The sequence below is a fragment of the Sphingomonas sp. PSPC2-2 genome, assembly GCF_049897725.1.
Lineage (GTDB): Bacteria > Pseudomonadota > Alphaproteobacteria > Sphingomonadales > Sphingomonadaceae > Sphingomonas.
Window position 1 is genome coordinate 1 of the sequence record NZ_JAFCWU010000005.1, and the last position, 54,555, is coordinate 54,555.

Genomic DNA, 54,555 nt, shown 5'->3' on the forward strand with positions numbered 1-54,555 from the left:
CCAGTCCGGCAAAATACTCCATCGCTTTTCTCCTGCGCTTGACCGCAGGCGACCTCGTTCGCCGTTCGGTCTCCGCACACGATACTGCCGCTGGGCTCGCCTGCCCAATTACAGCGGCATTACGCCGCCCTCCATTCTGACCCGCTCCTGTCGCCTGTTTCCGCTATCCTGCAGCCCAGCCATCTCGTCCAAGCCGAGGCAAAAAAGAGCCGGGACACGATGCCTGTCCGGCACCCTGTCCCGGCGTTTCCGACGCTACGATCAATGCGTGACTGCGAATGCTTCACGCGCCTGTGCTTCGTTCCTGAAGCTGCGCCGCCCCATCAATCCATGCGCGTTGCCATCGCCATCGACGATGCTCACCGCGACGAACCAGCGGCCATCCAACCGCCCGACGATCGCTACCCGATCGAGTTCGAAATTCTCTTCGTCGATGCTCTCATACGCCCCGAGCCAACGTTCCGACGCCCTCGCATCCCACAGGAAATCGCTCTCCTCGGCCTCCAGAAACCGCTGCGCCAGTGCCTCGCCCGCGCCCCGTCCGAACTCGATTTCGAGCCCTGCCACGAGCGTCGCCACCACGCGGTCCGACGCCGCACCAATGGGTTGAAACATGGTCATGATCGCCTCCTTCGCTTGAAATCCTCCTCATTGAGGACAGCCCTCCAAAGACGGGTGGCGGAGCGGCTGTCAGGGCCGCTGGAGGCGAAGCCGGAAGCGCCGCGCAGCGGCGGCGGAGGAACCGATTTTGTTGCGCATGAACGAACAAAAGCGCGTGCGAAGCACGCTCTATCTCGCGGCAAAATTGGAGGGGCCGCCGGCCTTGCACAGCCGCTTCGGCGCCCGTCATGCTGGGCCTTGCCGAGACGAGCCCTCCCACCTCACCGCAGCGCGCTGCCGATCATTGCGTGCCGCCTTGGACCCTTCTTCATCCGATTGTGCGGTATCTGCATTTTGCGAAAAGTCAGTGAATCTGGTATGATACGGTTGACCGTCAGCCGAGTTTCGTCGTCATGGTACAGCGTAAATCCATCGTCATTTCTTCTGTCGTGCTGATCGCAGGATTGGCGATCGGGTTCGTTCTGCGGCCCGTCATCGATCCGCCGACTCCGTCGAGCGTAGGTTCGGGACTCGTCCCGGCTGCGATCGCGGCGCCGCGCGGCACACAGTATTTCGCCGCCAATCTCGATGAAGCCCGCAAGATCATCGCCGCCTGCCGCGATGGTTCGGTTCGAGGTGACGAGTGCGCCCATGCCGGACAGGCTGTTGAGGCTGCGGAAGGCCGCGCGAACACGAAGAGGTTCCTCGGCAGTCGCCCGCACTAATGCACCCCTGATTCTCGGCTAGGGAGAAGTCGAGGTTAAGGCGACGAACAGGCTCGGTGTCCGCGCGTCGGCATCCGTTTGACCGGAAGGCTGCGTTGCGGTCGTGAGGGCAACAAACATGCTGGTCGACAGTCGGGGCGCGGTGCCGGTTACCCTCGGCCGGTCGCCCGTGACCTCGGCAAGATAGGCGCGGGTTTCGCCCGGAAGCGCACGGTCCGACGCCAGATGCGCGGCATAACGGCCAGGACCGGCATTGTAGGCGGCGAACAATCCAGGATAACCGAAACGGTCATACATCGCGCGCAGATAGGCCGTGCCTGCGAGAATATTATCGTGCGGATCATGGGGATTGCCGCCCAGGCCGTGCGCCGCGCGCATCGCCGCCCAGGTCGCCGGCATCAACTGCATCAGGCCAATCGCACCCGCGCGGGACGTGATTGGACGCCCGCCAAGCATGGTCTGGCCACCGCTTTCGGCGCGCATAACCCGCTCGATCCAGGCCACCGGGACGCCGAACCGCGCAGACGCCTCGGCGATCTCTGCCCGCCAGCGATCGACCGGATCGGCGGCGGCGGGGGTCGTGACCAGCAGCGCGACGACAAGCGCGAGCGGTTTCAACGTAGCCACAACGGGGTCGCCTTGCCGATCACATCCTGCGCCAGCGTTGCACCGAAATAGCGCCCGTCGAACGAGTCCGGGGTCTCGGCCATGAGCAGGAAGACCATGCCCGGTCCGAGCCGGATGCACTCCTGCCAAGCGGGCAGCGGACGGCCAACTGCATCGGCGGCACGGCGAATAGCTACCGGTCGGCCGTTGACCGTCACCACACGATCCACCGCGCAGATCGTGTCTCCGGCAATGCCGGCGACGCGCTTCACTAGGGGCACGTTGGAGGGCAGATAGCGGCGGCTCGCGGCCAGGTGCCGCGCTTCGGCCGGTGGCCACGCAATCACCATGTCGCCACGTTTGAGCACCGCGCCGGGCGATACGGAATAGAGGCCGATCGGCGCGCTGGCGCTCGCGTTCCAGACCAGTCGGGGCAGCGGCGGCAGCGCGATCGTGAGGCCGAGGCAGCCGATGCCGGCGCCCAGCAACACGGCGCGGCGGCGCAGTCTTGTGCGGCGTGCACGGGCGGCGCGCAGCGCGTTGCCCCAAGCGAAAAGCGGCAGGTCGCGGCGCTCAACCACGGTCGCCTCCGCGCGCGCGGGCCGCCGACCACAGCTCGATATCGTCGATATGGTAGCGCCAGGTGCGGCCATGCAGGCGGCATTTCGGACCCGTTCCCGTCTGGCGCAGGCGCTTCAGTGTCGAGTAGGCGAGGCCGAGATGAAAGGCCGCCTGCTTGGCAGTGAGGAAGGGGCAGGTCTCGCGCGCGGCCTGCGCGCGTTCGGCGGTATCGTCCATGATTCCAGTCCATCTGGGCCGGTGCATCGTGCGCCGGCTGATGAGCGCGGATTGGATCGATCCGGCCGTCTTCGGCAGGGTCGCAAATCGACCCATGCGATTCCGACCCCCCTTGTTTTAGGGGGCGGCTATGCACCGCGCCGTTGGCGGACGCGGGGTGGTCCGCTCAGTCGGTCGGGTTCCTGAGGCTCGATTTCGTATAAAAGCGGCGTGGGTTGAACCGGGTGGCACGGGCTTTCGTCCGTGCGACGGAAAGCGGACCGTGCAGACGCCCCCGCCTGCAGAGTCCCTCGCGAGCTATGGCAAATCCGGCGTACCGCTTTATGCCCCGCGCCCTTGGCGGACGCGGGGCGGTTCGCTCAATCGGCGGGATTCCAGATGATCGCGAAGGCGTCGTCATCATCCTGCCCGGCGGCGCGGCCGAGGTTGGCGTAGAGTCGGCGCGGGCCGAATTCGGGGGCGGCGAGCGACAGCGACACATAGTCCTTGCCGCTCATTTCGCCGCGCCGGACCCATCCGGCCCCGACCTCGACACCTGCCGCCGACACGCGATAGTCGGGCTGAGTGTCGCCTGACTTGCGGGTGTTGGGAATGATCTCGATGTCGGTGCGAATCGAGAGCGTCTTGAGCTGGCCCTTGAAGCCTTCTCCGTCGCGGGTGACATAACCGATGGCTGGCATTGTTCGTCTCCTGAAAAGTCGCCCCGAACCGTTTCCGGGCGATGGGCGGACCGGAGGGACGGTCACAGCGGGCCTGCGAACCGGCAGGCCGGAGCGGCAGCGGAGGACCGGAGCCGAAGGCTTATTTGAAGCGAAGCGACCGCGAGGAGCCCGCCCCGGCGGGCGGGGAAATAAGCCGCGCGGCGATGGTTTCGCAGGGTCGCGACCGTCCCAGGTCATGCGCCCGAGGAGCCGAAAACGGTGCGGGGACACGCCGACGGAACGACGATCATGCCGGCTGTGCATCGTTCGCGAGGGATCTGGGCCGGGGGTTGCGCGACCTTCTGATCGCACCGTCAATCGACCGGCATCCACGCACCCGACGGCGCCGTTCCCGCCATCCGGTGGACGGGAAGACGATCGCGGGGCAGGCACGATCTGGCGACTGGCGGAAAAGCCCAAGACTATAGGACGGCTTGTCCCGCTGATCGATCGCGTCGTACCATCGCAGCTCCGCCGCGCTTCCCAGGAGCGCGTCCGCGCTGCGGTCGATGGCGGCACCGGTCGGCTGGCGAGCAACTCAACGGTCGGATCGGGGGATCGGGGGATCAGCGGAGCGGTACGTCCAAGCCGCCTTCTCGAGGAAACTGGCCTGCTTTGTCCATTATCTACTGCGGCGATTCTGCTTGCACCTATCCCCTCCAGGGGGATAGGTGCGCCGCATGACATCCCTTACCGACCTGCTATCGCAAGGCGCCGCCCACGCTTGGCTGTTCGTGCCGACCGCCATCCTGCTGGGCGCGCTGCACGGCCTCGAGCCCGGTCATTCCAAGACGATGATGGCGGCATTCATCATCGCGGTGCGCGGCACGGTGAGGCAGGCTGTACTGCTTGGTCTTTGCGCGACACTGTCCCACACGGCGATCGTCTGGGTGATCGCGCTGGGCGGCCTGTATCTCTGGCGCGGGCTCGCGCCGGATACGATCGAGCCCTATCTGCAGGTCGCATCGGCGATCATCATCATCGCCATGGGCGCCTGGATGCTGTGGCGTGCGCGCCGCGAGCAAGCCCTGTCGGCCCTTCACGACCACGGGCACGATCATGACCATGAGCATGGCCACGGCACCTCGACCCGCATTGATACCGGGCATGGCATCCTGCGCCTCGACGTCTTTGAGGATGGCGTGCCGCCGCGCTTTCGGCTGACCGCCGAGCGCGGCCATGGTTGGCGCGCCGAGGATATCACGCTCGAAACCGAGCGGCCGGACGGCACGCGTCAGACGTTCGATTTCGTCGAGCGGGCAGGGTTTCTGGAATCGCGCGAGGAGATTCCCGAGCCGCACGAGTTCGTCGCGCGTCTCGGCCTCGCGCATGGCGGCCATTCGCACAATTACGACGTGGCCTTGGTCGAACACGGTCACGGGCATGACGACCATGACGACCATGATCATATGCATGAAGGGCTGCGCGGCCTCGACCTGACCGCCGGCTATCAGGACGCGCACGAATTGGCCCATGCCAACGACATTCGCCGCCGCTTTTCCGATCGCACCGTTACGACCGGGCAGATCGTCATTTTCGGGCTGACGGGCGGATTGATTCCCTGTCCCGGCGCGATCACGGTGCTGCTGCTATGCCTGCAATTGAAGGCGTTCACGCTCGGCGCGGCGCTGGTCCTTTGCTTCAGCATCGGCCTGGCGCTGACGATGGTGACGTCGGGCGTCGTTGCCGCGATGAGCGTAAAGCACATCTCGAAGCGATTCGCCGGCTTCGGTGAGATCGTTCGTAAAGCTCCTTATGTCTCGGGCGGCGTCATCCTGTTGATCGGCCTGTATCTGGGGGTCAACGGGTGGCTGAGTCTCCCGACGACCTGAAATCGTGTGATCGGAACTGCCATGAGTCACGCCAGCAATCCCGACCTGCTCAACCGCCTCAAGCGGGCGCAGGGCCATCTCGCCACCATTATCAGGATGATCGAGGAGAGCCGGGACGGACTGGAAACGGCCCAGCAGCTCCAGGCTGTCGTGAGCGCGCTCGACAAGACCAAGACGCTTCTCGTCGCCGATCATATCGAGCATCATCTTGAGGAGGTGGTCGGCCCATTGTCACGGGAAGCGCGCGAGAAACTGTCCCGCCTCACCGATCTGGCGAAGTATCTCTAGGCCGTTGCCGCGCGATCACCGTCGCTCGAAATGGCGGTCCTCATTCGGCTGTTGGCCCCAGATTTGGTAGTGACTTGGCCGTGAAGGTCATGACGCCTAGCCGCGCGCCGCAGCCGGGACGGCTGCGGCGCGCGGCCGGATTTTGAGGGTCGCAAAGATAGGGGGCGGCGGAAGCCGCCCCCTAACAGATCAGGCCGCGAGGCGGTCGGCCCCGTCATCGGGCTCCGGCAGAGTCAGCGCCGCCCCTCCGCCGCTATCCGGCGATGCAATCGCATCGCCGGAGCCTCGCGCGGCTCCGCCCGGCGCGCCGGGGTCCGGTTCGTCGTCGCTTGGGCGCACCCGCTCGATCTCGCGCGCGGCTTGAGCCTTGGCATGGGCCGCGACGGTGCCGACACCGCCGCGCGCCGTATAGGCGGCGGGCGGGAACGCCATCCAGCGCGGCACCCAATTCTCGCGCCGGTCACGTCCATTGGCGCCGTCGAGATGATCGCGGACGATGCGTTTCAAGGTCTTGGTCTTCTCGCCCGCATTGGCGCTGGCGACTGTTTCACCCGCCACTTCGGCGACGATCCGGGTTAGCACTTCCCGGTCGCGGACAAGTGAGAAAAAGGCGTCGTCGGCCCGCCAGCAGCGGGCCATATCGACGCCGATCTCCATGCCCACCGCCTCGACGGCGGCGCTGCCGCTGCCGAGGGTTTCGCCCATGACGATGGCGATCACCTCCATGACGACCGCATCGGGAAGGTCGAGCAGCCGCTGGAAGATACCGACGACGCCATAGTCGTCGCCATTGCCCCCGGTCACGGTCGGTTCCTCGGCGGAGAAGCCGAGAACCGCCAACACCGCGCGGCGGCGCTCGTCGAAATCCGCCTCGGCTTGTGCGTTGTCGAGGCTGTCGCGCACCTCGTCGTTGCGGGTGGACTGCGGCTCGGGAGAGACCCGCCAGAGGTGCGAGCCGCCGATGGCATGAGCGACCATCAAGCGCAGCGCGACCGCCGGATGGCCGGTGAGCGCGGCACGAACGGCGGCATGGCGGTGCAGATCGACATAGGTTTGCATCGTCGATGTCACCTCGGGCCGGGCCGCTTTCTGACCGGTCCCGTTCTCCGATCCCTCGGCCTTGGCGATCCGGCGGGCTTCCTTGCCGGAGACATAGCCTTCGTGGACGATCACCTCGCCGGTGGCGCGCACGTCGAGATAGACGCGCCCGCCCTTGCGCTTGCCCGCCTTCTCATATTCCCATGTCGAGAAATGATCGGACGGCGGGACGACGATCGCGTCGGCCCAGCCCTGTTCGACATAGGCGGCGCGGCGCGCCTCGATTTCGGCATTCTGCGCCGACCAGAACGCATCGGCATCGGCGACATAGCGGTCTTCGCCGAACAGGTCGGCAATGGTCGCAAGGTCGCTCGCCTCCACGTCGAACAGCGCATGTTTCACCGGGATCGACTGCCCGCCGAACAGCCATGATTTCAACTGGTGGCCGGTCGGCAGATAGGCATTCTCGTCGTCGGCGAGCGCCAGCCATGCTTTTTGCTGGCTCTTGGACGCCATCGTCAGATGGCGCACGGTCGCCGCGTCGATCCGTTCCTTGCGGTAGAGGTCGCGAATGGCGGGGAGCAGGTTGCCGAGCGCCAGCACCCGTTTGACGGTGAGGTCGGGCAATCCAAAGGTCGCGGCGATGTCCTCGACCTTGCGGCCCTCGCGCACGAGGCGGGTGAAATTCTCCCATTGCGTCACCTCGTCGGGGTCGAGCCGCGCCATGTTTTCGATCATCGACGCTTCGATGGCGGCGGCATCGTCGCCCTCGTCGAGGATCGCGCACGGCATCGGCTCGGGTGTCGCATCGCCCGCCGCGCGCCGTTCCTCGGCGACGATCTTCGCGGCGTGGAAGCGGCGGCTTCCCGCGACGATCTCATAGCCGTCAGGCGCGCAATTGGGACGGACGATGACGGGCTGGAGGATGCCACGGCTACGCACGGTCGGCAGGATATCGGACACGTCCGGGGCCTTTTTGCCGAAGCGCATGTTGGCCTTGCTCACGACCAGCTTGTCGAGCGGGATAAAATCGAGTTTCATGGTCAGCACTCCTTGTGAGTGCCGGTCCGTCGATCTTTGCGGGTAGGCGGACCGGCTTACAAAGCGGCGTTACGCGCCGCGCGTCATCCGCCGTTCCCGTCTTCGGGATCGGTCGGAATCTCGGGGACCGGCGCGGATTCGATGCGCCAGATGATGGATTGGGCTTGGCCGATCGAACCGGCCCGGCGCGCGGTGTCGGCCCAGACCGACAGGCTGACGGTCGTCGAAAAGCCGATATCGCGCTCGATGCCGAGGCCGAACGACAGGCGGATGCTCGCCAATTCGGACAGGCTGAAACAGCCAAGCTCGGGACAGCCGAACCCAAGGTCCGCCAATCCGAACAGCGTGTCTCCGTCGTCGTAGAGTTCGGTCGCAAGCCATGTCGCCGCGCCCAGCGGATTGAAGAATTTGACGACCGGCGCGGGATCAAGATCGCTCTCGGCGGAGCGGTCGGCATTCACGCGCAACGCGGCGTGAAGCTCGGGGGTCAACAAGATCATGCCGCCCTCCGTTCGCCGGTATCGTCTGGGGTAGCCTCGGCTTGGGCGGCGGTGTGGCGCGCCAGCAGCCAGTCGGCGGCCTTGCTGGCGGCACTGGCCGCGCGGAAGATCGCGCGATTATCCTCGCGCAGCACGTCCAGCCAGCTACCGAGGTAATCGGCGTGGCGGACGGTCGGGACGATGCCGAGCGCGGCGCAGAGAAAGGCCGAACCCATTTCGGCTATCAATTCCTCGCGGGCATAATCCTTCGATCCGAAGCTGTTGACGAGGTTCCGGTTCAGCCGCGACTTATGGCCGCTGCCGTGACAAAGTTCGTGCAGGCAGGTCCGATAATAGTTGATCTGCTCGAAGAAGGCCGGTTGCGGCGGCACCTGCACATAATCCTGCGCGGGCACATAAAAGGCGCGGTTGCCGCCGACGCGGAACTCGATGCCGCTCGCCGCGATCACTTCCTCGGCGACCGGCACGATCTGGCGCTCGGGCAAGGGGGCCGGATCGGGGGCGAGGCCGGGGCGCAGCCCCTCGCACTGCGCGACGTTGAACATGGTGAAGCGTTTCAGGAACGCTATGGTCTTGGCGTCGCCGCCGGTTTCGACGGCGCGCGCCTTCTCAGCCTCGGGGGTGAAGCGGTCGGCATAGACAACGGTGGTGCCGCGCTCGCCCTTGCGGACACAACCGCCCGCCTCCAGCGCCTGTTTGAAGGTCAGCCAGCCCTGCGAGGGATAGCCCTGCTCGATCACCGCACCCCACAGGATCAGCACATTGACGCCAGAGTAACGACGCGCGGTGAGCGCGTTGCGCGGCAGGCCGGGGGCTGCCGTGCTGCCGCCGACTTCGGGTCGCCCCCAAAGCTGAACCCACGGAAAGCGGCCCGCCTCAAGCTCGGCGATGATCCGCCCCGTCACCTCGTCATACAGGTTGGCGCGGGCCGGTTCGGCGCTGGTCGGCGCATGGGCGGGCTTGGTCGCGGCACTGGCCGCCTTGTCCTTGCCACGCTTGCCGCGCGCGCGGACGTTCGGGGAGACAGGCATCGTTCACCTCCTGCACCGCCCCAAACCATCATGGCCTCCCCCGGAAGACCCCATGGGAGAGGTCCAGACCGGGCCACACACGACACCAAATCGCGCGTTCCTGGCCCCGGTCGGGGGTGGGCGGCAGGTGCGACCGAAAAGGCCCGCTGCGCGCGGCGGGCCGCACCCGCAGGGCCGAAACGGAGTGGAGGACATGAGCGAAGCGAATGTTGCGGCATGCCGAAGCGGGCCTAGCAGGAAGCACCGCCCACCCCCGACCAGAGGCCAGGACTCAAACAACGCCATCGCGGCACGCGATGACCACAGATGCTCGACTATGATAATTTCGAGCCGACGCTGGGCAGAACGTCAGGGACTATATTGGAGGCCGACATGGATATGATAGATTCATTTAGCGACGCACCTATTCAGACGACGATTTCGGCGATCTTCTTCTCGATGGAGCTCAGTCGATCGAAATGGCTGATCACATCCTTGTCGCCGGGTAGTGGCGAGCGCATGTCGAAGTACGTCATGCCCGCCGGCGATGTTGGCGGTCTCCTCGAGCAACTCAGTGCGATCAGATTGAAGGCGGAGACGAAAACTGGACGGGCGTTCCCGTTCGTGTCGATCCAGGAGGCCGGGCTCGACGGGTTCTGGATACACCGCGTCCTCGATCGGGAAGGGATCGAGAGCCATGTCGTCGATCCCGCGTCGATCGCGACATCTCGGCGACGGCGGCGGGCTAAGACTGATCGGCTCGACGGCGAGACGCTTCTGCGAACCCTATTGGCGTTCAAGCGGGGCGATCCCCGCGTCTGTTCGATGGTGGCCGTGCCGACGCCGGAAGAGGAGGATCGACGCCGCAACAGCCGGGAACGCAAGGCTCTCGTCCAGGAGCGCGTATCGCTAGTCAATCGCCTGAAGGGCTTGCTCTTCAGCCAAGGCGTCACCGGCTATGAACCGCTCAAGAGCGACCGGAGGGAGCGGTTTGTCGAGTTGGTGACTGGCGATGGTCGGCCGATCGGCGAACATCTTCGCGGTGCGGCCGAGCGCATCCTTGATCGGATCGAGCTCATTCTCGCCCAGCTGAAGACCATCGAAAAAGTCCGAGACAGCCTCGTTGCGCAGAAGCCGGCAGTTGACCAATCACCGGCATGTCCTGCGCAGCTCATGACGCTGCGCGGCGTCGGACCAGATTTTGCCGAGGTACTCTGGTCGGAGGGCCTCTATCGTCATTTCGACAATCGCCGGCAGCTCGCATCCTATGCGGGGCTATCGCCGTCGCCCTGGCAGAGCGGTTCGATCAACTCCGAGCAAGGCATCTCAAAGGCCGGTAATCCGCGGCTCAGATCGATCATGGTGCAGCTCTCCTGGTTCTGGCTGCTGCATCAGCCGGATTCGGCGTTGTCACGCTGGTTTCACGATCGCGTGAAACTCGACGGCGGCCGGCGCAAAAAGCTGACCATTGTGGCGCTGGCGAGAAAGCTACTCATCGCCCTCTGGAAGTTCGCGCGACATGGCGTCGTCATCGAGGGCGCCGTCTTCAAAGCCGCTTAATCGCCTTTCCGGTTTTCAGTTTCGTCGGCGACGTCGCCGGCGGATCCCGGTGAACGAACCGACACCCCCGCTGGCTTGAAATGCCGCCCGCGAAGAATGGTCTCGTTCTCCTGAGCCTGCCCGACGGATTCGGGGAGTTGGTGCAGCTGCCGCAAGCAGCGACCGTATGTGAGGTTGGACTGGCGAGCATGCTCGCCTGGCCATGGACGCGGCTCAGACCTGGATTGCAGACTAAGGAGAAGGATATAGCAGTGCGCTGTTACCAAGTGGCGGACATCGTTCCAGCGCATCGGCTCGACGATGCGTTTTGGCTGCCTGCGCCTCAGTCTACGTCATTCCCGATTTGTTTCCCGGATGCCGGCAGCTGTCATAGCGGGAGGGAGTAGCAAGGCTCCATCAGGCCGGTAGGCGGGTAGAATTCGTCGTGCGTGTAAGAGAAACCCAGCCGCACGAGCGCCCGCTTGGATGCGTGGTTCGACGGATGATGACCGGCGATCAAAGCCGCGAAATCGTGGGTGCGAGCCCATTCGATCACCGCTCTGGAGGCTTCCGACGCATATCCTTGACCCCACGATTGCCGACAGAGCTGAAAGCCGAGTTCCGCTACGCGCCCTTCCATGTCCCTTGGGCGAAGGCCACAGCATCCCACGAGGGTAGAATCGCTGAGCCGGAAGACTGGCCAGTATTGAACCTGATACCGCCGCCAGTTCTCGATTTCCGCCGAAAGTCGTTCGGCTACATCGCTTGTTGAGAACGGGCCGCCGGTCATCTCGGTGACCTCGACATCGCCCCAGATCGCATCGGCCAACGCAATATCGTCGTCTTGCCAGATACTGAAACGCAGGCGCTCCGTTGCCATCAACCAATCGCGTCCGTCCACATACTCTCCCTCGCTGGCAACGGCAGATACGGTAACATGGTCGCTCCAAAGCGGAGCGGCAACATTCCATCGAAGTCGGTAAAAGCCGATCACAGTCGAACGTCGTATATTGGCCTTGACCACACCTCTCCCATGTGAGCGGGGGTGGGCGGCAAGATGCGAACCGGAGAGGACCGCTTGAGCGGCCCCGGCACCCGAAGGGCCGCAACGCAGTGAAGGAGCCGGGCGCAGCCCGGCTTGCCGGGGACGCGAGCGGGCCTAGCAGGGAGCGCCGCCCACTCCCGCGCCACCGGGAGAGGCCACCAAGAGCGCCGCCGCGCGAGCGGCGACCATTGACGGACTGGCATTGCCAGTCCGGCGCCAGTCGATCGTTACCGCAAGGCCGAAACCCGCCAGGGGTTCGGTGGTGAGGGCGTGCCCGAACCATAGAGCGCGGTCGCGCGGGTTCATGCCGCGCGAGGCGCAGTCTGACATCGACAGGGTTGACCAGGCAAATGATCCGGCTCGAAAGACCGGGATTGCGCCCCGCATCGCCGCGAATGCAGCAATCGGCACGCCATCGCCCGGCGCAGAAATGCGCCCTTCGGTCGCATATGAACCCGGCACGACGGCGCGTTCAGCGTCGCGCCAAGCGGCCTTTCGTAATCGGCAATTCCAGATGGGTCCGGTTGATGAGGAGTGAGTATGCGCAAGATTTGGAGTGTCGCGGTGCTGGGTGCGTCCCTCATCGCAAGTGGGTCGGCCAATGCCCAGAGTTGGGGTGTTTATGTGGGATCGGGTGGCGCGTTTCCCCGCTACGATCGTGGCTATGACGACGATGACGGGCTGGCGCGGGTCATCTGTTCGGGGCAGCGCGCGCATATGCTCGAAGATCGGCTTCGCCACGAAATTTCCGAGGACGAGATCGATGACGATGATGCCGATCGCATCCACACAGCGATCGATCGCCTGGAAGACCGGCAGCGTCGCGAGTGCCGCGAGGGCGACCGCCGGGCAATCGGTGACATAGCCTATCGCTATGATCGCATCGGCCAATGGATCGACAGCGAAGCGCATCGCGGCTGGTAGGCGGTCGACGCAGCGCACGAGATACGCGACAGTTTGTGGGGGATCGCGTTCCGCTCAGCGCCAGAATCGCGCGGCGTCGATCAGCATCGCGTGGGCGTCGCCAGCCCCTTCGAGCAGCTTCGTTTTGCTGCCCGGGAAGAGCAAGGCCATGGCATCCGGCGGATCGCCAATGCCGAGGCCGGTCAGGATAGTCGGCGCTGTCACCAGGTCGTTGAGGTTCCCCAATTCGTCCTGCAAGCCCTCGAGGGCCGCGATGAAATGCCCGTAGCGGCGGCGCTCTTGCTTGCGATCGAACAGGGCGGCGAAGAACCCGGCCGCGTAGCGCAGCTTCTTGGCGTCCTTGCGGACCTCGTGACGCGCCGGGTCATCCGCTTCGGCCAGATTACGACCATGTTTCTTCACCTTGCGGCGGAGACGATCGAGAGCGGCGCCGGCAAACACGCGCGCCGACGCGTCGCGCACGTCCGCGGCGGTCGCCGCGGCCAACCATGCGCCACTCATGCTCCATTGGGTGAGATCGAGCATCAACCCGCGTACGCGGGGCGAGCCAAGGGTCGCGTCTACATGGACATAGGCGGTTTGCCGCGCGGTCTCGAGGTGGTCCCGAAGCGCACCGGGCGGCGCCCGCTCGAGCAGGGCATCGATGCTTCGCGCCTCGCCGAGCTCGGTCGCAAGCCAGCGCAGCTCATCGCGCAGGCCCGTGCCGACGCCGTCATCGAGCAGCGCCTTGAAGATTGAAAAGGCCGAGCGCAGTCGGCGCAGCGCCACGCGGGCCTGGTGCAACGCCTCTGGCGCACGGCCGGTGAAGAACAGGTCTTCGTTCAACCGGAACTGACGCAGGCAGGCGCGGACGACATGCTGGAATGCCCGCGCTGCTATTACATCGTGGTTCAGTAACACCGGCTCGGCCTTGAAAGCCGTCACGACCGGCGCAAGCAGCGCGTAGCCCCGCCCGGCCTTGGTCTGAATGCCCAGGCGGACAGGTGCGGCGGCATCAAGCTTGTGCGCGAGCGCGAACAGGGCGGCGGGCTCACCGCTCTTCAATTCCAGCTCGGCCTCGCAGAACGACGATCGACGATCACCGGCCACCACCTCGCCGCGGTCGAGTACCAGTTCGATGACCGCGCCGCCTTCGTTGATGTCCCAGGCCCGGCGCTCGACGTTGACGGTGAAGACAGGCGCAAGACCCGAACCCAGATCACCGAGGAGCGCCGGGATCGGCGTGGTGTCGTCGATGACGGGCGTATCGTCGGCAACCGCTCGCTCCCATTCCGGCCGTGCAAACAGGCCGGCCGCCGGCGCGCCGCCGGCCTTGATCGTCTGGACCCGCTTGCGCCCGGAGCGGCGGATGCGCAGCGAAAGACCTGCCTGCAACAGCCGGTGATCGGATGTGTCGAAGTAGATCGACCGTTGACGTGTCTTCCTCGGCGTGCCCGCCATCAGGCCAGCGGATTCCAGGACATCGGCGTGCCGCGGGCTCAGCGCCAGCTTGAGTTCGACTTCATCCGGCATTGTTACGGCCGATGATATACGGCCAGCTGCTTTCTTGCTGTTCATTCGCCGCTCCCCATCGTGGGAGAGGCGCGATCGTCGGACTCGATCGTAGGGGCAGGGGGTTCAGCGTCGCCGAAGATCTCCCACGCCGCCATGAACAGCGCGGCGATGGCCGGCCCGATCACAAACCCGTTGAACCCCATCAGTTCGAATCCCCCAAGCGTGGCGACCAGGACGACATAATCGGGCATTCGGGCGTCGTGCCCGACCAGGATCGGGCGCACGATATTGTCGACACTGCTGATGATGAAGAATCCGCACAGGAAAAGGATCGCGCCCTGCCAGATCGCGCCTGTGGTCAGCAGATAGAGCGTTACCGGCACCCAGATGAGGCCGGTGCCGATCGCCGGAAACAGGGAAAACACCCCCATCGCCACGCCCCAAAGCAGGGCGCCGGGGAGCCCAAGCAGCCAGAAGGTCAGGCCGCCGACGGTGCCTTGCAGAATGGCGACGATCAGGCTGCCCTTGATCGTCGCGCGAATGACCGCGACGAATTTCGCGACCAGCACCGCGCGCTGATCGCGCCTCAGCGGAATAGCGCGCTCGACCCGCGCCGCCAGTGCGTGCCCGTCACGCAGGAGGAAGAAGGTCAGGTAGAGCATCACGCCGAGGGCGAGGAAAAAGCCGAACGCTCCCTGACCGATGCTGAGCACCTGAACGGCTACCGCGCGAAAGCTGCTCGCAAAACCCTGACTGAGTTTGGTACGCAGGCCGCCGACGTCGTCCAGGCCGATGTCGGCGAGCCAGCTTCTGGCCCAGGCTGGCAAATGCCCCTGCGTCTGGACGAACAGCCGTCCGAGATCGATCTCGCCACTTTGCACGCGGGCGTAAAAGGCGGCAGCCTCGCGCAGCAACGCCGCGCCGAGCAGCATTGCCGGCACCACGACGACCACAACGATGATGAGGAGGGTCGCGAGAGCCGCCCTGCCCGGACGCCGCGGCATCGCGGCCAGCAACCGCGCGTTGAGCGGCTCGAACAGCACGGCCGCAATCACCGCCCAGAGGATCGCGCCCGAAAACGGCGCCACAAGCCAGAGGAAGGCGAGCGTGGCGACGGCGACCAGTGCGAGAAGGAAAGTGCGCCCCAACGACATGCCGGAAGGTGCGCGCTCGCTCATGGCACCAAGACCAGGCTGCGTTCCTGGCGCGGGGCGAAAGCGGTCAACCTCCGGACCAGGGGCTTGCAGGCTTCGAGCAGCACCAGAAGCATGACCCCAAGGCCGATCGCCAGCACCATGTCGGTCCAGGCGATCGACCCGAAATTCAGCAGAGCCTGCGCCTGTGGCAGAAACAGGATCAAGGCGGTCACGGCCGTGATCGCAGCGGCGACATAACGCAGCGCAGCATTGTGCCGGATAAGCGCTTCGCCGAGCGAGGCGCTGAACGACCGGTTGACCAGGATCAGCGCGACGATCTCGGCGATCAGCGCGAAGAAGGTCAGCGCGCGGAGCTCCATCTCGGGCATCCCCGACCATGTCTCAACGAGAAAGACGGTGGCCAGCATTGCGAAGGCAGCTCCGCCCTGAAAGACGCTCCACACGATCATCGGCAGCGAGAACAGAGCCTCGGCGGGATCGCGCGGGCGGCGTCGCATGATGTCGTCCTCCTCACGCTCGGCTTCGAACACCAGCGCGCAGACCGGGTCGATCACCATTTCAAGCAGCGCGATATGGATTGGCCCGAACAGGATCGGCAGCCCGAAGAACAGGGGCAGCAGGGCAAGCCCCGCGATCGGCACATGGACGGCGAAGATGAAGGCCATCGCCTTGCGGATATTGTCATAGATTCGCCGCCCGAGCCGGACCGACTGCACGATCGATCCAAAATCATCCTCGAGCAGGACCATGGCGGAAGCCTCGCGCGCGACGTCGGTGCCGCGTTTGTCCATGGCGACACCGATATGGGCCGCCTTGAGCGAGGGGGCGTCGTTGACACCGTCGCCAGTCATCGCGACGATCTCGCCATCGGCCTTGAACGCCTGGACGATGCGCAGCTTCTGTTCTGGCATGATGCGGGCAAACACGGTGACGGTCTTCAACCGCTCGGCAAGCTGTATGTCGTCGAGCGCCGCCAGGTCAGCGCCGGTCATCACGTCGCCATCGGCGATCCCTGCCTGGGTCGCGATTGATCGTGCGGTGGCGGCATAGTCGCCGGTGATCATGACGACGCGAATGCCGGCGCTGCGGCATTCCGCGACCGCCCCCGGCACGCTCGCGCGGATCGGATCCGCCAGCCCGACCAGTCCGGTGAGCACATAGTCATAATCGTGCTGGGTTTCGGCCCAGCTCCGATCGTGTGGGGTCGCGGTCGCGACGCCAAGGACGCGAATGCCGCGCGCCGCCATGGCTTCAACCGCGGCGGTCATCGCCGCATGTTCGTGCGCGGGCAGGTGGCACAGGCTGGCGATCGCCTCCGGGGCGCCTTTGGCGGACAGGTTCAGCGCGGCGCCATCCTCCCAGATGTTCGACATCGCCAGCAGATCGGGACGCAGCGCATAGGCATGCGCCAGAGCACCAGCGGATACTGCGGCTCCCCGGACCGCGCCGTGAGCACCGTGCAGCGCAATCTCCATCGGATCGGTCGGCTCAGCCGCACTGGCGAGCGCCGCCGTCTCGATCAAGCCATGATAGGCATCCGGGACCGCGTCGGTGCCGATCATGTGGATCTCGCCGGATGGCAGCCAGAGTTCGGCGACCGACATGCGGTTCTCGGTGAGCGTGCCGGTCTTATCGGTGCACAACACGGTTGCCGATCCGAGCGTCTCGATCGCCGCGGCCCGCCGGGTGAGGACGCCGACCTTGCCGATCCGCCACGCACCCATCGCGAGAAAGACCGTCAGGACGACGGGGAACTCCTCCGGCAGCATCGACATGCCGATCGCGATGCCGGCCAGCACCGCCTCGATCCAGCCGCCGCGCAAAAGGCCAAACAGCAAGACGACCAGCAGTGCTACGGCCCCGCCGCCGATACCGCACCACGTGACGATCCGCGTCGTTTCTCGGCGCAGGCGTGGCACCTCGGTATCGAGGGTCGCAAGCGACTGGCCGATCCGGCCGATCTCGCTGCGCGATCCGGTCGCAAGCACCCGGGAAATGCCGCTCCCGCGCGTAACCAGCGAGCCCGAATAGACATAGGGCTGCCCCTCTCCGCCGGGGCGAGGCGTCTCCTCCGTCACACCGGGCATGGCGATGACCTTGCCGACCGGAAGCGATTCGCCCGTCAGCAGCGATTCGTCGGTCTGGAGATCGGCCGCCTCGACCAGCATCGCATCGGCGGCGATACGATCGCCCTGCTCAAGGACGAGCAGGTCATCGCGCACCACCTCGCGCCCGGGGATGCGAACGCGCGTGCCATCGCGAATGACGAGCGCGCGCGGCGCCGACAGGTCGCGCAATGCCTCCAGGACGTGCTCGGTGCGGGTTTCCTGGATCACGGTGACGGCGACCGAAAAGGTCGCGAAGCCAAGCAGGATCAGCGCTTCGGTCATGTCTCCGAGCAGCAGATAGGCGACCCCGCCGGCGAGCAGCAGCGCCAGCATCGGTTCGCGCAGGACCTCGAGTGCGATGCGCACGATGGACCTTTGTCCGGCCCGTGGCAGCTCGTTGGGTCCGTCTGCCGCCAGTCGCGCGCGCGCCGCATCGGCGGTCAGGCCGGCCGGTCGAATGCCCTCAATCATCGTCACGCCCGCCCCTTTCGCGTTCGCCGCCTTCGCCCGAGCCGCTACGATGGCAGCGTGCGCAATTGTCGATATTGCGGATGCCCTCTTCCGCATGCTTGGCGCGAATCTGGTCGGGTTGATGCTCGTGGCAACTGTAGCAGGTGTAGCGGGAGAAATTGCCGCCAACATGACAGGTGGCGCAGCTTGTATTGTGGGGTCCGCTCAGCGCGAAGAAGTGCGCGTGGTCGAAGCTTGCGGGCTTCCAGCCCTTTTGGGTGTGGCACTGCGCGCAGTTGCTGCCCGCCTGGGCATGGAGGGCGGTCGGCGGGGCGCGGTGACACGATGCGCACAGGCCGCGAACATCGGGCCGCAACAGTTCATGCGCGAAGCTCGTCTGCGACGCCTTCACCAGTTGCGGCCCGCTATGATCGCTGTGGCAGGCCAGACAATTGGGCTGAGCGAGCGACTGGTGAAAGGCGATGCGGCGCTTGCCCGCCTCCAGCGGCACGCCCTTGGTGGACCGGATGCCGATATCCGCGACCTTGTGGCAGGCGGTGCAGCGGTCCGCCGACACGCCCTTGAACGGGACATGGCAGGCAAAGCAGTCGCGCGTGATCGCGCTATGTGCCGGGGTCAGGGCCCCGGGCGCGACCATCAGATGCGGGCGGGTAAAGGCCAGGACGATCAACGCGCAGAGGTTGAGGGCGATCAGGATCAAACCCCAGCGGCGCATCATTTCCAGCCCCAGAACAGGAAGATCGCGATGATATGGGCAAGCGCCAACACCGCGAACGCCAGCGTGATCGGCAGGTGGACGACCCGCCACTGCTTGACGGCATCGAAGGTCAGGCTGTCCCAGTGAGTCCGTTCATCAACTTCTTCCGACGACAGGCCCTGCGCCCGCAGTCCGGCGCGGGTCACCTCGAGTCGCTTGCGTGACCGTCCGAGCAGGAATTTGCCGGTCAGCCCGCTGGCGACGTTGATCAGCATCGCCCAGACCGCGAGCCAGGCAAGGATCGCGTTGAAATGGATGCCGGCGTGGACGAGGATCAGCAGCGACCCGGCCCAGGCGAGGCGTTCGTGCCAGCGCAGCAGCGTGGCGGGCTTGCCCGAATTGATCAGCTTGTGCTTGCGCAGCGAATAGCCCGACGAGGCGAGGATCAGCAGCACGCCGGGAATGCCGAGATAGCGTCCGATCCAGACCATGCCCGACAGGTGCAGCAGCGCATCGAGCGCCAGCGCCGCGCCGCCGAGCAACGCGAGCGAGAGGTAGAAGGGAATGACCTCCCGGCTCATCAGGCTGGTGCGCCATCCGCTCATGCCTCGAGCACCAGATCGCCAGCCGGCGCGCCGACGCAGAGCAGACAGCGACCGCGGGCGACCTCGAAGGACGGTGGTTGCGCATAGCGGACCTCGCCGATGCCGATCGTGGTTTCGCACGTCCCGCAGCTGCCCGACCGGCAGCCGGACTCGACCTCGACCCCGTGGCGCTCGGCGAAGTCGAGCAGGTTGGTCTCCTCTCCGGTCCAACTCAGCGTCCGCCCCGACCGGGAAAAACGCACCGCCAGCGGCCGGTCGAGCGGCATCGCGGTGACGGCCTCAGCCGACGCAAGCGACGCAGGGCCAAACGCCTCATATCGCACCGCGGCGCCGTCCCCTGTCCAGACGCGCAAGGCGGGAACCAGGCTCGCCATCATCGGCGGCGGTCCGCAGACATAAAAATGGTGGCGCCCTTGCGCCAGAACGCGCTGCAGCAGCGGAATATCAATGAAACCCGTCGCCTGACAGTCCGACCCTCCGGCTTCACCGGGCAATGGGCAGCTCTGGACGATGGTGACGTGAAAATGGGGATGCAGCTCTCGTAGCGCGTCAACTGCCGTCTCGAACACCAACTCGCGGCTGTCGCGCACGCCGTAGACAAGATGGATTGCGCGATCGGGCTTCCTGGCAAGTGCCTCGCGCGCCATGGCGAAGAGCGGCGTGATACCGATGCCGCCGGCGATCAGGACGGCGGGGACATTCGGCTCATCATCAAGGACGAAAATGCCAGCCGGCGCGCGCAGCTGCACGATCGAACCGGGAAAGAGGTGATCGTGGAAATGCCCGGAAACCAGGCCGGGTGGTAGCTCGGGCCGATCGGGGGGCGGCAGGATACGCTTGATCGTGACGCGATAGGCTCGGCCGTCATGGCGATCGGACAGCGAGTAGCAGCGCGTGACCGGCCGGACGGTGCCTTGGGCGTCGGGTAGATCAAGCTGAACGGTCAGGAACTGTCCGGCCTTGTACGGTGGCAACAGCGCGCCATCGACCGGTTCGAGATAGAAGGAGCATTGGCCGAGCGCATCGTCCTCATAGTCGCGGCGACGTACGCGAAACGCGCGAAGGCCAGCCCAAGCCGCCTCGCTGCCGGCCGGGCGGTGGGGATCGACCGCGGCATCCTGCCTTGATGTCGAAGCTCTGCGAAGAATCGCTACGGCAATGGCAAGCGCCACCTGAACCAGCAGGGCAGCAGAAATATAGCCGAGAAGCGCGAGCGCTGTCACTCGCGCAAGCGCGTGGGCGGCGGGGTGGCAAGGCCGCGGGGATGGCGCGACGGCATCATACTGCCGTTCCGACCATCAATCCGATCCCCGCAGTCGCCGCCATCGCCAGCGCGCCCCAGAATGTCACGCGCAGCGTTGCGGTCCACACCGGCGCTCCGCCCGCCCGCGCGCCAACCCCGCCGAGCAGAGCAAGGAACAGGAGCGAGGCAATCGCTTCGATCACGACCAGCCAGCCGCCGGGCGCGATGATCACGATCGCCAGCGGCAGAGCGGCGCCGGCGGTAAACGTCGCGGCCGAAGTCAGCGCTGCCTGGATCGGCCGCGCGGTCGTCATTTCCGAAATGCCGAGTTCGTCATGGGCATGGGCGGCGAGCGCGTCCTTTGCCATCAACTGGCGCGCGACGGTGTCGGCGGTCGCCGCATCGACGCCGCGCTTGACATAAATGCCGGCGAGTTCGTGCACCTCGGCCTCGACATTGCCCGCCAGTTCGCCGCGCTCGCGCGCGAGATCGGCTCGTTCGGTATCCGACTGGGAGCTGACCGAGACATATTCGCCCGCGGCCATCGACATCGCACCTGCGACGAGGCCGGCAACGCCCGCGACCAATATGTCTGCCGGTTTCGCGGCCGCCGCCGCGACGCCGATGATCAGGCTCGCGGTCGAGACGATGCCGTCGTTCGCGCCGAGCACCGCCGCGCGAAGCCAGCCGATTCGCGAGACGAGATGGCGTTCGGGATTGAGGTGAAGCCTAGTCATCGTCCTGTTCGCCCTTCGCAGCCGCGCCGTCGCCCCGTTCGCCCGCCTCGGCATGCGCACCGGGGGTGAAGGCTAGGGGGTCGAGCGCCAGTGCTCCATAAGTAGAAGCACCAATGGCGGCCACGGCGAGCGGGACAGCCAGCGTGGCGGGCGGCCGGGCGTCGGGCACGCCCGGATGCAGGGCCGCTCGCTTGCGGCCGGTGATGAAGGCGCGGATCAGGTTATCGCGCGTGATGAGCGACATGGCGATGACCGCGACGACATGCATCGCGATCAGGCCGAGAAGGATGTTCGCCAGCGCTTCGTGGAGGCCTTCGCCGCCTTCGCCCTGCATCGTCGCGCCGGTATAGACGATGCCGCCGACCGTACCGAGCAACGCGACAATCGCCAGGCCGCCAAGCGCATTATGCCCGATCGACCGCTCGGGCTTGCCGGCGAACAGGCCGCGAAGATGGTGCGCGATCTGCCCGGGCTTCAGGAAATTGGCGAAGCGGGCGTGTTCGCCGCCGACAAGACCCCAGACGAGACGGAATGCGATAAGCACGGCGGCGACCCAGCCCGCGGGGACATGCCAGGGCGCAAGCGCGCTGTCTTCTTCCGAGGACAGGAATGCCACCAGGATCGTGGCGACCAGCAGCCAATGGAACAGCCGCACGGGCAGATCCCAAACGCGGATCGTTGCTGATGGCTGTGAATTGGCAGTCGATGTGTCAGACATGATCACCTCCGTGGTGCGGTGATCCTGGACTCGACTTCTGACGGAGACCTGACGCCTGGCGCTATTGGCGGTCTGTCGGAGCGTTTCCCCCAAGGTGTCGCGCCCAGTCGATCCGGGTCAGGCCAACAAGTGCGACGATCATCAGAACCTGAATAACGATGCTGGCCGGGCTGGTGAAAGCATCGAGAAGAACGTCGCCCATCGAAGATTTCTGAATACTCTTCGCGGTGAATGCGTAGATCGAATAGGAAATGATCCGTCCCGCGAAGAAAGCAATTGTGAAGCCTGCCAGTCGAACGCGGGTCAATCCGGCGGCTTCGAAAAGTTGCGCGGATGGCACCGGCGAAAGCGCAAAGAGTGCCAGCGCGACAAGGCCACCGCGCTTGTTCCGTTCCAAAGCGGCGCGTGCTGCCGCAAGGTTGCGCCGCGTTCGTACCGATACGCGGTTGCCGAGAAGCCGGAAGCCAAGCGCAAGCAGGAACCGGCCCGACGCTGCCGCGAGCGCTCCCGTCAGGATGATCGCCGGTGTCGGCATCTGCGTGCCGAGCCCGAACAGGACGATGATCGACCATGTCGGCGGGCCGAACGCTGGCATCAGGTTCACGCCGAGAACGACGGCAAAAAGGAGAATATAGGGTAGCAGGTAAGCCTCGATTGCCGATTGCGCCTCGCTCTATCAGCCCCGCGCGGGCGCAGCGAACGAAACCCGGAAGAGCGCGCCGCCGCCTGTCGGGTTCTCGACGGTGATGGTGCCGCCATGCGCCTGCGCGAGCCGTTGGACGATACCAAGACCAAGCCCCGCGCCATCGGACTTGCGCCGGTCCTTGCGCCAGAACCGTTCGAAGATATGCGGCAGGTCTTCGTCAGCTATGCCGTGGCCATAATCGCGCACGGTGAGCTGGGGGCCGGGACCCGCGGTCACATCGATCGGCGTGTCGCCGGGCGCGTGCGCCAGCGCATTGTCGATGAGGTTGCGATAGATGCGGGTGATCGCTTCGGCATGGCCCAGCACCATGGTCTCGCCGTTCGCCTCGAATCTCAGGTCGCGGTTTGCAGCGAACACCTTCGGTGCCATCATCGCCACGACATCGCGCCCAATCTCGGCGAGATCGACCAGCATACATGGCTCGACCGCAAGCGCGTCGGCCTGGGCCAGATCGAGCATCTGGCCGACCAGGCGGGTCATATGCTGGGTATCGGCCTGCAGTTCGTCGCGCACCTCGCTCGGTGGCAGCCGGTCGAGCGACAATTGCATGATCGACAGCGGCGTGCGCAGTTCATGGGCCGCGTTGGCGGTGAAGCCGCGCAGGATCGCCATCGATTCATCAAGGCGCATAAGCGCGCGGTTGACGGCACGCACGAGGGTATTCACCTCGCGCGGCTCGGTCACCTCCGACAAGCGCGACAGACCGTTTTCGGGATCAAGCGCATCGACTTCCGCCTCAGCCCGCTTGAGCGGCGTGAGAACCCGCCGGACCGCGACGACGTTGAACAGCAGCAGCAGCGCCGACAGCGGGATCAGCGGCAGCGCGACATGCTGGACGATCTCGTTGACGATGACGGGAACATAGGGCCGGATGCCGTCGCCTTCGAACTGCATGAACAGCCAGCGTCGTTGGCCGTCCTGAACAACCGATCGAACGCCCGTTATCCGGTAGCCGGCCGGCACCCGCTCCCGCCTTGTCCAGTCCATCAGGGTGCCGGGGGAAGAGACCGACCCAATCGTTGGCTGCGCCGCGGCTACCTCCCGTTGGTCGACATAGCGGGCTGACCAGTGCTCGGCCCCCGGGGGACCGGCAAGGAAATCGGGTGCCAAGGCGGTCGCGGATTGCGCTTTTCCGGCCTCCAGCGTCAGCAGTTCCTGCGCGAGCGATTCCGGCTGGCTGCTATAGGTGAACACGACGATCGCAACGTCGAGCAACGCAAATAGGAGCGTAAACCCGGCGAGCCGGGTCGCAATCTGACGGAACAGGGCCGGTCCCGTCGGCCCTCGCTTGCGATTGCCGGCCTTATCCATGGACAGTGGCGGGGGCGAACAAGGCATAGCCGACGCCGTGGACGGTGCGGATCTGCACGTCAGCGGCGGCGGAGGTCAGGCGTTTGCGCAGCCGCGACACGCACGCCTCGAGCGCGTTCGGCGTAACCTCGGCATCCATCGAATAAAGCGCGCCTTCGAGCGCCGGTTTGGCAACAACATGCCCCGCGCGCCGGAGCAGGCATTCGAGCAGGTCGACTTCGCGTGGCGTGGCGTCGACCGGTGTTCCCCCGACCGTCACCGAGCGCTCGGCCGAATCGAGGATGACATTGCCGACGGTCAGATGGGTGCCAAGCGAAGCGCCGGGGCGTCGCAATAAGGCACGGCAGCGCGCGGCCAGCTCGGGGATCTGGAACGGCTTGACCAGATAGTCGTCGGCGCCGGCATCGAGGCCCATCACCCGGTCGTCGAGTCCACCACGCGCCGTCAGAACCAGGATCGGCATCATATCCTGGCGCCGGCGCAAGGATCGAACAAGATCGAGACCCTCGCCATCGGGCAGGCCGAGATCGAGCAGCATCAGGTCATAATCATTGATCCTGAGCGCATGCTCGGCGCCGTCGACGGTTTCGCACCAGTCAACCGCGAAGCCCTGCCGGTCGAGGCCTTCGCGGATCAGGCTCGCCAGCCGGGCATTATCTTCAACGAGCAACAGGCGCATGATCGATATCCGTCCCCTCCGCGGCACGCTTGTAGCCGGTAATCATCGCGAGCGGCAGATTCTCGCGGTGACGCACACTTTCGACGATAGCGCCGATCACATGCAGCGCGACCGCGCCGATCAACAGGTTGGCCGTGACCTCGTGCAGCGTTTCGACCCAGGCGATACCCCAGAAGGCGTCGAGGCCCATCATCCACCCGGTCGTGCCAACCGTGGCGAGCAGCGCCATGAGCAAGACGATCATCGCCGCGCCGGCGGGGTTATGGCCGACGTAACGCGGTTCGCGATGCCGCATCATGGCTCCGAAATAGCCGAGCAGCCGTCGCGGCCCCGGCACGAAGCTGGCGAAGCGGGCATGTCCGCGCGCCACGAAGCCCCAGCCGAGCCGAATGGCGAGCGCCGCCAAAACGGCATATCCGACATAGATATGCGGCGCCTCCTCGTGGCGCAGGAAGGTCAGGTTGGCGATGACGCCGCCCGCGACGGTCCAGTGAAAGATGCGGACGAGCGGATCCCACACCCTGACCCGGGCTTTGCCCGGGACGGGAGGGATAGCGAGCGGAGCGGCGCCAACCTCAGCCATGATCAATCGACGTTGTTCTGAACGACGGCGCCGGTCACCGGGTTGAAATAGACTTCGGCGCGCTTGCCGTCCTTGGTGTGGGCGTAGATTTCGTAGCAACTGCCCGACACCTGGAAGACCTTGATGTCGCGGTAGCCCATCTTGGCGATCTTCGCCTTCATCTGCACCGGCGTCAGCCACTTCGCCTGCGGCACAGTGGTGCACACGGGCGCTGCAACGGCGATGGAAGTGATGGAGAGGGCGGATGCGGTCAAAACGAGCTTGAGCATAAGAGAACGCTTCATGGGGCAATCCTTGATCGTCGGAGGTGGGGCGATGCGCCCGGTTCGATCGATCTGGTCCCCGCCGCTGACGAAAAGCTGACAGGGCAGTGAAATAGAAATCGACCAGCACTTCGAAGTTATTTTCGAAGCAACGTCAGGGATGCGTCAGGACTTCGGTCGAGATGCCGGTTGTCGCCGCTCTCGGCGCAACCCGGAGTTTTCATCATGAACCGAATCCTGCTTTCGGCGGCGACCTGCGCTGCTGCCCTCCTATCCACCGGCGCCATGGCCGCTCCCCCCGAGCCGAAGCCGCTTTCGGCACAGACGCGCGCCAATCTCGAGGCCGCGATGCACGGCGAGGCCTATGCCAACCTCAAATATCTTCGTTATGCCGACCAGGCCGAGGCTGCTGGCAAGCCCGAACTCGCCAGGCTGTTCCGAGAGTCGGCGAACATCGAGGCCAATGAGCATTTCGATCGCGAAGCCCAGGCGTTGCCGCTTGGCGGCAAGAACGACGCGAACCTCGAGGACGCCATGGCCGGCGAGCACTATGAGAACGTCACCATGTATATCGATTTCGCCAGGCAGGCCGAGGCCGATGGCGACGTCAAAGTCGCGGCCATGTTCCGCCAGATCGCGGTCGACGAAGGTACGCATTACGAAGCTTACAAGGCTGCGCTGGCGAAACTGTCGCCCCGGTAAGCCAGCGCTCGGTGCCGGCCGGCTTCCCCCGGCTGGTCGGCACCGAATTCGAATGCAATCGAACGATGCGCCCCGCTAATGTCGAGCCATCGCAGCCGGCAGTGAGCCGTATGCGAGCCGGCTCGTCTTTGGATGTGGCCCGAGTACCCGAGAGCGTTTCAGCGTGGCGGAAACACAAGCGAACTCGCTATCGTGATTTTTTGCCGAGCAACGAGCGATAGCCGCCCACAGCCATAACGCCGGCCTCACGCGCCAGGCGACGGACCCGCGAGCGAAGTGAATCGGACGCAGCGTTCCACTCTCGTGCAATTCGTTCCTCGCCGAACAGAGCGGCTCCAATCTCGCGCTGGCTGGCACCTTCCCTGAGCGCATCATGGACGCGGAGCATATCGATAAGGCGCGTGATCTGGGGATCGGGCGGAAACAACGAGCGCGCGAACCGTCGCCTGCGACACAGGTCGAGGAATCGGCGCAGCGGCAGCAATCTCCGCTCCGAAGACACTATGCCCCGCAATCTGAAGTGCAGCAGGACCGCTTGCTGTCCCGACAGGCGGCCTTCCTCGACATCGAAACGGATGTGATGCCAGCCATCGGAAAGGACGGCATGTTCGCGTTCGTCCGCGTCGATCGCGATGGCAAGCCAAGGCGCGATGAGGTCAAGATCCAGGCTGTCGGGATCCGCCCGATCCGCGGGAATGGCGGCGACGGAAATCGTTGCCGGATCGAAATCGACATGCCAGATAATCCGGGCCTCGGGCGCAGCGCGGCTCGGATTCTCGGCGAAAGTGAAGCCCCCATGCAAGCGGTTCGGGACGGACGCCACGGGTGACGCTACTGGCCCGCACATGCCAGGCAATATAGTCGGGATCGCGGCGCACCCATTCCCACATCAATCCGGCGCGATCGATTCCGCGCAGTCGCGCATACCCCGCCGCGTCGCGCCAGTCCGGCGAGGGTTGCCCGCCAGTCGGCACGCTCATCGGCCACCCCTGGCAAAGCAATCGGGGCGGCGATCAAGAACAACCAAAATGGATGTAACGGTCAATTTGCGACTTGGCGGTCCCGGATCGAGTTGAGCCGTGCTTTTTCGCGAAAAGCCTCTGTGATATGACAGTTTTATTACTGGAGTCGTCGGACACTGACGTGAGACACCAGAGTCCGGCCCGAAGTGTCGGGAAAGGGCGATCACCGGAATTGCGGTGACTTGAGACATCGCCGGCGATCGTGAAGCGGCCCCATGGGCATGCACAGCATGGCGACGCAGTTTATGCGCGTTGTCGAGGCCGCGGCGAGCGCGGACGATCTCACCACCGCAATGGCGGCGGTGACTGCCCAGTTGGGCTTCCAATATTTCGCGCTGACGCATCATGTCGACATTGTCGCGGCCAGCGGCAGCGCCATTCGCCTCCATAATTATCCGGCGCGCTGGGCCGATTATTATGACCGCAATGCGCTCGGCGTCTCTGACCCGGTCCACCGCGCGAGCCATATGACCAGCCTGGGTTTCCCGTGGTCGCGGATGTCTGAGATGATCCCGATGACCCGCGAAGACCACCGGGTGCTGGCGCTGGGCCGCGACCAGGGTATCGGCGACGGCTTTACGGTCCCGGCGCATGTGCCCGGCGAGGCGCGCGGCTCCTGCTCGTTCGCAAACGAGGCGGGCCGGCCGATCCGCCAAGAGATGCTGCCGCTGGCGCAGCTTGCGGGGATGTTCGCGTTCGAGGGCGCGCGGCGGCTCTGGGCAATGCGCGGAGGCCTCCAGATGCCGCCGCGGCCGGTCCTCACCGACCGCCAGCGCGACTGCGTGCTCTGGGTCGCGCGGGGCAAGAGCGACTGGGAAATCAGCCAAATCCTGGGTGTCGGCGAGGAGACTGTTGCCCGCCATATCAAGCAGGCTTGCGAGCGCTACGGTGTGAACAAGCGGACATATCTGGTGATCCTGACGCTCTTCGACGGAACGCTGACCTTCTCCGATATCTTTCGCCGCCGATATTACCCTTTTCCGGAATAGCGGCGTGACCCGCAGCAGGGCGACCCTTGGCCGATCACGGTCAAGGAGCCAATTTCATGCTGCATGTTGTTCAATCCGCCGCGCGGTCGGCATCAGACGCGGTCCTGCGTTCGATGTTCGCCGCCCGCAAGTCGGTCTTCGTCGATCTGCTAAAGTGGGACGTACCGGTCCTTGATGGCCGCTATGAGATCGACCAGTTCGACGATGTCCACGCAACCTATCTGATCCTCGCCAACCCCGACGGCACCCATCTCGGATCGGCCCGGCTCCTGCCGACGACGCGGCCGCATATCCTCGACAGCCTCTATGCAGAACTGTGCGACGAGGCGCCGCCGCAGGCCGCCGACATCTTCGAGATCACGCGCTTCTGCCTCGATCGCGGGCTGAGCGCGCGCGAGCGCCGCCAGGTGCGCGACATGCTGGTAACCGCGCTGGTCGATCATGCGCTGGCGACGGGGATCACCGCCTATAGCGCGATCGCGGAGATGGGCTGGTTCCAGCAGATACTCGCCTTTGGCTGGCGCTGCATGCCGCTCGGGCTGCCGCGCGTCATCGATGGCACGATGCTGGCGGCGCTCCGCATCGAAATCACCCCGGAAACGCCGAGCCTGCTCGAGTCCGGACGTACCACGGCAGCCGCGCTGCGCGTCGACCGACGCGTCGCGGCCTGACGCGGGGGAGACGGAACATGACCGACACACCCGACCTATCCGGCGAGATCGCGCGGCACACCGCCGACCTGATGGCCCAGGGCTATTGTATCATTCCCGACGCACTGCCGGCCGCAGTGATCACGGCGCTCGACGACGATCTGGCCAATGATTTCGCCCGCACGCCATTCGGCCAGGGTGGCTTCTACGGCGACACCACCAAGCGGTTCGGTCGCCTTCTCATCCGGACGCCGCACGCGGCGGCGCTGGTTCAACATCGTTTGATTCTCGGTATCGTCGAGGCGGTGCTTTCCCCCTGGTGCGACCGCCTCCAGCTCAACACCACCCAGGCGATCGCCGTGCATCCCGGCGCTCCGGCGCAGCTTCCCCACCGCGACCAGAAGCGAGGTTCTCAAGCCTCGGCGCCACCCTGGCGGCGCCCTGCCAGACTAACACCCTGATTCCGAGAAGCAATACCAACGGCATTGGCGGGGCATTGCCAGAATCGGAGTGCCGCAGCGGTCGGGTTGCTCGACGATCCTGCTGGAGCAGGTGTCACATTGCGGACCAGCTTTTCCAGAGCATGTAGAGGGCGACACAGAAGATCAGCACCGCGAAGACACTGTTGAGAAGACCCTTGCGGGCGGACAACTGCTTGGATGCGGCTGCCCCAATGACACCGCCGATGATACCGCCGCCTATGAAGGTCGCGGCCAGGCCCCAATCAATCAGCCCGGAAAAGGCGTAGTTGAGCGCCGTCGTCAGGCCAAAGGCTGTCACTGCGACGAGAGAGGAGCCAACCGCATTAATCATCGGCATGCCGGTGGAGGCCATGAGGCCAGGCACGATCAGGAAGCCGCCGCCAATGCCGAAGAAGCCCGAGAACAGTCCCGTCGCGCTGCCATAGGCAATGACCTTGGGGGCATTTTCGCGCCGGCACTGAACGTCGGGATTTCCCAAATTGCCGCGATTGCGCAGCATCAGCGCGCCGACCACCAGCATGAGCAGCGCGAACAGAAAGAGCAGGTGCTGCCCGTCGAACGCCTTGCCCAGCGTCGAACCGCCATAGGCACCAAGCACACCGGCAAACGCATACATGCCTGCGCAGCGCCATTTGATCGTGCCCTGCCGGGCATGGGGAATGAGGTTGGCGCCGGCATTGGCAGCGACCGCAAGTGCACTGGTGCCGATCGCGACATGCGGCGAAGCCACGCCCACGAGATAGACCATGAGGGGCACCGCCAGAATCGAGCCTCCGCCCCCGACCAGACCAAGCGTGAAACCGACGACGGAGCCCGAAGCGGCGCCCAGCAGATATTGGACTGGCTCGAGCATGAGAGCCTTACAGCCTGTTCAAAGGAAGTTTGAGATAGCGCGTACCGTTGTCCTCGGGCTCGGGAAGGTTGCCGCCGCGCATGTTGACCTGGATCGAAGGCAGGATCAGCCGCGGCATACCAAGCGTGGCGTCGCGCGCTTCACGCATCGCGACGAACGCCTTCTCGGTCACGCCTGAATGGACGTGGACATTGCCCTGTCGCTCCGCCGCCACCGTCGTCTCCCACATGAAATGCTCACGCCCCGGCGCCTTGTAATCATGGCAAAGGAACAGCCGGGTCCGGTCCGGGAGCCCCAGCAGCCGGTGGATCGATCGGAACAATGTCTGGGCGTCGCCGCCCGGGAAGTCCGCGCGGGCAGTGCCATAATCGGGCATGAACAGCGTATCGCCGACGAACGCGACGTCACCGATGACATAGGCCATATCGGCGGGCGTGTGCCCGGGGACATGGAGCGCGATTCCCTCGCGCGATCCAAGCCGGAAGCGTTCGCCATCGAGTAGCAGGCGATCAAATTGCGATCCGTCCCGCGCGAAGTCCGGCCCCTCGTTGAAGATCGCGCCGAACGTCGATTGCACCGTCAGGATATCGCGTCCGATCGCGAGCGTGCCGCCCAGGCGCTGCCGCAGATAGGGCGCCGCCGAGAGATGGTCGGCATGGACATGGGTCTCGAGCAGCCATTCGATCTCTAAACCCTCGGCTTCGACATAGGCAATGATCTGATCAGCGGATTCGTGCGAGGTTCGCCCCGACGCGGGGTCGAAGTCGAGCACGCTGTCGATGATCGCGGCCTTGCGGGTTGCCGGATCGCTGACGACGTGGGTCGCGGTAAAGGTCGCCTCGTCAAAGACGCTGTGCACGGCAACGTCGCCGGCGGCCGCACCCTCGACAATGCGGACGGCCTGTTCGAGCGGCAAGTCGGTCATGTCGTGCTCCACCGCCACGACCTCATGCACTCCCAGGCTCGGTGCCGGCCTGGGCCGCAAACTGGTCGAAGGCCTCAACCGCCTGGGCAGCATACATCAGGCTTGGTCCGGCACCCATGTAGAGCGCCATGCCCATCACCTCCATGATCTCCTCGCGCGTCGCGCCCCGCTTGACCGCCGCCTGGCTGTGAAAGGCGACACAGCCATCGCACCGGATCGCCACAGAGATGGCAAGCGCGATCAGTTCCTTGGTCTTGGTATCGAGCGTTCCCGCCTCGGTCGCAGCTCTGGCCATCGCCGAGAAGGCCTTTGTGACCTCTGGGCTGCCAAGGCGGACTTCCTTGATCGCGCCGGTTAGTTGCGCGGCCATTTCCGGCCAATCCTTATTCATAGCGGCGATCCTTAGATTCAGTAGCGACCCAGCAGGCTGAGCAGCCGGTAGGCGGCGACGATACGATCGGTACCCGCGCGCGCCGCGCCAGCCTCGGCGGCTATGGATTCGCGTTCGGCGTCGAGCAGGTCGAGCTGCGGCTTCATGCCGACCCGAACCTCTTGGGTAATGCTGTCGAGCGCCTGCGCAGCGGCGGCGGCCTGTTCAGTTGCCGCCTGTTCGACCAACTGCGCCGTACGAACATCCTGAAAGGCGGAGATGACCTGTTCCTCGACCTGCATCCGCATGGCCCTTGCCCGTGCGTCGGCTGCCCGGACACTACTATCCGTCTCGGCGACCTTGCCCGACACCCGGCCGCCGCTGAACAGCTCCCAGCGCGCGCGGATGCCGACGGTCGCGCTGTCCGCGCGATAGTCGGGAAAGAATTGATCGCGCACCGTGGCGCCTTCCACAAAGGCACCAACCGTTGGCAGGCGCTCCGCGCGCGCACCGCGTGCCGCGGCCTGAGCCGCGCGTAGGCTGGCTTCGGACTGCGCCAGCGCGGGATTGTTGCGGGTTGCCGCATCCATCGCCTCGTCGAGCGTGGCGGGAAGGGCGGGATTGGACGGAAGCGGCTGAAGATCTACCGGTTCAAGGCCGGTCAGGTTACGGAAATGCGCTGCAGAGGAAACCCGCATGCCTTCGACGCGGGCAAGCCCGGCGCGCGCCTCGGCAAGACGGGCACTCGCCTGGGAGACGTCGGTGCTGGGGCTCTCGCCCGCACGAAACTTGAGCCGCGCCTGGCGCTCGATCTCGGTCGTTTGGATAACAAGGCGGCCATAGAGATCGACCATGTGCGCGGCCGTCAGCACGTCGCCATAGGCTTGGGTCACCGCCATCACGAGCTGGCTGCGCATGCCGACCTGCCCCGCCTCGGCGCCGACGATACCGGCGCGGGCCTGATCGACCCCAGCGCTGACCCTGCCCCCGGTGAATAGGGGCTGCTCGACCGTTATTTGCGCGGCGCGCGGGGTCACGTTCGCCGCGCCAAGTCCGAAGAAGCCGCGCGGATCGAGGCGGCCATAGCCGATCGTGCCGCTGAGCGTCGCGGTCGGCAGCCGGCCCGCTTTCGCCTGCTCGAGCCGCGCCTTGGCCGCATCCGCATCCGCGTCAGCTGCGGCGATTTCGGGCGCATGCGCGATCGCCGCAGCCAGAGCCTCGTCAAGCGTAGTGGCTTGCGCCGCGTTGCACACCGCCAGCGGGGCGCCAAGCCACAGCATCAGGTGCGCAAGGCGGCGCTTGGCGGTCATTTGAACGCAACGCCTGGTCGGAAGCCGAGCGCCTTGAAGACGATCGCCGCCGGACAAAAGCCGGTAAATCCGGTCTGAATCGCGTTGAGCCCGGCGAAGATCGTCAGGCCGATCCAATAGGGATGGACGGTCAGCGACAGCGTCACGCCAAGCAGGACAACGCAGCCGAGGAAGATGAAAACAGCGCGGTCGATCGTCATGGCAATTCTCCTGTTATGCGGTCTCAAAAACGAAGCTTCTTGATGCCCATGACGTGAAGCGCGAGCTTCTCGTAGAAGGGCTCGCTTTCGCCCTTGCGCACCTTGCGTAGGAAATATTTCTCGAAGCCGATCTTGGCGAAATGGACCCATTTTCCGCTCGCCGCCCAATTGACGTTGCGCGGGGGAATCTGCGGCTGCGCGACGAAAGCGACGCCGCCATCGCCAAAGTCGGCGAGGCACACCGCATTCCAGGTCGCCTCGGCGGTGGGCTCCTTGCCGTCGAGGATCGCGTCCAGATTAGCCGCGATCGCGGTCACCATGCTCTCGATCATGAAGCCGGTCTTGGGAACGCCGACCGGCACGGGCGTCGGCCCGGTTGGCGGGATCGCGACGCAGACGCCGAGCGCGAAGATCTCCCGGAAGGCCGGATTGCGCTGGTGCTTGTCGATCAGGATGAAGCCGCGCGGGTTGGTGAGGCCCGGAATATCGCGCACGGCCGCCACGCCGCGGAAAGCCGGCAGCATCATGGAGAATGCGAACGGCAGATCGTGCGTCTTGGCGACCGCGCCCCCTTCCGCGATCTCCTCGACATGCATCATGCCCGCTTCAACCTTCGCGACGCGCGCGTTGGTGACCCATTTGATGTGGCGCTCGCGCAATGTGCTTTCGAGCAGGCCCTTGGTGTCGCCGACGCCGTCGAGCCCGAGATGGCCGATATAGGGTTCGGCGGTGACGAAGGTCATCGGCACCTTGTCGCGGATCTTGCGCCGGCGAAGTTCGGTGTCGAGGATCAGCGCAAACTCGTAAGCCGGGCCATAGCAGGACGCGCCCTGCACCGCGCCGACGACGATAGGGCCTGGGTTTTCGACGAACCGATCGAATGCGTCCGCCGCAGCCGAGGCGTGCGCGGTCTGGCAGATCGAAACGGTGTGCCCGCCATGCGGCCCCAATCCCTCGATTTCGTCGAACGCTAAATCAGGGCCAGTAGCAATTACGAGATAATCGTAATTGATGTTGCTGCCGTCATTGAGTTCAAGGCGTTTCTCGGTGGCGTGCAATCGCTTCGCCCCCACCGCCGTGAAGCCAATCTTCCTCTTGGCGAAGATCGGCGGCAGATGCACCTGGATCGCCTCGGGTTCACGCCAGCGGACAGCCACCCACGGGTTCGAAGGGATGAACGAATAGGTTTCCGTGTCCGACACCATCATGACTTCGGCGCGGCCCTTGGCGGCGGCCTGGATTTCGTAGGCGGCGATGGTGCCGCCCAAGCCGGCGCCCAGCACCACGATCTTCGGTTTGTTCATGATGTCGGTTCCTCGCCTCAATATCGTGCTTGACTGAATATAATGATTACACGATATATGCAATATACAAATTGATGATCCAATCAGGAGGCCCGGGCATGTTCGGATTCGGCAAGACCAAGGCGCACCGCGAAATCGATGCGCAGACCCTCAAGGCGATGCTGGCCGATGGTTCGGCGCTCCTCGTCGACGTGCGCGAACCCGACGAGTTTGCCGCCGAGCATATCAAGGGCGCAGTAAACGCCCCTCTCTCGACCTTCGCACTGCGTAATGTTCCGGATGCAGCGGGCAAGACGATCGTGCTCCAATGCGCTGGCGGCAAGCGCTCGGGCCTTGCACTCGACCGCTGCGCCAGTGCGCAGTCGAGCATCGACACGCATCTCGCTGGCGGCATCGGCGCCTGGAAGGCCGCCGGCCTGCCGGTCGAACGCGGCTAGGGCCGTGCAACAGGGGAGCCGTCGGCAATGACAAAATGGGCATGGATGGTCGCTGGAGCGGCTCTAACGCTAACGGCTTGCGGCGGCAGCGCGCCGAACGAAGAAAAGACTGCAGCCTTACCCGCCGGCGAGCGGCTGACCGTTGGACTTGCCCAAACCACGGACATGAAGGCGGTCGGCGCCGAAATCACGACGCGCGATCAGGCGCAGGCGCTGGCCCGCATTCCCGGCACGTTGGTCAGTCTCTCCGTTCGCGCTGGCGACATTGTGACCAAGGGCCAGCGCATCGGCTCGATCGTCGATTCGCGCCTTGGCTACGAAACCAGTGCGGCAGGCGCGCAGGTTGCCGCCGCGCAAGCCGAAGCAGCCCGCGCACGAGGCGACCTTGCGCGTGTCCAGGATCTCTACAATCACAATGTCTACGCCAAGGCCCGCCTCGATCAGTCGGTCGCGATGTCGCGCGCCGCCGATGCCCAGGTGGCAGCCGCCCGCGCGCAGCAGAATGCGAGCGCCAGCGTCGCCGGGCAGGGCGCGGTCCTCGCACCCGCCTCGGGCCGCGTCCTGCGTGCAGATATTCCCGCTGGCTCGGTCGTGGCGCCGGGCATGTCGATCGCGACGGTTACGGCAGGGCCGCCTGTTCTCCGCATCGATCTGCCGGAGTCGCTGGCAAACGCCGTGCGTGTCGGCACGCGGGTCATAGTTGCTCAAGGGGATTTGCCGGAAGGGTCGCGCCAGGGACAGGTGGCACAGGTCTATCCTGCCATCGCCGGAGGCCGGGTGCAGGTCGACGCGACCGTGCCTGGCCTTTCCAGCGAATTGGTTGGACGGCGGGTTGGCGTGACGATCGAAGTCGGCCAGCGCCGGGCCATGGTGGTGCCGCGCCGCTTCATCTCGACCCGCTACGGCATCGACTATGTCGATGTCGTCACCCCCGACCGACGCATCAGCGCGGTGGCGGTCCAGACCGCGCCAACGGGCGATCCGGGCAACCTCGAAATCCTGGGGGGCGTCACCGCGGGCGATATCCTCTTCTCTCCCGGACGCGGTAAGTGAATCTCGGCCTATCGGGGCGCCTCACCCGCGCGACCATCACCTCGCCGCTGACGCCTTTGTTCCTGCTGGCCGCGATCGCGATCGGCCTTCTGGCCCTGTTCACGATTCCCCGCGAGGAAGAGCCGCAGATCAGCGTACCGATGGTCGACATCCAGGTGATGGCACCAGGCCTTTCCGCGCCGGACGCCGTCCAGCTTGTCGGCATCCCGCTCGAGACGATCGTGAAAAGTGTCGATGGCGTCGAGCATGTCTATACCCAGACCGAAGACGACGGCGTGATGGTGACCGCACGGTTCCTCGTGGGATCGAACCCAGAGGACGCCGCGACGCGGATCGACGAGAAGCTGCGCGCCAATTGGGACCGCATTCCGGTGGGTATTCCGGATCCCAAGGTCACGGTGCGCGGGATCAACGATGTCCCCGCCATCGTCCTGACGCTGTCGCCCAAGCCCGGCGCGGCCGGGCGATATGACGACCAGGCGCTCTATGCGCTTGCCACCCGGTTGCGGACCGAGATCGCCAAGGTCGACAATGTCGGGCTTACCTTCCTGACCGGCGGGCGCCCCGAAGAGATCCGTATCGCGCCCGATCCCGGCAAGCTCAGCCAATATGGCGTACCGCTCGGCAGCGTGATCGATGCGGCCGCGCAGGCCAATCGCAGCTTCCCCGCCGGGAGCGTTCGCGACGGCGGGCAAGCCGTCGCGGTCACCGCTGGCCAGACGCTTTCTTCGGCGCAGGACGTCGGCATGCTCACCGTCCGGTCAGTCGCCGGGGCCCCGGTCTATCTGCGCGATGTCGCCACGGTCACCCAGGGGCCCCGCGAGGATCAGGCCCGCGCGTGGCGCTGGGCACGCAACGACGGGCGTTGGTCGAACGCGCCGGCGGTCAGTCTCGCGATCGCCAAGCGGTCGGGCGCCAATGCGGTCGTCGTCTCCGAGGCGGTGCTCGCACGCCTCGAAAGCCTCAAGGGCAGCCTCATTCCCGACGGTATCGATGTCGCGGTCACGCGCAATTACGGCGCAAGCGCGAATGAAAAGGCCAATGAGCTTCTCTACCACCTCGCGCTCGCGACGATCTCGATCGTTATCCTGATCGGTTTCGCGATCGGCTGGCGTGAGGCCGGCGTCACCGCCGTGGTGATCCCGACGACGATCCTGCTGACGATGTTCGCCTCGAACCTGATGGGCTACACGATCAACCGCGTCAGCCTGTTCGCGCTGATCTTCTCGATCGGCATCCTCGTCGACGACGCGATCGTGATGATCGAGAACATCGCTCGCCATTGGGCGATGCCCGATGATCGCACCCGTACCGAGGCCGCGATCGAAGCAGTCGCCGAGGTCGGCAACCCGACCGTGGTCGCTACGCTGACCGTGGTGGCAGCGCTGCTGCCGATGCTGTTCGTCTCGGGCCTCATGGGACCGTATATGGCGCCGATCCCGGTCAATGCGTCGGCCGCGATGGTCTTTTCCTTCTTCGTCGCGGTGGTGATCGCGCCGTGGCTGATGATCCGCTTCGCGCGCAAGACGCTGGCAGCCGATGGCGCGGATGGCGCGGATGGCGCGGATGGCGATCACGGGAACGGGCATGATGCGAGCGGCGGCAAGCTCGGCCGCCTCTATACGCGGGTCGCGCACCGGATCATCGATAACCGGAAGTCAGCGCGCAATTTCCTGATCGCGGTTGGCATTGCCACGCTGGTCGCCTGCTCGATGTTCTATTTCAAGGCGGTAACGGTCAAGCTGCTGCCCTTCGACAACAAGTCCGAAGTCCAGGTCGTAGTCGACATGCCCGAGGGCACCAGCCTCGAAGGCACGGGCCGCGTCCTCGAAGATGTCACCCGCCTGACCCGCGAGTTGCCCGAGGCGACCGCGATGGAAGCCTATCTCGGCACGTCCGCGCCGTTCAATTTCAACGGGCTCGTGCGCCACTATTTCCTGCGCAGCCGCCCGGAGATGGGCGATGTCATGGTGACGCTGCTACCCAAGGGCGACCGGGACCGCTCGAGCCACCAGATAGCCCTCGACCTGCGCCAGAAGCTCAAGACGCTGAAGCTCCCTGACGGTGCCTCGGTCAAAGTCGTCGAAACGCCGCCGGGACCGCCCGTGCTCGCCACCCTGCTTGCCGAGATCTACGGTCCTGATGCGCAGAGCCGGCGTGCCACCGCGACCGAACTGGAAAAGATCTTCAAGTCGATTCCCTACATCGTCGATGTCGACAACAGCTTCGGGCAGCCCCGTCCCAAGCTCCGCCTGATCCCTCAGCGGGACCGGATCGACTATTACGGACTGTCGAGCCGCGACATCAACGATTCGATCGGCGCGCTGCTGGGCAGCAAGACGGTCGGGTACGCGCCGCGCGGGGATGAACGCACGCCGCTGCCGATCACCATCGCCCTCCCGCAATCCGCGCGAAGCTGGACGCAGACGCTTGCCAGTACGCCGGTGGCGGTCTCGCAAGGCGCTACCGGCCAAAAGCTGGTCGAACTCGGCGCCGTCGTCGATGCCCAGCAGGAGCAGAGCAGCCCGGCCATCTTCCGGCGCGACGGTCATTTTGCCGATATGGTGACCGCCGAGCTTGCCGGCGATTATGAGGCGCCGATCTACGGCATGCTGGCGGTCGATCGCGCGATAGACAGCTATGACTGGGCCGCCAAGGGCCTGCAGAAGCCGGTAATCCGCCTGGCCGGCCAGCCCACCGACGAAAAGACGACGAGCCTGCTGTGGGACGGCGAGTGGGAGATCACCTGGGTCACCTTCCGCGACATGGGGGCTGCGTTCATGGTCGCGCTGCTCGCCATCTACATCCTGGTCGTCGCCCAATTCCGCAGCTTCCGGCTGCCGCTCGTCATCCTGACACCGGTACCGCTGACGCTGGTCGGCATCGTGATCGGCCATATGCTGTTCCGTGCGCCGTTCACCGCCACCTCGATGATCGGCTTCATCGCGCTGGCCGGCATCATCGTGCGCAACTCGATCCTGCTGGTCGATTTCATCCGGCACACGGCAACGCCCGACAAGCCGCTGCGCGACGTGTTGATCGAGGCGGGGACGATCCGGTTCAAGCCGATCGTCCTGACCGCAGCCGCCGCGATGATCGGCGCTGCCGTGATCCTCACCGACCCGATATTCCAGGGCCTCGCCATTTCGCTCCTCTTTGGTCTCGCCTCCTCGACCTTGCTCACCGTGCTGGTTATCCCCGCCATCTACGTGGTGCTGCGTGACGACGGGAGACCGGCAAGCAAATGACGATGACCGACAGTGCGGTGGAAATACTGTGCGAACGCGCCACCGAGGTTGCCGCGTTTCTCAAGGTCGTTGCCAATGAACAGCGCTTGCTCCTGCTCTGCCGCCTGCGCGAAGGCGAGGCATCGGTCGGCGAGTTGGTCGGCTTGTGCGGCCTGTCGCAATCGAGCGTGTCGCAGCATCTCGCCCGCATGCGGGAGGGCGGCCTGGTCCAGACCAGGCGCGAGAACACCACGATCTTCTACCGCATCGCCGATCTCAGGGTTCAGGCCTTGATGGCTTTCCTGTGTGATCAGTTCGGCGAGCAAGTCACCGGCGTGCCCGCTGCAGAGCGCGCACCGTAACCAGCAACCGGCCGCCGGGGAACTAAAGGATCTTGGCGAACATGGCAGCCGATCCACGTGCCGGCGACGCCGCCTTTCGGTCAGCCAGAGCTGCCATTTCGGCAGGTCCAGTCCTTGCAAGCGCGGTGAGAAAGGCCGCCGCCGCGATAAACGCATCCGACGCCACACTGTAATAGACCTGCTTTGCGGCGCGCCGGGTCTGAACCAATTCAGCCTTGCGCAGCACGCCGAGCTGCTGCGACAGCCCCGGTTGGCCGATGCCGGTCAAAGCCTCGATTTCGCCGACCGACTTCTCGCCTTGCGCGAGGAGCGTGGCGATCAGCCGGAGGCGGGTATCATGGCCCAACGTGCGCATCACTTCGGCGAGCGCTTCGAGATCCGGGGCGGGCAAAGTGTCCGCCATGCCTACCCTTTCTGCGACTGCGGCTTGCTGCGGTAAAACCACAGCGGGTCATCCGCCGCGGCCAGCAGAGCAGCCTGATCCTGGTGGGGCGGCAACAGCACCGCGTCGCCGGGATGCCAGCCTTCCGGGGTCACGACATGATCGGCATCGACAATCTGCAGGGCGGCCAATACCCGGAACATCTCATCGACCGAGCGTCCGATCGTCGCGGGATAGCAGATCATCGCGCGGATGATCCCGTCGGGATCGATGAAATAGGTCGATCGCATCGTGGCCGCGTCGGGCGAGCGATCTGAGATCATGCCGTAGGCCCGCCCGATGATCAGCGATGGATCCTCGACAATCGGGAAGCTCACCGTGACCCCGAACCCGTCGCGGATCGCGCGGATCCAGCCCAGATGCGAATAGAGACTGTCGACCGAGACGGCGAGCAGCGCGCAGTTGAGCGCCTCAAATCGGTCGCTCGCCTTTGACAGGGCGACGAACTCACTGGTGCAGACCGGGGTGAAATCGGCGGGATGCGAGAACAGGATCAACCATCGACCGCGAAAGTCGGAGAGGTTGACCATCCCCATCGTCGTTCGCGCCTGGAAATTGGGGGCCGGATCGCCGATCTGCAGGCACTGTGGGGTGCCGCCCATATCGGCCGATGTTTCGTCCATTTCGGAAAATTCCGTCTCACGCATCTTGGCATTATTCCCTACATGATTACATTACAAATGTAAGCGAGAAATTGAGGGCTTTGGTCATGAGAATGTCGAGACGACGCGTCACATGGCTCCCGGCGCGCCCAAATGGAACGACTCCTGGCCCTTCCTCTGGTGCGGGCCAGGCACGTCAATTACAGGGAATAGCGGGATGAGTGCAGCGTTGGCTGATCCTGTCGTCATCATCTGCCCCTCCTGCGCGACCGCAAATCGCGTTCCGGCCACCCGCATCTCGGAAAGCCCGAAATGCGGGCGCTGCAGCCAGATGCTGTTTCAGGGAGCGCCGGTTGCTGTAAGTGGCCAGGCGTTCGATCGCCATGTGAAGACAGGCTCGCTACCCGTCCTCGTCGATTTCTGGGCAAGCTGGTGCGGTCCATGCAAGGCGATGGCTCCTGCCTTTGCCGCCGCGGCCAAGGGTCTCGAACCAAGGGTGCGTTTGCTGAAGGTCGACACCGAAGCAGAACAGGCCGTTGCCGCTCGGTTCGCGATTCGGTCGATTCCAACGCTCATCCTGTTTTCTGGCGGACGTGAGATCGCGCGCAGCGCTGGTGCCATGGACCAACGCGCCATCACCAGTTGGGTCAACCAGCACCTGCCTCCCAGCTAGTCTTCGCCGTAGAGATCGCGCTGCGACCGATCGATCTCGTCAGCATAGCGCTTGCGGACATATTTTTCGGTCAGCATGCCCAGGATGCGCCCTGCGGGATCGACGACCGCCAGGTCGTCGGCTTCGCTCTCGTCGAAGCGCGCCATGATCGCACCGATCGGCATATCGGGAGACAGGGTGGCGTCGCGCAGGATCGTCAGCTCGGATATCATGCGGTCAGTCGGACCGGTGTCGGCGTAGACCGAGGCCGTCGGCACCAGGCCGGCATAGTACCCGTCATGATCTTCGAGCAAAACCCGGCTCGTCGAACCCAAAGGAAACTGCTCCTTGAATGCAGCCATCGACAGGGTCGGCGACGCAGTGGCCGGTGCGGTGCGCATCATGCGGCGCGCTGTCAGTAGGCGCATCCACCCGACATCGCGCGCGCTCCTGACGACTTCTCCACGCAAGTGCAATCGCCAGGTCGAGAAGGAATAGCCAAAGCGCTCGCGTACCAGCGCGCTCGAACATAGCGCGGCGGTCAGGACGACTGCGGTAATCTCGAAGTCATGTGTGGCCTCCAGCACCAGGAGCGACATCGTCATCGGGCCGCCCACCACCGCGACCGCGAGCGCCGCCATGCCGACAAGCGCTGCATCCACCGGTGAGAGAGTGACCGCCCCGGGAATGAGTGCCCAAAGACCCGCCAGGATCTGGCCAAGCAAGGCGCCCAGGAACAATGACGCGAAAAACAAGCCGCCGCGGAACCCGAAGCCGAGCGACACGATCGATGCGAGGGCTTTCAAGCCAAAGATCAGCGTCAGCATGCCCAAAGCGAGTTCGCCGCCAATGGTCAGATGCAGGGCGCCGTGCCCGGCCGAGAGCGCGTGGGGCGAGATCATGGCAATGGGCATGAGAATCAGCCCGCCCAAGACCGGACGCGACCATTCCGGCAGCATGGTATGTCGAACGGCCGCTTCCGCGAACGAGACCAGACGCATGAGCGCAATGCCAAGCATGGCCGCGATCAGGCCGAGCACTGCGTAAATCAGATAGTCGAGGGTCGCGAGATTTTGGCTGCTGGTGGCCGCAATGAGATAGGGCGTCGCGCCCAGAGTGCGGGCCGTGATCACTGCGGCAATGGTGGCAGCCAGCACCGGCGCGATACTCGCCGGCGTATAGGCGCCGATGACGATTTCAAAGGCATAAAAGGCACCGGTCAACGGTGCTCCGAACGCCGCGCCGATGGCTGCACCTGCTCCGGCCCCCACGAGCACGCGCATATCGTTGCGCCGCAGATTGAGCCATTGGCCAATTAGCGATGCGATGCCGCCTCCGGCCTGCGCATATGCGGCTTCGAGGCCGACGGACGCGCCGCAGCCGTTGGAGAGTAAGGTTTGGCCAGAAACCAGCAGCGTGTCGCGAAACGGAATGCGTCCGCCATGCAAGGCATTGGCTTCAACCACGTCGATCGACGTGCGCCTTTGCTTGCGGACGATCAGGATGACCGCTCCCAGTAGCGCGCCGCCCAAGGGCAGTGCCAGCAGACGGATGGGCGAGATGATGGCGAGGCCACTCAGCCGATCGTCAAAATTGAGGTCATAGAGCGTGGATTGGAAAAGATGCGCGAGACTGCCCAGCACCGCGGCAATGAGCCCGGCCGCAATGCCAACCCCCACGGCGAGAAGGATGAAGCTGGCTTCGCTCGATCGAAAGATGCGTCGCGCGAGGTAAAGGAGCGCCGAAGGCCGCAACAGGCGCTCATTCATGGGGCGAAATGGTGTCCGCCTGATCTGCAGGCGCAACTGAAATGACTGGAAACATGGCAAGGATTACCGTTTGAGCACGAGACTCGAAAATGCGATTGAGCAATTTTCTCCTTAGATCGGACTGTCGCATGAGTCTCGCGGGTCACGTCCCAACCGCGATCTATTTTTCGTCGCTGCACCTCAATCCCGTGCTGCTTCAGATCGGTCCATTCGCGCTGCGCTGGTACAGCCTGGCCTATATAGCCGGCATTCTCCTCGGCTGGTTCTATCTGGTGAAGCTGCTCGCCGATGACGGCGCCCCCATGGCGAAGGAGCAGGCTGATGCTTTGGTGACATGGGTCACCGCGGGCATCATCCTCGGTGGGCGTCTCGCCTATGTGGTCTTCTACGACTCTGGAACCTATCTCGCGCAGCCCTTGAAGGTATTCAAGCTTTGGGCTGGGGGTATGTCGTTTCACGGCGGCGCGCTGGGCGTTGCGATCGCCATTTTCCTGTTCTCCCAGCGACATCGTCTAAATTGGTTGCGGATCATCGACTATGTCGCAATGTCCGCACCGATCGGACTGTTCCTCGGTCGTCTCGCCAATTTCGTGAATGGTGAGCTTTGGGGACGGCCGACAGACCTGCCATGGGGAATTGTCTTTCCAGGCGCCGGGCCTCTCCCACGCCATCCCAGCCAACTCTACGAAGCGATGCTGGAGGGGCCGATCCTCTTCCTCTTGCTCTGGTGCCTATTCCGTTTCACCAGCGCGCGTCGCCGACCTGGGTTGCTGAGTGGCGCGTTCGTCCTGGGCTACGGCGTTTTCCGGTTCTTGGTCGAGTTCATTCGCGAGCCCGATCAACAGTTGGCTGCCTTTGCCTCCGCGACAGGTCTTCATATGGGTCAGTGGCTTTGCGTGCCGATGGTCTTCGCTGGATTCCTGATGGTTCTACGTGCAACAATTCGACCCGTCGTCTCGGCAGGCGCTTCCGATTGTCCAAGTCTTTTTTGAAACGCCCGTGATGCAGTTCATGCGCCGTCATGGGCGAGCCGTGCGAGCGCGGGGACGCCCACCGGCGGTGTGGCCTGCCAAGGCACAAAGAACAGTCGCTTAGCCATCGATCCGCGTATGCGATCGACCTGTTTCAGCTCGCCGCTGAGCCGCTGGCGCAGCAGTGGATCGCTCGAGCCAGCCGCCAGCAGGCTCTTGTTGATGATCCAGGCAAAAGGCTCGATTTGCGCGCGCCGCAAATCGTCCTGCAATGCGCTTGCCTGCGAGACAGGTGTGGTCTCCGCAAGAGTAACCAGCAGAATATGCGTATAGTCGGGATCCTGGAGCCGCATCAGCGGCGTAGTTATGCGGCCGGCAAGGTCGTGCAAAGTCGATTGCCGTGTCATTTGGCGGTGATAGGCGCCGGTCGCATCCATTAGCAGAAGGCTGTGACCGGTGGGGGCCGTGTCCAGCACGACAAACGCGCTGCGCGCCTCGGCGACGATATGCGAGAAGGCATGGAAGACGGCGACTTCCTCCGTGCAAGGCGAGGCCAAGTCCTCGCGCAGCAGGGCCTGACCCTGCGCATCGAGCATGCCGCCTCTCTGCTCCATGATCTTGGCGATGTACCGCTCGGTTTCCGCTTTGGGATCAATCCGGTCGACGCGAAGCCCGGCGACATTCCCGGTCATCGTCATTGCCAAGTGTGCGGCGGGGTCAGTGGTACTGAGATGCACGCTGTGGCCACGCTCGACGAGCCCTAGCGCTATGGCCGCGGCGATGGTGGTCTTGCCCACGCCGCCTTTTCCCATCACCATGATCAGCCCTTTGCCGTCCGCTGCGAGCAGGTCGATCAGTCGATCGAGGCCGGGCAGGTCGCCGACCCATGGCGCAGCAACGGCGGGTTCGCCAGGGTTTGTCGACAATGGGCCAGAGCACAGGACTGAACGTAGCGCGTCCAGGCCCATCATCTCGAAGGGGCAGAGCTCTATGTCGTCGCGCGGAAGCTTCCGGAGCACGGCTGGCATCTCTGCCAGCGCCTGCTGTCCCTGGGCCTCCAGCGACGCCGCCGTCGCGTCGGATGGGTCGCTGGCGCGGAACAGGCCGTTCACAACGAGATGCTGGTTGCCGAGCCCCAGCACCGCCAACTCGGTCGAGGTTCGACCCGCCTCGGCGATCGCGCCGCGTTCCGGGCGCGTCACGAGAATGACGGCTGTGGCCGCGGGATCGCACAACGCCGCCATGGCTCTTCTGAAGCGCTCCTCTTGCGTCTTGAGTCCCGAGTGAGGTCCCAGGCACGACGCGCCTTGGTCATTTTCCGCGAGGAAGCCGCTCCAGGCCTTGGGCAGGCTGAGCAATCGCAGCGTGTGCCCCGTCGGCGCGGTGTCGAAGACGATGTGATCATAGGTGCCGTCAGCATCGGCAAGGCGGCCGACGAATTCGTCGAATGCCGCGATCTCGGTCGTACAGGCGCCCGAAAGCTGCTCACGAATCGTATCGCGGTCCCGGGCGCTCGCATCGGGCTCCATTTGGGCCAGCACGCGCGTGCGATAAGCTTCTGCCGCAGCGGTCGGATCGATGTTCAGGACGTACAGGCCGGGAGCGTTCGGCACCGCGACCGGCTGATTGGTCAAGGGTACGTCCAATATTTCGTCGAGATTGGAGGCAGGATCGGTGCTGACGAGCAGGATCGATTTGCCGCGATCGGCAAGCGAAAGGGCGGCTGCGCATGCGATCGACGTCTTGCCAACGCCTCCTTTGCCCGTGAAGAATAGGAAACGGGTGGGTTCGACCAGAAATTGTGGGACGCGGGTCAGCGAACTATCGTTCATGACTTGGCTTGATCCTCTTCACTGCGGGGACGCCCGCCGCCGGCTGGCGCTGCAATTCACAAGATGTGGAAGGGACCGAAAAGTTCGAATCCTCTTTGTTGAGGGATGGCTTACCGCTTCGCTCAGCAGCCGGGCATACGTAGTCTCACGGCGTGCCGGGAAGTGTGGAAGCGCAGACCAAGGGCTACGCAACGTCACGTAGAGACCCCGGGGTGGCGTTGGACATAAGCCAATGTGCGGTTCGTCCGCGTCGATGGAGTTCTGACTCATGGCACTGAAGATGAAAGCCGCCATTTTCCTCGAACCCGGTCGAATCATCCTGGGGGAAAAACCGGTGCCGGATGTCGGGCCTCTGGATGCGCTCATCCGAGTGACGACCACCACGATCTGCGGGACTGACGTCCATATCCTAAGGGGCGAATATCCTGTTGCGCGGGGCCTGACGGTGGGACACGAGCCGGTCGGCATCATTGAAAAGCTCGGCTCGGCGGTCGTCGGCTATCGCGAGGGTCAGCGCGTGATCGCCGGCGCGATCACGCCGTCGGGCACCTCGAATGCATCTCTGTGCGGCTTCCACTCGCAATGCGGCGGCGCACATGATCATGGCTGGAAAGCGATGGGAGGGTGGCGGTTCGGCAATACGATCGACGGTGCGCAAGCGGAGTACCTGCTCGTGCCCGATGCGATGGCCAACCTCTCGCCGGTGCCCGACGGCCTCACCGACGAGCAGGTGCTGATGTGCCCGGACATCCTCTCGACCGGATTCAGCGGCGCAGAATCCGGCCGCATCCGTATCGGCGACACGGTCGCCATATTCGCGCAGGGGCCTATCGGCCTGTGCGCCACCGCTGGCGCAAAGTTGATGGGCGCGACCACCATCATTGCGGTCGATACCCTGCCCGAAAGGCTGGCGATTGCCCGCGCGATGGGGGCGGATCATGTCGTCGACTTCAGCAAGGTCGACCCGGTCGATGAAATTCGCAGGATCACCGATGGCCGCGGCGTCGATGTCTCGATCGAGGCGCTTGGGCGGCAGGCCACTTTCGAGGCAGCCTTGCGCGTGCTGCGGCCGGGCGGCACGCTCTCCTCGCTCGGCGTGTATTCGGAGGACCTTCGCATCCCGATCGATGCCTTTTCCGCGGGCCTCGGCGACAACCGGATCGTCAGTACGCTCTGCCCGGGCGGCAAGGAACGGATGCGGCGGCTGATGGACGTCGTGGCTTCAGGGCGCGTGGACACCGGGCCCCTTGTCACTCACCGTTTCGCGCTCGACGACATCGAGAGCGCGTATGAACTTTTCTCCAACCAGCGGGATGGTGTGTTGAAGGTCGCGATCCGGCCCTGACGGTTCGCGCTGCCCGCCGAGTTTACGGGCACAGGCGCGGCGGCAATTCTTTTCATTGCGCGGCGGTCGGCGTCCATCGCACAAGCGCTGAGGCAAGGGCTGGCGCGATAGCGACGCTTGCGGTTGGGCCTGCCACGGTATCGGTGGACCGAACTCGCGCCACCCCCGCAGCGGCGAGTTTCGCGAGATCGTGAGGACTGGCCAGACAATGTGTGGCGACCGCCTCGATGCGTGTTGCGCCAGCGGCGTGGAGCAGTTCGGCGCATCGCACCAGGGTGCCACCGCTCGAGATGAGATCGTCGATCAGCACCACGGTCCGCCCCTGCACCCGCTCGATACCGGCTATCTCCAATTGGACATGGCGATCGCCTAGCCGCCGCTTTTCACCGACCAGGACCTGGAGACCCAATGGAGCGGCGACGGTTTCGACCCAGGGCCGGGATTCAGCGTCCGGGCCGATCAGCATGACGGCTGATGTTATCTCCGGCCGGAGCAATTCGACCAATGTCTCCGCAGCCGACACTGCGACTGCATCGATCCCCGGGGCAACTGCCGCTAACGAGGCGGTTCGGTGGAGATGCGGATCGACCGTCACCAGCATGTCGAAATGCGCCGCGAGCAGCGTGCCGATCACTTTCTGGCTGACTGCTTCGCCGGGCTGGAACGCGATGTCCTGGCGCATATAGCCGAGATAGGGTGCAACCAGGACGATGCAGCTCGCACCGCGGTCCCGCAGGGCCGAAGCCGCCAGCATCAGTTCGACCAGTTTCTCGTTGGGATGGTCGAGCGAGCGATACAGGATTGCGGTGCGCTGCGTATCCTCAACCCGGACGAGGCTTTCGCCATCGGGAAAGCGACGGACGTTGACCGCCCGGCAGTCGATACCCAGCAGGTCGGCCAGGCGATGAGCGGCCTGAAGGGATTCGGCAAAATGATGGATCGTCGCGATCATGACAGCAGCCGGTAGCCCGAGCCCTCGGCCGCCAGATCGCAGGCAAAGCGCAGGCCGGTCTCCGACTGCGCGTGGATCCGGTAAAGCGGCTCACCCCTGCGAACCCTGTCACCGATCTTGCACAGCAAATCGATGCCCGCGCCCTTGTCCATCGGCGCGCCTGCCAGCCGGGCGATGCGCGCGATCAGGTGACAGTCGATCGCAGCGACCGAGCCGTCCTCGTCCGCGAGGATTTCGCTACGCAGCGCGCCCGGACGGAACGTCTGGGTCTGCGCGCCTTGCGCCGCAACGAGGCGTTCCATTGCCGCCAATGCCTTGCCCGATGCCAGCAGGTCGAGCGCCCGCGCATAACCGCGCCCACCCTCCAGGTCAGGATCGAAATCGAGCACGCGTCCCGCCAGCAGCAGCGCCCGCTCGCGCAGATCGTCGGGGGCGTCCGCATCGTTACGCAGCACGGCCATCACGTCGCGGGCCTCCAGCACAGGCCCGATGCCGCGTCCGATCGGTTGCGAGCCGTCCGTCAGCACAACATCGACCGTCAGTCCCACCTTGTGCGCGACATATTCGAAGAGCTTGCGTAGTCGCACGGCTTCGCCCTGCGAACGGACCTTGGCGGTGGGACCCACCGGAATGTCGATCACCATATGGGTGGAACCGGCGGCGAGCTTCTTGGACAGGATCGATGCGACCATCTGTTCGAACGTGTCGATGCGGAGTGGCCGCTCGACGGAGATCAGGACGTCGTCGGCCGGGGACAGGTTCATCCGCCCGCCCCAGGCAAGGACGGCCTTTTCGGTCGCGACGATGGCCCGCATGCGTTCCGCCGACAAATCGACGTTTGCAAGCACCTCCATCGTGTCGGCGGTCCCGGATGGGGAGGTGATCGCGCGCGACGATGTCTTGGGCATGATGAGACCGTGCGCCGCGACAATCGGCACGACGATCATTGACGTGCGATTTCCCGGGATGCCGCCGATGCAATGCTTGTCGACCACCAGCGGAGCATGCCAGTCAAAGCGGTCGCCGGCATCGGCCATGGCGCGGGTCAACGCGAGTGTTTCCTGGGTCGTCATGAAGCCGGCGCAGGCCACCAGAAAAGCGCCAATCTCCATCGGCGAGTAACGATAGGCCGCGACATCAGTGATGATGGCAGCGATCTCGCTGTCGCTGAGAACATCGCCGCCGATCTTGCGCCGGACGGCCTCCAGGCTGCGGGGCGGCTTGGCCTGCGCGATCAAGACGCTCTCGCCTTCGGCTAGCCCGAGTCGTCGGAAGGCCTGCTCGCCCAGGCCGATTTCGCCGTCGCCGACGATATTCGGATCGTCGCAGATCGCCAGCGTTGCGAGAATGCCGCTAGCGTCTCCGGTGATCTCGATCTTGCGCATGGCCTGAAACTGCTCCGCGCCATAGCCGTCGGCCGAGCGTAGCAGGAATGCTGTGTTTTCAGGATAAGTATCGACTGCCACGCGCCTGATCTTCAACATCGATATCCCCGTTCGCGTATATCATGGCATTGCGCATGGTGCTCGAATGTCGCCGCCAGATGCGGCCGCGCCGCCGAATCAAGATGTGCCCTCACGAGCCAGCCTGACGCAGCACGATCGGCAGCATGAGCAGGCCGGCGGCGACGCTTGCCACGAGCGGCAAAGCGGCTTGCCAGCCCCTGGTCCAGCCAGCGAGGCTGATCGCCGCTCCTGCCTTGAAGAGCGTGTTGAGCATGACGGGCGCTGCGAGCACGAGGCCTGCGGTTCGCGCATCAAGTGTTCCGGACGGCAATCCGCCCATGGTGATGATGGCGGAATCGACATCGACCATGCCGGACAGGGCAAGCACGGTCGCAAGCCCGGCATCGCCGAACTTATGCAACACCCAGCGCGAGACCAGCGAGAGTACCATCACCAGCGCCATCAGGGCGAGGGCTGGCAGGATGTCGAATGGGTTGCGAACCGCGACCTCCTCGGTCGGTTTGGCCGGACGCCGCATCGCAATGCGCATATGCCAGAGCGTCGCCGCCGCGCTCATGAGCGCGGCGGGAACGACAAGCAGCGCCAGCGTGGAAAATGCAAAGGGTGCGAGCACCGCCACCAGGACGAGCACGCGCAGCAGCATGACCGTCGAAGCGGTAGCGATTCCGGCGATGAGAATGGGAGCGCGCTCGTCGATATTGCGTAGCCTGGTGGCCAGGGCCGCCGTCACCGCGGTCGACGAAACCATTGCCCCGGCGCCCGCCGTCGCGATCGTGCCGCGCGATGCCCCCAACCGCTTGCTGGCAACATAGCCGGCAAACGAGAAGCCCGACACCATCACGACGACCATCCATAGCTGACGCGGGTTCCAGGCATCGAAGGGGCCAAAGGTACGATCGGGAAGCAGCGGCAGGATAACCATGGCTATCAGGGCAAACCGCGCGATCGCATTCACTTCGGCTTCACTCAACCGCTCGACCCAGACGTGAAGCTGCGGGCGCAAGGCCAGTACCAAGGTGATCACGACGGCGATGATCGTGGCGAGCATCGCTTGCTGGGTCGTCGCAAGAAACCCGCAGCCGAGGGTCAGCAGGCCCACCAAACTAGCTGTCCCACTGACCTTGCCACTTCGCCACGCCAGCTCTGCGTAACCAAGCAGGACCAGGATGGCCGCTCCAGCGAGGATGATCGTTGCGACAATGCTGTCGCTTGAATGGATGGCACCGGCCATGCCGCCTGCCAGCCCGAGTAGGCCAAAGGTGCGAATGCCTGCGAAGCGGGAGCCCGGCGGCTCTTTACGCAGCGTCCATCCGCGCTGGATACCGATCAGCAGGCCAAGCGTGAGCGAGAGGGCAATCGCTCCGATCGCGTCGATGCTGGTGGCCCCCAATCAATCTCTCCACTGTAGGGGTTCGTCGATCTCCGGGGGGCCGTGTTCATCGTTCCCGTCAACAGAAGGTCGAACCAACGGAAATCTGTCATCGATCAAGTCGAGCGTAAGCGTTTTTACGAAGCGCACGTTATCGGGAGCCGTACGAACTCGAAAACATCCTTGCGCTGGTAAAGCACTTCCGCGCTCCGGTCTTCCTTCACGGTCTGGCGATATGCCGCGTGCTGGCACAGCCGATGCACTCAGCAGCCGCGGGCAATACGTTCAGCCGCTCGGCCGCAATGACATTGCCGCAGCTGGTGCAAATCCCGTAGCTGCCCGAGCCAAGCCGAGCGATGGCGTTCCTGGTCAGTTCGATCTCGGCGAGCGTCGAGCTTTCCAAAGTGTCCAGCGCCTGGTCATCCTCCCGGTCGACCGCCTGTTCGGCAAAGTCGTCGTCGAGCGGTCGGCCCAGTTCGGCTTCGATCCGCCCAACCTGCGACATCAACGCGGCAAGTCTCTCGGTTAGACGGCTACGGGCCTCTGTCTTATCCGGCATCAGGCCACCTTCCTGTCGGCGATCATGGTTGAAATCTCGTCGGGCAGACCGAGCCGTTGCTTATTCAGTGTCTCCTGACGGATGACCGGCGACAAGCGCGTGTGGCGAATCGCAAGGAGAAGACCCTGGTAATTCTTGACGAATTGGCGGTGAATCGACCGCGCCTCGCTGCATTTCGCAACCTGTCCGAGGAGCCGATGCGCACACGCTCGCTTGAGTAGATAGGGAATTTCGAGTTTGTCCATGGGGCACCTCCGCACAAATACGGTGGCACCCATCCGATACGGAGTCGTTACGGGATTCTCCGTACCCTCCACCCGTCCAGATCAGCCGATGGCCGAAGGGAGATTTTCGCGGCTGTGGCGTCGAACCGACTGTTCTGCGCGGGCATGCTTGTAGCTCTCGAGCACCGCTCGCATGTCGGCGACGGCATGCTCGCGAGCCCTTGTGTCGTTGATTTGCGCGAGCTCTCGTTTCAGCTTGGTCGCGAAATCGGCATAGCTGTTCTGCCAGTCGGGTCCGATCACGTCCTGAAGTCTCGGATCGGCGGTCCTGGTTCGCGCGGCGGGCTTCGCGGGCGCGAGATGATAGGCCTCCCCGATCTCGGGCACGAGGATCGAGGACGCGATCTGCCTGGTTTGGGCGAACTGGCGCAGCGTTTCGATCGACGAGGCTTCTCCATGCCCGAGGAAGAGGCTGCCGCCAACAGGACGGCGAGCCTCCATCCAGGCGAGCAGTCCATCCTGGTCGGCATGTGCGGAATAGGTCTCGATGTGGCGGATCTGTGCGCGGACGACGATATCCTCGCCCCAGATTCGCACGCGTTCGGCGCCTTCGAGGATCACCCGGCCCAGCGTTCCTTCGGCCTGGAAGCCGACAAACAATATCGTCGCCTCGCGCTTGAACAGGTTGTGCTTGAGGTGATGTCGGATGCGCCCTGCCTCACACATGCCGGACGCCGCCAGGATGATGGCACCCGAGACGCTGTTGAGCCGGATAGACTCCGCGGTCGCATCGACGAAATGGAAGGCCGTGTTGCGGAAGATATTTTCGCCGTTCATGTCCTCGAGCGTATCGGCAAACTTCGCGAAAACGCTCGTTGCCCTGTTGGCCAGGGGTGAATCCACGAAGATCGGCACTGACCGGATGCGCTTCGCGTCGATCAGCGCGGCCATGTCGAGCAGCAGCTCCTGCGTCCGTTCGAGCGCGAACACCGGGATGATAAGGTTTCCGCCGCGGGCCAGCGCCTGGGTGATTTCCTTCTCCAGCAGGGCGCGGCGATCAACGATCGTTAGGTCTTCCCGCTTGCGGTCTCCGTAGGTGGACTCGCAGATGACATGATCGAAGTCGGCGGGACTCTCGGGGTCGGGGTGGAAGGCCTTGTGTTCAGGCCCTATGTCGCCCGAGCAAAGGATATGGGTGCCATCGACCTGCAGCTCGACCGATGCAGACCCCAATATGTGCCCGGCGTTCCACAGACGCGCCTTGAAACCGGGAACGGGTTCAAACCATTCTTCGAGCGGGATCGGCCGTGTCTGTCGCCAAGCAGTCATCGCGTTTTGTTCGGTGTAGATCGGCTCGATATCCGGCAGGTCGGCGCGATCCTTGCGCCGGTTACGTCGGGCGGCGTCGCCCTCCTGGATGCGCCCCGCATCGGCAAGCATGAATTCGAGCAGCGCGGCGGTCGGCTCGGTGCACCAGATGTCGCCGGTAAAGCCTTCGGCCACCAGCCGAGGCAGTAAACCGCTATGGTCGATATGCGCGTGCGTCAGGATGACAGCATCGACATGGCGCGCGTCGAACGCAAATGCGCTGCGGTTCAGCGTCTCCAGCGTACGCGACCCCTGGAAGAGGCCACAGTCCACGAGGATGCGCTTTCCCCTATGTGTGAACTCCATGCAGGAACCCGTGACCGTGCGCGCCGCGCCGTGAAAGGCGAGTGTGAGTTTCTCCGTCATGCTGCCGCGCTGCTGATCAGGTCCATGGAATACCGCTACGCCGAACCACCGAGCCCGACACTTGGTATGTATACTTATCTTGGACTCATTCTCAGGCCGGCCCGGTCGCTGTCGATAGAACTGCCCTTTTCAATGGCATCGAAATGCTGAGCTTCACGCCGAAATATCCGCGATCATCGGGCCCACGGTCCCAACCTCCTATCACCTTTGCCTTGCAGGTGACCGGCTTGCCCTCCGGATTGAGCCGAAGGATCGCTGGCCGGATGTCGGCCGACATCTCGGATGGAACCCAGCCCACCGCGCGGTGGTCGATCATCACGCCGATCGCATTTGGATCGCGCGAATTATCGTCGAAGACGAGCTGTGCCGGAAAATGACAATTATGCCCCTCTTCGCAGCGCCCCCCGGTCAGGGCGCTCAGATTATCCTGCCATTGCATCTCGCCGACCAGATCAACATTGAAACCATGGGCGGCGCCGAGCGGCAAGACGCCTCGCTCGAACCACCAGCATCCCGTACCGTCATAATTGGCCGGAAAGTGCGGCTGCCCCGCCACGCGGTGAGGTCTGGCAAAAAGCGCTTTGAACAGGGTCACCGCTCGTCTCCAGGCCAGCTTTCAGCCGCCATCAATGCGATAATATGATGGGAAGATCCGGTGATGCCAGGACGGAGCGGGTCGCGCCGCCGAGGACAAACTCGCGGGCGCGCGAATGGCCGTAGGCGCCCATCACCAGAAGGTCAGTTCCCGAAGCCTTGCAATTCGCCAGCAGCGCCGTGCCGGCATCGCGGCCATCGGCGGGAATATCGACCGCTTCTGCTTCGATCCCGTGGCACGCAAGATTGCGGCAGATGTCCGCAGCGGAACCCGACATTGTCTTATCGTTATCACCCGACACCCAGGCCACACGCACCGTCTTGGCGAGGCTGCAGAATGGGAGCGCATCGGCCAAGGCGCGGGCGGCCGCACGGCTACCATCCCAGGCGACAGTAACGATGTCGAGCCGATGTCCACCGCCGCCACTCCGCGGCATCAGGTAGATCGGCCTCCCGGACTCGAACACAAGGTCTTGAACCACGTACGCGATATCGAGGCCGTCATCGATGGGCACGACGGTGATGTCGTGAGACCGCGCGCGTTTCGCCAGTTCGCGGGACATGGCGAATTCCGTGCACTCGATCAGGGTCTGTTCGCCACGGGATTGGGCCGGAATACGCGTGGTCATTTCATCCAGAAGATGTCGTGCGCTTTCCCGGCTCTTGGCATTTTCCTCCGCGATCAGTGCGTTGGCATGCACCAGCTTGTCGGCAAGCCAGTTCGATACGCGGGGGATGA

The 54,555-nt window shown here is 64.6% G+C and carries 58 protein-coding genes and 1 pseudogene (1 of these 59 only partly in view); 17 read left to right on the forward strand and 42 right to left on the reverse strand.

The window, feature by feature from the left end:
• Positions 1-261: 261 nt before the first annotated feature.
• Positions 262-621: a hypothetical protein gene (locus tag ACP7BY_RS10235; protein ID WP_033966822.1), complete on the reverse strand. Its 360-nt coding sequence runs from the start codon at positions 619-621 to the stop codon at positions 262-264.
• Positions 622-1,013: 392 nt separating this feature from the next.
• Here ACP7BY_RS10235 and ACP7BY_RS10240 point away from each other — a divergent pair, with 392 nt between their 5' ends.
• Complete coding sequence (locus tag ACP7BY_RS10240; RefSeq protein ID WP_033966821.1) at positions 1,014-1,325, forward strand: hypothetical protein; 312 nt, start codon at positions 1,014-1,016, stop codon at positions 1,323-1,325.
• 18 nt (positions 1,326-1,343) lie between these two features.
• Here ACP7BY_RS10240 and ACP7BY_RS10245 read toward each other — a convergent pair whose 3' ends face one another.
• The 4 genes from ACP7BY_RS10245 to ACP7BY_RS10260 all read right to left on the reverse strand — a co-directional run bounded on the left by ACP7BY_RS10245 (position 1,344) and on the right by ACP7BY_RS10260 (position 3,409).
• A complete protein-coding gene (locus ACP7BY_RS10245; protein ID WP_033966819.1) occupies positions 1,344-1,952 on the reverse strand; it encodes a lytic transglycosylase domain-containing protein in 609 nt (202 codons plus the stop codon).
• Positions 1,940-2,512, reverse strand: a complete 573-nt coding sequence (locus ACP7BY_RS10250; RefSeq protein ID WP_249340924.1) for a S26 family signal peptidase — start codon at positions 2,510-2,512, stop codon at positions 1,940-1,942. Before ACP7BY_RS10250 ends, ACP7BY_RS10245 begins: the two co-directional genes overlap by 13 nt.
• Positions 2,505-2,729 carry a helix-turn-helix transcriptional regulator gene (locus ACP7BY_RS10255; RefSeq protein WP_137903353.1) on the reverse strand — a complete coding sequence of 75 codons (225 nt, stop codon included), beginning with the start codon at positions 2,727-2,729 and terminating at the stop codon, positions 2,505-2,507. The genes ACP7BY_RS10250 and ACP7BY_RS10255 overlap by 8 nt, the downstream gene beginning before the upstream one ends.
• Before the next feature lie 359 nt (positions 2,730-3,088).
• Positions 3,089-3,409, reverse strand: coding sequence for a DUF736 domain-containing protein (locus tag ACP7BY_RS10260; protein ID WP_033967046.1), 321 nt, complete (start codon positions 3,407-3,409; stop codon positions 3,089-3,091).
• A 701-nt stretch (positions 3,410-4,110) separates the two neighbouring features.
• Here ACP7BY_RS10260 and ACP7BY_RS10265 point away from each other — a divergent pair.
• Both ACP7BY_RS10265 and ACP7BY_RS10270 read left to right on the forward strand, forming a co-directional pair.
• Complete coding sequence (locus ACP7BY_RS10265; RefSeq protein ID WP_033967047.1) at positions 4,111-5,262, forward strand: nickel/cobalt efflux transporter; 1,152 nt, start codon at positions 4,111-4,113, stop codon at positions 5,260-5,262.
• A gap of 21 nt (positions 5,263-5,283) precedes the next feature.
• Positions 5,284-5,550, forward strand: a complete 267-nt coding sequence (locus tag ACP7BY_RS10270; RefSeq protein WP_033967051.1) for a metal-sensing transcriptional repressor — start codon at positions 5,284-5,286, stop codon at positions 5,548-5,550.
• Between the two features lie 189 nt (positions 5,551-5,739).
• Here ACP7BY_RS10270 and ACP7BY_RS10275 read toward each other — a convergent pair whose 3' ends face one another.
• From ACP7BY_RS10275 to ACP7BY_RS10285, 3 genes are all read right to left on the reverse strand, one after another.
• The gene (locus tag ACP7BY_RS10275) at positions 5,740-7,629 is read right to left on the reverse strand and encodes a ParB/RepB/Spo0J family partition protein (protein WP_137903351.1); all 1,890 of its coding nucleotides are present in this window, start codon (positions 7,627-7,629) and stop codon (positions 5,740-5,742) included.
• Positions 7,630-7,712: 83 nt separating this feature from the next.
• Complete coding sequence (locus tag ACP7BY_RS10280; protein ID WP_033965238.1) at positions 7,713-8,129, reverse strand: DUF2958 domain-containing protein; 417 nt, start codon at positions 8,127-8,129, stop codon at positions 7,713-7,715.
• Complete coding sequence (locus ACP7BY_RS10285) at positions 8,126-9,160, reverse strand: ArdC family protein (protein WP_081988732.1); 1,035 nt, start codon at positions 9,158-9,160, stop codon at positions 8,126-8,128. Before ACP7BY_RS10285 ends, ACP7BY_RS10280 begins: the two co-directional genes overlap by 4 nt.
• 378 nt (positions 9,161-9,538) lie before the next feature.
• On the opposite strand from ACP7BY_RS10285, the gene ACP7BY_RS10290 reads away from it, so the two are divergent.
• On the forward strand, positions 9,539-10,699 hold the full coding sequence (locus ACP7BY_RS10290) for an IS110 family transposase (protein ID WP_171010555.1): 1,161 nt from the start codon (positions 9,539-9,541) through the stop codon (positions 10,697-10,699).
• A gap of 367 nt (positions 10,700-11,066) precedes the next feature.
• Here the strand turns inward: ACP7BY_RS10290 and ACP7BY_RS10295 are convergent, their stop codons facing one another.
• The gene (locus ACP7BY_RS10295; RefSeq protein ID WP_197057790.1) at positions 11,067-11,579 is read right to left on the reverse strand and encodes a GNAT family N-acetyltransferase; all 513 of its coding nucleotides are present in this window, start codon (positions 11,577-11,579) and stop codon (positions 11,067-11,069) included.
• A gap of 684 nt (positions 11,580-12,263) precedes the next feature.
• Between ACP7BY_RS10295 and ACP7BY_RS10300 the strand changes: the two genes are divergently transcribed.
• Positions 12,264-12,647 (forward strand): hypothetical protein, encoded by a 384-nt coding sequence (locus tag ACP7BY_RS10300; protein WP_033965235.1) that lies wholly within the window; start codon positions 12,264-12,266, stop codon positions 12,645-12,647.
• A 54-nt stretch (positions 12,648-12,701) separates the two neighbouring features.
• On the opposite strand, the gene ACP7BY_RS10305 is transcribed toward ACP7BY_RS10300, so the two are convergent.
• The 13 genes from ACP7BY_RS10305 to ACP7BY_RS10365 all read right to left on the reverse strand — a co-directional run bounded on the left by ACP7BY_RS10305 (position 12,702) and on the right by ACP7BY_RS10365 (position 25,440).
• A complete protein-coding gene (locus ACP7BY_RS10305) occupies positions 12,702-14,204 on the reverse strand; it encodes a CHAD domain-containing protein (protein ID WP_249340868.1) in 1,503 nt (500 codons plus the stop codon).
• Complete coding sequence (locus tag ACP7BY_RS10310; protein WP_137902946.1) at positions 14,201-15,319, reverse strand: AI-2E family transporter; 1,119 nt, start codon at positions 15,317-15,319, stop codon at positions 14,201-14,203. The genes ACP7BY_RS10305 and ACP7BY_RS10310 overlap by 4 nt, the downstream gene beginning before the upstream one ends.
• Complete coding sequence (locus ACP7BY_RS10315; RefSeq protein WP_137902986.1) at positions 15,316-17,877, reverse strand: cation-translocating P-type ATPase; 2,562 nt, start codon at positions 17,875-17,877, stop codon at positions 15,316-15,318. The genes ACP7BY_RS10310 and ACP7BY_RS10315 overlap by 4 nt, the downstream gene beginning before the upstream one ends.
• A complete protein-coding gene (locus ACP7BY_RS10320) occupies positions 17,870-18,595 on the reverse strand; it encodes a cytochrome c3 family protein (RefSeq protein WP_033965233.1) in 726 nt (241 codons plus the stop codon). Before ACP7BY_RS10320 ends, ACP7BY_RS10315 begins: the two co-directional genes overlap by 8 nt.
• On the reverse strand, positions 18,592-19,179 hold the full coding sequence (locus ACP7BY_RS10325; protein ID WP_137902947.1) for a hypothetical protein: 588 nt from the start codon (positions 19,177-19,179) through the stop codon (positions 18,592-18,594). The genes ACP7BY_RS10320 and ACP7BY_RS10325 overlap by 4 nt, the downstream gene beginning before the upstream one ends.
• Positions 19,176-20,402, reverse strand: a complete 1,227-nt coding sequence (locus tag ACP7BY_RS10330; protein WP_033965231.1) for a 2Fe-2S iron-sulfur cluster-binding protein — start codon at positions 20,400-20,402, stop codon at positions 19,176-19,178. Before ACP7BY_RS10330 ends, ACP7BY_RS10325 begins: the two co-directional genes overlap by 4 nt.
• A 55-nt stretch (positions 20,403-20,457) precedes the next feature.
• Positions 20,458-21,159 carry a VIT1/CCC1 transporter family protein gene (locus tag ACP7BY_RS10335; RefSeq protein ID WP_137902948.1) on the reverse strand — a complete coding sequence of 234 codons (702 nt, stop codon included), beginning with the start codon at positions 21,157-21,159 and terminating at the stop codon, positions 20,458-20,460.
• Positions 21,152-21,877: a cytochrome b/b6 domain-containing protein gene (locus tag ACP7BY_RS10340; protein ID WP_033965252.1), complete on the reverse strand. Its 726-nt coding sequence runs from the start codon at positions 21,875-21,877 to the stop codon at positions 21,152-21,154. The genes ACP7BY_RS10335 and ACP7BY_RS10340 overlap by 8 nt, the downstream gene beginning before the upstream one ends.
• 61 nt (positions 21,878-21,938) lie before the next feature.
• Positions 21,939-22,472 carry a hypothetical protein gene (locus tag ACP7BY_RS10345; protein WP_052192365.1) on the reverse strand — a complete coding sequence of 178 codons (534 nt, stop codon included), beginning with the start codon at positions 22,470-22,472 and terminating at the stop codon, positions 21,939-21,941.
• 81 nt (positions 22,473-22,553) lie between these two features.
• Positions 22,554-23,894 (reverse strand): sensor histidine kinase, encoded by a 1,341-nt coding sequence (locus tag ACP7BY_RS10350; protein ID WP_033965229.1) that lies wholly within the window; start codon positions 23,892-23,894, stop codon positions 22,554-22,556.
• A complete protein-coding gene (locus ACP7BY_RS10355; protein ID WP_137902949.1) occupies positions 23,887-24,573 on the reverse strand; it encodes a response regulator in 687 nt (228 codons plus the stop codon). Before ACP7BY_RS10355 ends, ACP7BY_RS10350 begins: the two co-directional genes overlap by 8 nt.
• Entirely contained in the window at positions 24,554-25,156 is a 603-nt protein-coding gene (locus ACP7BY_RS10360; RefSeq protein ID WP_137902950.1) for a cytochrome b/b6 domain-containing protein, read from the reverse strand. The genes ACP7BY_RS10355 and ACP7BY_RS10360 overlap by 20 nt, the downstream gene beginning before the upstream one ends.
• A gap of 2 nt (positions 25,157-25,158) precedes the next feature.
• Entirely contained in the window at positions 25,159-25,440 is a 282-nt protein-coding gene (locus ACP7BY_RS10365; RefSeq protein ID WP_212742090.1) for a PepSY domain-containing protein, read from the reverse strand.
• A 204-nt stretch (positions 25,441-25,644) separates the two neighbouring features.
• Between ACP7BY_RS10365 and ACP7BY_RS10370 the strand changes: the two genes are divergently transcribed.
• Positions 25,645-26,121 (forward strand): rubrerythrin family protein, encoded by a 477-nt coding sequence (locus ACP7BY_RS10370; RefSeq protein WP_033965228.1) that lies wholly within the window; start codon positions 25,645-25,647, stop codon positions 26,119-26,121.
• Positions 26,122-26,308: 187 nt separating this feature from the next.
• Here the strand turns inward: ACP7BY_RS10370 and ACP7BY_RS10375 are convergent, their stop codons facing one another.
• A complete protein-coding gene (locus ACP7BY_RS10375) occupies positions 26,309-26,605 on the reverse strand; it encodes a DUF2285 domain-containing protein (protein ID WP_212742091.1) in 297 nt (98 codons plus the stop codon).
• 36 nt (positions 26,606-26,641) lie between these two features.
• Between ACP7BY_RS10375 and ACP7BY_RS10380 the strand changes: the two genes are divergently transcribed.
• Positions 26,642-26,950 carry a hypothetical protein gene (locus tag ACP7BY_RS10380; protein WP_212742092.1) on the forward strand — a complete coding sequence of 103 codons (309 nt, stop codon included), beginning with the start codon at positions 26,642-26,644 and terminating at the stop codon, positions 26,948-26,950.
• 10 nt (positions 26,951-26,960) lie between these two features.
• Here ACP7BY_RS10380 and ACP7BY_RS10385 read toward each other — a convergent pair.
• Positions 26,961-27,101 (reverse strand): annotated as a pseudogene (locus ACP7BY_RS10385) (transcriptional regulator domain-containing protein); the annotation flags it as partial.
• A gap of 272 nt (positions 27,102-27,373) precedes the next feature.
• On the opposite strand from ACP7BY_RS10385, the gene ACP7BY_RS10390 reads away from it, so the two are divergent.
• From ACP7BY_RS10390 to ACP7BY_RS10400, 3 genes are read left to right on the forward strand one after another with little or no spacing between them, the layout of a single operon-like run.
• Positions 27,374-28,132 (forward strand): LuxR family transcriptional regulator, encoded by a 759-nt coding sequence (locus ACP7BY_RS10390; protein WP_033965250.1) that lies wholly within the window; start codon positions 27,374-27,376, stop codon positions 28,130-28,132.
• Positions 28,133-28,188: 56 nt separating this feature from the next.
• Complete coding sequence (locus tag ACP7BY_RS10395; RefSeq protein ID WP_052192362.1) at positions 28,189-28,803, forward strand: acyl-homoserine-lactone synthase; 615 nt, start codon at positions 28,189-28,191, stop codon at positions 28,801-28,803.
• Positions 28,804-28,820: 17 nt separating this feature from the next.
• Complete coding sequence (locus ACP7BY_RS10400) at positions 28,821-29,243, forward strand: phytanoyl-CoA dioxygenase family protein (protein WP_137902951.1); 423 nt, start codon at positions 28,821-28,823, stop codon at positions 29,241-29,243.
• Between the two features lie 94 nt (positions 29,244-29,337).
• Here the strand turns inward: ACP7BY_RS10400 and ACP7BY_RS10405 are convergent, their stop codons facing one another.
• The 6 genes from ACP7BY_RS10405 to ACP7BY_RS10430 are packed head-to-tail and all read right to left on the reverse strand — an operon-like array spanning position 29,338 to position 34,226.
• Positions 29,338-30,117, reverse strand: a complete 780-nt coding sequence (locus ACP7BY_RS10405; RefSeq protein WP_137902952.1) for a sulfite exporter TauE/SafE family protein — start codon at positions 30,115-30,117, stop codon at positions 29,338-29,340.
• A 7-nt stretch (positions 30,118-30,124) separates the two neighbouring features.
• Positions 30,125-31,042 (reverse strand): MBL fold metallo-hydrolase, encoded by a 918-nt coding sequence (locus ACP7BY_RS10410; protein WP_137902953.1) that lies wholly within the window; start codon positions 31,040-31,042, stop codon positions 30,125-30,127.
• Positions 31,043-31,064: 22 nt separating this feature from the next.
• Entirely contained in the window at positions 31,065-31,433 is a 369-nt protein-coding gene (locus ACP7BY_RS10415) for a carboxymuconolactone decarboxylase family protein (RefSeq protein ID WP_137902954.1), read from the reverse strand.
• A 17-nt stretch (positions 31,434-31,450) separates the two neighbouring features.
• On the reverse strand, positions 31,451-32,722 hold the full coding sequence (locus ACP7BY_RS10420; RefSeq protein WP_033965222.1) for a TolC family protein: 1,272 nt from the start codon (positions 32,720-32,722) through the stop codon (positions 31,451-31,453).
• Entirely contained in the window at positions 32,719-32,922 is a 204-nt protein-coding gene (locus ACP7BY_RS10425) for a YgaP family membrane protein (RefSeq protein ID WP_033965221.1), read from the reverse strand. Before ACP7BY_RS10425 ends, ACP7BY_RS10420 begins: the two co-directional genes overlap by 4 nt.
• A 23-nt stretch (positions 32,923-32,945) precedes the next feature.
• On the reverse strand, positions 32,946-34,226 hold the full coding sequence (locus tag ACP7BY_RS10430; protein ID WP_137902955.1) for an NAD(P)/FAD-dependent oxidoreductase: 1,281 nt from the start codon (positions 34,224-34,226) through the stop codon (positions 32,946-32,948).
• A 98-nt stretch (positions 34,227-34,324) separates the two neighbouring features.
• On the opposite strand from ACP7BY_RS10430, the gene ACP7BY_RS10435 reads away from it, so the two are divergent.
• Genes ACP7BY_RS10435 through ACP7BY_RS10450 form a run of 4 tightly spaced genes read left to right on the forward strand, consistent with a single transcriptional unit; the run spans position 34,325 to position 39,305 of the window.
• Entirely contained in the window at positions 34,325-34,663 is a 339-nt protein-coding gene (locus ACP7BY_RS10435; protein ID WP_033965246.1) for a rhodanese-like domain-containing protein, read from the forward strand.
• A gap of 27 nt (positions 34,664-34,690) precedes the next feature.
• Positions 34,691-35,716 (forward strand): efflux RND transporter periplasmic adaptor subunit, encoded by a 1,026-nt coding sequence (locus ACP7BY_RS10440; RefSeq protein ID WP_137902956.1) that lies wholly within the window; start codon positions 34,691-34,693, stop codon positions 35,714-35,716.
• Positions 35,713-38,964, forward strand: a complete 3,252-nt coding sequence (locus tag ACP7BY_RS10445) for an efflux RND transporter permease subunit (RefSeq protein WP_033965220.1) — start codon at positions 35,713-35,715, stop codon at positions 38,962-38,964. The genes ACP7BY_RS10440 and ACP7BY_RS10445 overlap by 4 nt, the downstream gene beginning before the upstream one ends.
• Complete coding sequence (locus ACP7BY_RS10450; protein WP_033965218.1) at positions 38,961-39,305, forward strand: ArsR/SmtB family transcription factor; 345 nt, start codon at positions 38,961-38,963, stop codon at positions 39,303-39,305. Before ACP7BY_RS10445 ends, ACP7BY_RS10450 begins: the two co-directional genes overlap by 4 nt.
• Positions 39,306-39,327: 22 nt before the next feature.
• Here the strand turns inward: ACP7BY_RS10450 and ACP7BY_RS10455 are convergent, their stop codons facing one another.
• Together ACP7BY_RS10455 and ACP7BY_RS10460 are read right to left on the reverse strand one after the other, a co-directional pair.
• The gene (locus tag ACP7BY_RS10455; RefSeq protein WP_033965216.1) at positions 39,328-39,708 is read right to left on the reverse strand and encodes an ArsR/SmtB family transcription factor; all 381 of its coding nucleotides are present in this window, start codon (positions 39,706-39,708) and stop codon (positions 39,328-39,330) included.
• 2 nt (positions 39,709-39,710) lie between these two features.
• Positions 39,711-40,370, reverse strand: a complete 660-nt coding sequence (locus ACP7BY_RS10460) for a peroxiredoxin (protein WP_033965245.1) — start codon at positions 40,368-40,370, stop codon at positions 39,711-39,713.
• A 196-nt stretch (positions 40,371-40,566) separates the two neighbouring features.
• Between ACP7BY_RS10460 and trxC the strand changes: the two genes are divergently transcribed.
• Positions 40,567-41,022: a thioredoxin TrxC gene (gene trxC, locus ACP7BY_RS10465; RefSeq protein ID WP_283214666.1), complete on the forward strand. Its 456-nt coding sequence runs from the start codon at positions 40,567-40,569 to the stop codon at positions 41,020-41,022.
• Here trxC and ACP7BY_RS10470 read toward each other — a convergent pair.
• Positions 41,019-42,770 (reverse strand): chloride channel protein, encoded by a 1,752-nt coding sequence (locus tag ACP7BY_RS10470; protein ID WP_137902957.1) that lies wholly within the window; start codon positions 42,768-42,770, stop codon positions 41,019-41,021. The two genes, trxC and ACP7BY_RS10470, sit on opposite strands and share 4 nt — an antisense overlap.
• 128 nt (positions 42,771-42,898) lie before the next feature.
• Between ACP7BY_RS10470 and lgt the strand changes: the two genes are divergently transcribed.
• Positions 42,899-43,762 carry a prolipoprotein diacylglyceryl transferase gene (lgt, locus tag ACP7BY_RS10475; RefSeq protein WP_249340869.1) on the forward strand — a complete coding sequence of 288 codons (864 nt, stop codon included), beginning with the start codon at positions 42,899-42,901 and terminating at the stop codon, positions 43,760-43,762.
• Positions 43,763-43,779: 17 nt separating this feature from the next.
• On the opposite strand, the gene arsA is transcribed toward lgt, so the two are convergent.
• Positions 43,780-45,573, reverse strand: a complete 1,794-nt coding sequence (gene arsA, locus ACP7BY_RS10480; RefSeq protein WP_137902959.1) for an arsenical pump-driving ATPase — start codon at positions 45,571-45,573, stop codon at positions 43,780-43,782.
• Positions 45,574-45,841: 268 nt separating this feature from the next.
• Between arsA and ACP7BY_RS10485 the strand changes: the two genes are divergently transcribed.
• Positions 45,842-46,918 (forward strand): NAD(P)-dependent alcohol dehydrogenase, encoded by a 1,077-nt coding sequence (locus ACP7BY_RS10485; protein WP_033965214.1) that lies wholly within the window; start codon positions 45,842-45,844, stop codon positions 46,916-46,918.
• A 52-nt stretch (positions 46,919-46,970) separates the two neighbouring features.
• Here ACP7BY_RS10485 and ACP7BY_RS10490 read toward each other — a convergent pair whose 3' ends face one another.
• The 8 genes from ACP7BY_RS10490 to ACP7BY_RS10525 form a co-directional block, all read right to left on the reverse strand.
• Positions 46,971-47,870, reverse strand: coding sequence for a ribose-phosphate diphosphokinase (locus ACP7BY_RS10490; RefSeq protein ID WP_033965212.1), 900 nt, complete (start codon positions 47,868-47,870; stop codon positions 46,971-46,973).
• The gene (locus ACP7BY_RS10495; protein WP_033965211.1) at positions 47,867-49,354 is read right to left on the reverse strand and encodes a thymidine phosphorylase family protein; all 1,488 of its coding nucleotides are present in this window, start codon (positions 49,352-49,354) and stop codon (positions 47,867-47,869) included. The genes ACP7BY_RS10490 and ACP7BY_RS10495 overlap by 4 nt, the downstream gene beginning before the upstream one ends.
• Before the next feature lie 91 nt (positions 49,355-49,445).
• Positions 49,446-50,726: an MgtC/SapB family protein gene (locus ACP7BY_RS10500; RefSeq protein ID WP_033965210.1), complete on the reverse strand. Its 1,281-nt coding sequence runs from the start codon at positions 50,724-50,726 to the stop codon at positions 49,446-49,448.
• 199 nt (positions 50,727-50,925) lie between these two features.
• On the reverse strand, positions 50,926-51,264 hold the full coding sequence (locus tag ACP7BY_RS10505; RefSeq protein WP_033965209.1) for a TraR/DksA family transcriptional regulator: 339 nt from the start codon (positions 51,262-51,264) through the stop codon (positions 50,926-50,928).
• On the reverse strand, positions 51,264-51,509 hold the full coding sequence (locus tag ACP7BY_RS10510; protein ID WP_033965207.1) for a hypothetical protein: 246 nt from the start codon (positions 51,507-51,509) through the stop codon (positions 51,264-51,266). The genes ACP7BY_RS10505 and ACP7BY_RS10510 overlap by 1 nt, the downstream gene beginning before the upstream one ends.
• A gap of 81 nt (positions 51,510-51,590) precedes the next feature.
• Positions 51,591-53,222, reverse strand: a complete 1,632-nt coding sequence (locus tag ACP7BY_RS10515; protein ID WP_033965206.1) for an MBL fold metallo-hydrolase — start codon at positions 53,220-53,222, stop codon at positions 51,591-51,593.
• Between the two features lie 91 nt (positions 53,223-53,313).
• A complete protein-coding gene (locus ACP7BY_RS10520; protein ID WP_137902960.1) occupies positions 53,314-53,709 on the reverse strand; it encodes a hypothetical protein in 396 nt (131 codons plus the stop codon).
• A 139-nt stretch (positions 53,710-53,848) separates the two neighbouring features.
• Positions 53,849-54,555 carry the 3' portion of a universal stress protein gene (locus tag ACP7BY_RS10525; RefSeq protein WP_033965203.1) on the reverse strand. It continues 130 nt past the right edge of the window, so only the last 707 of its 837 coding nucleotides appear in the window; the start codon falls outside the window, past its right edge; it ends in the stop codon at positions 53,849-53,851.

Excerpts from the sequence above, each read along its gene's own strand:
- ACP7BY_RS10290 (WP_171010555.1), top strand. The coding sequence starts at position 9,539 with ATGATAGATTCATTTAGCGACGCACCTATTCAGACGACGATTTCGGCG.
- ACP7BY_RS10275 (WP_137903351.1), bottom strand. The coding sequence starts at position 7,629 with ATGAAACTCGATTTTATCCCGCTCGACAAGCTGGTCGTGAGCAAGGCC.
- ACP7BY_RS10490 (WP_033965212.1), bottom strand. The coding sequence starts at position 47,870 with ATGATCGCGACGATCCATCATTTTGCCGAATCCCTTCAGGCCGCTCAT.
- ACP7BY_RS10350 (WP_033965229.1), bottom strand. The coding sequence starts at position 23,894 with ATGGATAAGGCCGGCAATCGCAAGCGAGGGCCGACGGGACCGGCCCTG.
- ACP7BY_RS10510 (WP_033965207.1), bottom strand. The coding sequence starts at position 51,509 with ATGGACAAACTCGAAATTCCCTATCTACTCAAGCGAGCGTGTGCGCAT.
- ACP7BY_RS10440 (WP_137902956.1), top strand. The coding sequence starts at position 34,691 with ATGACAAAATGGGCATGGATGGTCGCTGGAGCGGCTCTAACGCTAACG.
- ACP7BY_RS10430 (WP_137902955.1), bottom strand. The coding sequence starts at position 34,226 with ATGAACAAACCGAAGATCGTGGTGCTGGGCGCCGGCTTGGGCGGCACC.
- ACP7BY_RS10285 (WP_081988732.1), bottom strand. The coding sequence starts at position 9,160 with ATGCCTGTCTCCCCGAACGTCCGCGCGCGCGGCAAGCGTGGCAAGGAC.
- trxC (WP_283214666.1), top strand. The coding sequence starts at position 40,567 with ATGAGTGCAGCGTTGGCTGATCCTGTCGTCATCATCTGCCCCTCCTGC.
- ACP7BY_RS10310 (WP_137902946.1), bottom strand. The coding sequence starts at position 15,319 with ATGAGCGAGCGCGCACCTTCCGGCATGTCGTTGGGGCGCACTTTCCTT.
- ACP7BY_RS10515 (WP_033965206.1), bottom strand. The coding sequence starts at position 53,222 with ATGACGGAGAAACTCACACTCGCCTTTCACGGCGCGGCGCGCACGGTC.
- ACP7BY_RS10450 (WP_033965218.1), top strand. The coding sequence starts at position 38,961 with ATGACGATGACCGACAGTGCGGTGGAAATACTGTGCGAACGCGCCACC.
- ACP7BY_RS10485 (WP_033965214.1), top strand. The coding sequence starts at position 45,842 with ATGGCACTGAAGATGAAAGCCGCCATTTTCCTCGAACCCGGTCGAATC.
- ACP7BY_RS10360 (WP_137902950.1), bottom strand. The coding sequence starts at position 25,156 with ATGGCTGAGGTTGGCGCCGCTCCGCTCGCTATCCCTCCCGTCCCGGGC.
- ACP7BY_RS10260 (WP_033967046.1), bottom strand. The coding sequence starts at position 3,409 with ATGCCAGCCATCGGTTATGTCACCCGCGACGGAGAAGGCTTCAAGGGC.
- arsA (WP_137902959.1), bottom strand. The coding sequence starts at position 45,573 with ATGAACGATAGTTCGCTGACCCGCGTCCCACAATTTCTGGTCGAACCC.
- ACP7BY_RS10255 (WP_137903353.1), bottom strand. The coding sequence starts at position 2,729 with ATGGACGATACCGCCGAACGCGCGCAGGCCGCGCGCGAGACCTGCCCC.
- ACP7BY_RS10460 (WP_033965245.1), bottom strand. The coding sequence starts at position 40,370 with ATGGACGAAACATCGGCCGATATGGGCGGCACCCCACAGTGCCTGCAG.
- ACP7BY_RS10355 (WP_137902949.1), bottom strand. The coding sequence starts at position 24,573 with ATGCGCCTGTTGCTCGTTGAAGATAATGCCCGGCTGGCGAGCCTGATC.
- ACP7BY_RS10265 (WP_033967047.1), top strand. The coding sequence starts at position 4,111 with ATGACATCCCTTACCGACCTGCTATCGCAAGGCGCCGCCCACGCTTGG.
- ACP7BY_RS10395 (WP_052192362.1), top strand. The coding sequence starts at position 28,189 with ATGCTGCATGTTGTTCAATCCGCCGCGCGGTCGGCATCAGACGCGGTC.
- ACP7BY_RS10505 (WP_033965209.1), bottom strand. The coding sequence starts at position 51,264 with ATGCCGGATAAGACAGAGGCCCGTAGCCGTCTAACCGAGAGACTTGCC.
- ACP7BY_RS10370 (WP_033965228.1), top strand. The coding sequence starts at position 25,645 with ATGAACCGAATCCTGCTTTCGGCGGCGACCTGCGCTGCTGCCCTCCTA.
- ACP7BY_RS10405 (WP_137902952.1), bottom strand. The coding sequence starts at position 30,117 with ATGCTCGAGCCAGTCCAATATCTGCTGGGCGCCGCTTCGGGCTCCGTC.
- ACP7BY_RS10425 (WP_033965221.1), bottom strand. The coding sequence starts at position 32,922 with ATGACGATCGACCGCGCTGTTTTCATCTTCCTCGGCTGCGTTGTCCTG.
- ACP7BY_RS10320 (WP_033965233.1), bottom strand. The coding sequence starts at position 18,595 with ATGATGCGCCGCTGGGGTTTGATCCTGATCGCCCTCAACCTCTGCGCG.
- ACP7BY_RS10315 (WP_137902986.1), bottom strand. The coding sequence starts at position 17,877 with ATGATTGAGGGCATTCGACCGGCCGGCCTGACCGCCGATGCGGCGCGC.
- ACP7BY_RS10325 (WP_137902947.1), bottom strand. The coding sequence starts at position 19,179 with ATGAGCGGATGGCGCACCAGCCTGATGAGCCGGGAGGTCATTCCCTTC.
- ACP7BY_RS10435 (WP_033965246.1), top strand. The coding sequence starts at position 34,325 with ATGTTCGGATTCGGCAAGACCAAGGCGCACCGCGAAATCGATGCGCAG.
- ACP7BY_RS10420 (WP_033965222.1), bottom strand. The coding sequence starts at position 32,722 with ATGACCGCCAAGCGCCGCCTTGCGCACCTGATGCTGTGGCTTGGCGCC.
- ACP7BY_RS10470 (WP_137902957.1), bottom strand. The coding sequence starts at position 42,770 with ATGAATGAGCGCCTGTTGCGGCCTTCGGCGCTCCTTTACCTCGCGCGA.
- lgt (WP_249340869.1), top strand. The coding sequence starts at position 42,899 with ATGAGTCTCGCGGGTCACGTCCCAACCGCGATCTATTTTTCGTCGCTG.
- ACP7BY_RS10305 (WP_249340868.1), bottom strand. The coding sequence starts at position 14,204 with ATGAACAGCAAGAAAGCAGCTGGCCGTATATCATCGGCCGTAACAATG.
- ACP7BY_RS10270 (WP_033967051.1), top strand. The coding sequence starts at position 5,284 with ATGAGTCACGCCAGCAATCCCGACCTGCTCAACCGCCTCAAGCGGGCG.
- ACP7BY_RS10280 (WP_033965238.1), bottom strand. The coding sequence starts at position 8,129 with ATGATCTTGTTGACCCCCGAGCTTCACGCCGCGTTGCGCGTGAATGCC.
- ACP7BY_RS10300 (WP_033965235.1), top strand. The coding sequence starts at position 12,264 with ATGCGCAAGATTTGGAGTGTCGCGGTGCTGGGTGCGTCCCTCATCGCA.
- ACP7BY_RS10345 (WP_052192365.1), bottom strand. The coding sequence starts at position 22,472 with ATGCCAGCGTTCGGCCCGCCGACATGGTCGATCATCGTCCTGTTCGGG.
- ACP7BY_RS10335 (WP_137902948.1), bottom strand. The coding sequence starts at position 21,159 with ATGACTAGGCTTCACCTCAATCCCGAACGCCATCTCGTCTCGCGAATC.
- ACP7BY_RS10240 (WP_033966821.1), top strand. The coding sequence starts at position 1,014 with ATGGTACAGCGTAAATCCATCGTCATTTCTTCTGTCGTGCTGATCGCA.
- ACP7BY_RS10495 (WP_033965211.1), bottom strand. The coding sequence starts at position 49,354 with ATGTTGAAGATCAGGCGCGTGGCAGTCGATACTTATCCTGAAAACACA.
- ACP7BY_RS10415 (WP_137902954.1), bottom strand. The coding sequence starts at position 31,433 with ATGAATAAGGATTGGCCGGAAATGGCCGCGCAACTAACCGGCGCGATC.
- ACP7BY_RS10390 (WP_033965250.1), top strand. The coding sequence starts at position 27,374 with ATGGCGACGCAGTTTATGCGCGTTGTCGAGGCCGCGGCGAGCGCGGAC.
- ACP7BY_RS10365 (WP_212742090.1), bottom strand. The coding sequence starts at position 25,440 with ATGAAGCGTTCTCTTATGCTCAAGCTCGTTTTGACCGCATCCGCCCTC.
- ACP7BY_RS10400 (WP_137902951.1), top strand. The coding sequence starts at position 28,821 with ATGACCGACACACCCGACCTATCCGGCGAGATCGCGCGGCACACCGCC.
- ACP7BY_RS10340 (WP_033965252.1), bottom strand. The coding sequence starts at position 21,877 with ATGTCTGACACATCGACTGCCAATTCACAGCCATCAGCAACGATCCGC.
- ACP7BY_RS10235 (WP_033966822.1), bottom strand. The coding sequence starts at position 621 with ATGACCATGTTTCAACCCATTGGTGCGGCGTCGGACCGCGTGGTGGCG.
- ACP7BY_RS10455 (WP_033965216.1), bottom strand. The coding sequence starts at position 39,708 with ATGGCGGACACTTTGCCCGCCCCGGATCTCGAAGCGCTCGCCGAAGTG.
- ACP7BY_RS10410 (WP_137902953.1), bottom strand. The coding sequence starts at position 31,042 with ATGACCGACTTGCCGCTCGAACAGGCCGTCCGCATTGTCGAGGGTGCG.